Genomic DNA, 57,671 nt, shown 5'->3' on the forward strand with positions numbered 1-57,671 from the left:
ACTTGTCATTAGTGAAGCACCAGGCAGGGTTGGTCATGAGGAAGAGACCTTCGAATCTCCTGCTCATAGTTAGGGTTCATAATCACTATAAGGCTAGATGGACCAAGCTTTAATACACCCGCGGCTGGATCCACGACTTCAACACCAGAGATGGGCATGAAATGGCCTTGCTTGCGGGGGTTAATATCAATTGCGTAGGCAATTTTGTTTTTGATTGCTGGAGGAGCTTTGGCTGCGAACACGACACCTTTGGCTGCCGCCCCCCATATCACAATCTCGTGGTAATCGGTCAGCGAGGCGTAACGCTCATCTTCGTATTTCGAAAGCTTGGCAAAGGCTGTCTGGAGTCCAGCATCGCTTTCGCATGGTAATGAGTTCTCAGCACAAGCGCGCACGCATTCTAAGTTGATGACTACTGACAGATATTGCCCGCCGAAACTCCTTGACTGAAAGACAACGCCCTCGCCAAAGCGACGAGAGAAATCATCAGCACGGAAATAGTTGACATGCTCGTGGAACAAGTCAAAGTATGCTCGACTCTCAAGAATCCATTCAAGATCAGGCACCTCAATATACAAAAGACCCTGGGAACCATTGGCCGCTGCGATACCATCAAGGAACTGCCACGGAGAGGATATGTGTTCAAGAACGTGCCGGAGAGTTAGCAGATCACCTTTTTCATGGGAATCAATATTAAAGAAAGATTTTCGAATATAAGGACTACTTCCCTGATAGGCATTATCGTATCCAACTGCTTCGACTCCTTTTCTCCTCAGCAGCTCTACGAAACCACCCTTGCCACAGCCGACATCAACAACCAGATTGTCTTTACTGGCTAGGTATTTGCAACAAAGATCAGAGACCTCATCCAGGTGTTCTTGAAACTGCAAAGAATAGCCTTGATCATTTTGATAGCTGTCGTCATAAATTGCCAAAGCGGGATCAAAGCAGCGGTTGAACACTAAGCCTGTTTCATCCTGAATTAGTTCCAGCGAAGCCGAAGGGGCTGCTAACGCCTCAGCTCTGCTCGAGAAGAGCTTGTTTTGCATTGCAGGAATCCCTGCAGCTTGATAGAGAGACTGCGAGATATTCATGGGCTTAGTAGATTGGTCTTGCTCGTGTCTGCCCAGAAAGCCAGAGGTTCATCCTCCCTATCGGGATACACTCCAAGTTCAAGATTCGTCGAAGAGAGAGATTTAGCAACGCGTTCTTCGGCCAACTCCCTCAATGAGACTGGACGACCAGATCCGCAATTGTATATCCCATAAGCCTGTGCATGAGTGGCTAATGCTAGTAAGAGTTTGGCAACTTGGTCAACAGGCACAAAATCACGCACTTGGCGCCCAGAGCTCATGGCGAATGCTGGATCACCTTGATCAATGGCGCGCTGCAAAGAGGGAAGCAACGAATTGGGATTTTGGCCGCGGCCAAAAGGATAGAAAATACGAGCCCAGCACCACTGCAAAGCTTGTTGGCTATAGCGACTGGCGATTACGCGGCGCAAGCTGTCTTTGGCAATCGCGTAGCAGTTCACGGGATCTGTCAACTGATCCTCTCTTAATGAGCCGTTCTGCAAGCCGTACTCGTAGCAGGTACCAGCAACGACAAGGCGCTGGAGACCGGCCTGCACCAGCTGCTCGATCAACTCGACACAAGCCGGCAAATTACGGGTGACATGAAAAGACTCTTGATAGTTGGGCAGCCCTGGCCAGCTCAACAAAATGACCTTTTTTGGCTGGCACTTGAGCAATGCCTGCCAACTTGCGAGATCGAGCAGGTCAAAATTCTGGTTCGGGTCTGAATGTCGGTGGCTCCAGCAGTGCAAGGAAAGATCGCCGGCCTCGCGTTGGAGAGCACGACCGATGAAACCCTCGCTGCCGAGCAAGTGAATCGTGGTCATAGATCCAGCTCAGTCATTCCGGAGCTCAGGTATTGCCGTCACCAGCTCATACCCCGGCAGCTGCTGCCGCAGCTCCTCGATCAGGTTCCAGGGCAGCACCAGCAGGGCCTCGGGGGCCTGTTCCGCTAGTTCTTCCGGTCTGATCACCGGAATGTGGCTACCGGGCAGGTGCTTGCCCTGCTTGCTAGCGGCGCGGTCGGCCACAGCGGGCAGCAAGTCGGCCCGGATGCCGGCGTAGTTGAGCAGGGTGTTGCCCTTGGCAGCGGCGCCGTAACCCAGCACCCGTTTGCCCTCGCGTCTGGCCTGCAACAGAAACTCCAGCAGACTGTATTTAGCAGCCTCAGCCCGGCGCTGGAAGTCGTCATAGGCCTCCAAGGATTCCAAGCCTGCCGCTTCTTCATTCGCCAAAACGGCCGCCACCGCTTCTGTGGGCTGTGCTGCATCCTGGTGAGCCAACCAAACCCGCAGGCTGCCGCCATGGGTGGACAGCTCCTCCACATCCACCACCTCAAGGCCGAAGGCAGCAGCGATGCGCTGCACAGCCTTCAAACTCAGATAACTGTAGTGCTCGTGATAAATCGTGTCGAACTGATTCCCCGTCAACAGTCGCAGCAGGTGCGGAAACTCTATCGAGGCGCGGCCCTGGGGCTTGAGCACGCGGGCGATGCCGGCCACAAAGTCGTTGATGTCTGGCACGTGGGCCAGCACATTGTTGGCCACCACCAGATCAGCCGGCTCCAGCTCCTGGGCAAGTGCCAGACCAAAGAAGCGCTCCAGCGTTTCAATGCCCTTGGCCCGTGCCACCTCAGCCGTAGCCCGAGTGGGCTCAATGCCCAAGCAGGGAATTCCCCGCTGCTGCACGTACTGCAGTAAGTAGCCGTCGTTTGATGCCAGCTCCAGCACCCGGCTGTCTGCCCCTAGCCCCAGCCGCTCCACCGCTTCCCCCACAAAACGCTCGGCGTGGGCGCACCAGCTGTTGGAGGTGCTGGAGAAGTAGGCGTAATCCGCAGTGAACAGCTCATCTGCAGCCGCATGGGCTGGCAGTTGCACCAGCCAGCAGCTCGTACACACATACACCTGCAGCGGATAGGTGACCTCAGGCCCCAGCAGCTGGTCGGCTGTGAGATAAGCGTTGCTGGGCGGCTGATGCCCTAAATCGATCACCGTGTGTTCCAGCGGCGATTTGCAGTGGCGGCAGGCGTGGGTCATGGGCAGGGAGCGTCAGGGATGGGGCGAACGTCAGACAACAAAGGCAGGCTGCGGTCGCGCTCGCTCAGCTCCGTCGGCGGGAGCGGCCAGGCAATCGCTACCTGGGGATCGTCCCAGCGCACGCCCGTTTCGGCCTCTGGCACCCATGCGCCGGAGTGGAGATAAAGTAGTTCACTACTGGGTTCCAGCACTTGGAACCCATGGGCGCAGCCCTCGGGGATCAGAAGAGCGTTGCCGCCCTCGGGGCTGAGATCCGCTGCATGCCACTGGCCGAAGGTGGTGGAATCTCGCCGAAGGTCTACGGCCACATCCCACACCCTGCCCTTCAGGCAGCGCACCAGCTTGGCCTCGCTGTGAGGCTCGGCCTGCAGATGCAAGCCGCGGATCGTGCCCACGGCCTCACTGCGGCTGAAGTTAACCTGGGCGATATCCCGATCACCCCAAGAGCACATAAAAGCCTCTTCCTGGGCCCGAAAGACATTGAGAAACGCGCCCCGTGCATCCACGAAGGGCTGGCTCACCAGCTCAAACATTCCACGGATCGGAGTGCGGCGCAGCTCAGCCTGCATACGTTAGTTCCTGCCGATAGGCCTCCAGATCTGCCAGGCAGCAATCCAGAGCACTGGCACCCTCATGAACCGCTCGATACCAGGCCACGGTGCGGCCCACGGTGGTGGCGAAATCCCAGCGGGGCCGCCAGCCCAGCTGGTTATGAGCTTTATCGATCTGCAAGTGAAGCCGACCAGCCTCATGCGGAGCTGCGGGATCGGACAGGTCTTGCCACTCGCCCGGCCAGTGCTTCAAGGCCGCTTCCACCAGCTCCCGCACTGGCCTGTTGGCCTCCAGCACAGGGCCAAAGTTGAAGGCATCGGCATAAGGGTGCCCAGGGCCACCGCCTGCTGCGGCGAGTCGTTCGGCAAGCAGGAGATAGCCACCCAGCGGTTCGAGCACGTGCTGCCAGGGGCGGGTGGCCTGTGGGCTGCGTACCGGTATGGCTTCGCCGCCGGCCAGAGAGCGCATGGCGTCGGGCACGATGCGATCTTCCGCCCAGTCACCGCCACCTAGCACGTTGCCGGCCCGCGCTGTGGCAATCACCAAATGCGGGGTCTGGTACCCGCCAGGCCCGCAGAAACTGGCCCGCCAGCTGGCGATCGCCAACTCAGCTGCTGCCTTGCTAGCGCTGTAAGGGTCATGGCCGCCAAGGCGGTCGTCTTCTCGATAGCCGTAATCCCATTCCCGATTGGCGTACACCTTGTCGGTGGTCACAATCACCACGGCGCAGGGGTGCTGCAAGGGCTTGAGCGCTTCCAGCAGATGCAGGCTGCCCTGCACGTTGGTGGCCCAGGTGCCCAAGGGGTCGCGGTAGCTGCGCCGAACCAGTGGCTGGGCCGCTAGGTGCAGTACTACTTCGGGCTGGGCTTCTTGCACCGCCTGCTGGAGAGCCTCCAAATCGCGCAGATCACCAAGGCGGTGGTGCAGCTGGCCCTGATCCAGCCCCAATTCGCTGAAGAGTGAACGACCGGGCTCAGGTTGCAACGCATAACCCCACACCTCAGCACCCAGCTGCAGCAGCCAGAGGCTTAGCCAACTCCCTTTGAAGCCTGTGTGGCCAGTGAGCAACACACGCCGCCCTGCCCAGAATTCCGGCTGCGGCATCACCACACCTTCCAGGGGGCCTGGCCGCTGGCCCACAGCTCCTCCAGCCTGGTGCGATCCCTCAGTGTATCCATCGGCTGCCAAAATCCGGGATGCCGGTAGGCGCTCAACTGGCCGTCGGCCGCCAGCTGGGGCAGCACATCCGCCTCCCAACTGGTCTGATCCCCCGTGATCCGATCCAGCACGCTGGGCTCCAGCACAAAGAATCCCCCATTGATCCAGGCGTTATCGCCATCGGGCTTCTCCTGGAACTGATTCACCGCATCTCCATCCAAGTGCAGCGCGCCGTAGCGACCAGGCGGTTGAACTGCCGTAAGCGTGGCTTGGCGGCCTTCTCGCTGGTGATGGGCAATCAGGCAGCCGATATCGACATCTGCCACTCCATCCCCATAGGTGAAACAAAAACTGCTGCCATCGAGGTAATCCCGGATGCGTCCCAATCGACCTCCTGTCTGGCTCATATCACCGGTATCCACCAAGGTCACCTTCCAGGGCTCACTCTTGCGATGATGCACTTCCATATGATTATCGATATCCATATGAAAGGTGACGTCACTCGTATGGAGGAAATAGTTAGCAAAATATTCTTTGATCAGATAGCCCTTATATCCGCAGCAAATGATGAACTCATTGATGCCGAAGTGGCTGTAAATCTTGAGGATGTGCCACAAAATGGGCTTACCACCCACATCCACCATGGGCTTAGGCTTGAGGTGGGTTTCTTCTGAGAGGCGAGTACCAAGCCCCCCGGCCAGAATGACAGCTTTCATTGTCAAATCATAAAAACAATTGTTGGGCACGGAAGAAAGCAGATCGGATGTCTCTTGAAATTGGATGTACGAGGTCAGAATCAAGAGTCAAGAGTCAAGAGTCAAGACGCATAAACAACGCTCCAAGGGGGTCAGCCCATGTATAACCCTAGCAGCAGTGAGATCTCAGCCAACGCATTCGAGAGTGTTTAGAACACTGCGCCAGCAACATCATACAGGCAGAACTACAGCACATACCTGCTTGCGAAGCGCGCGGTCAATGCCGATGCGCTTGCGATAGCATTCAGCGAAGAGAATACCTCGCCCCCTAATAAGTTTATAAACAAACTGGGGTCTAGCCCTGTATGAGACCCTCCATCTGAGCCGGATCCGCCTGGAATGCCCGCTCCTAATCGCACTGTTCCATGGGAATGCCGAACCCAATCTTTCTAGGGATCCAGTACTGATTCTTTTTTGGTCTTCTTGCTTCTTGCAAATTGAAAAGAAGAGTGAGGGAAACTCTGGAAAATTGAAGCGATTCACGGGACAATGAACTTGTGATCGCTGCCCAGGACTGGAGTAATTGGTAGCGAGCAGCTCGACTTCTCGGATTGCGAGCTAACCACGGCAAAGAAGCAGACCAAGCGGGAGAAGTTTCTCGCTGAGATGGAGGCGGTGGTGCCATATGAGGCGTTAATCGCACTGATCGAGCCTCGCTACCCCAAAACGAATAAGAAAGGCGGACGACCTCCCTATCCGCTGGCCACGATGCTGCGATTCTATTTCTATATGCTGCAGCAGTGGCATTCCCTCAGCGCCCCGGCGATGGAGGAGGCCCTTATTAAGGTGTTTACCATGCGCCGATTTGCCGGCATCGAGCTGATCAGCGTCCGGATCCCCGATTACACCACGATCCTCACTTTCAGCCAGCTGCTGGAGAAGCACAAGCTGGGCAAGCAGATCTTTGAGACTAGGAAAGCCTGTCTCAGCAAGCGGGGTATGACGATGCGGCAGGGAACGATTGTGGATGCCACCTTGATCGCGGCTCCCAGTTCGACCAACAACAGGGAAGGGAAGCGGGATCCGGCGATGCACCATCCCAAGAAGGGCAACCAGTGGTATTTCGGAATGAAGGTCCACGGCGGTGTGGACAAAGACTCGGGCCTAATTCATTCAGTGGACGTGACCGACGCCAACATGCATGACCTCCTCCCCGCTGCTGAGCTGTTGCATGGGGAAGAAGTGATTTACTGCGAAGCCGGATACCAGGGCATCGCCAAAAGGCCTGAGATGGCAGGCAAGACAATACATTCGTTTTAGCGATTCGGCCCGGCAAACGCAGGGCCCTAGCAGACACACCTGAGGGAAGGCTGCAGGATCGCATCGAAACAGCCAAAGCTCACATCCGCTCCCAAAAAGGTGAGCACCCCTTCCCAGTAATCAAGCCGCAGTTCGGCTTTCAAAAGACCAAGCTGCGTGGCCTGGCCAAGAACCGCTACAAGATCAACTTGCTGGCAGAGTTGTAGAATCTGTACCAGGTCCGACGGCAGTTACTCATGGCAGCCTGACTACAAGCTCGGTGTATCTGTACACCTTGATTCAGCTTCGAAAAGCAGCCCAGACTGGCTGAACAGGAGACCCGAAGTCCTCAGAAGACGGCCTCAGAGTCAAAGGCACTGTTTCCTGTTCGCTGTTGCCGCTTATATACCCGTTCGTCCAGAGTTTCCTTAGCGGCTAACGGTGCAGCGGTAATAAGACGTCTTTACAGGGATGGGAGAGCAGCCGGATGACGAGGCTGACAAAAACAACACTTCTTAAAGGCGAAGAGGCGCGAGCGCCCTGGGTATGACACCTTTAATGTCAAGCAATACCCCACCCGGCTCCAGCAACTCCTGCCACTGATCCTCGTTCAGCTGGCAGAACTGATGATGGGGCACCAAGGCCAACACGGCAGCAAATCGACGAGCTAAAGGGAGCTGTTGCTCTGCCTCCAACCCGTACTCCCTGTGGGCTTGTTGAGGATCCACCCAGGGATCGATCACCAGCGGCTCCATTCCGTAGTCACGCAGGGCCGCCAGCACATCCACCACCTTGGTGTTGCGGAGATCCGGACAGTTCTCTTTGAAAGTGAGGCCCAGCACGAGCACTTGGGCCCCCACAATTTCATGCCGCCGTCGGGCCATCTCCAGCACCAGCTGCTCAACCACCCAGCGACCCATGCCATCGTTGATGCGACGGCCAGCAAGCACCACCTGCGGGTGGTACCCCACTTCCTCTGCTTTATGCGTGAGGTAGTAGGGATCCACGCCAATGCAATGGCCCCCCACCAGACCCGGCCGAAACGGCAGGAAGTTCCACTTGCTACCAGCAGCCTCCAGCACATCAACGGTGTCAATACTCAGCTTGCGGAAAATCATCGCCAGCTCGTTCACAAGGGCGATGTTGAGGTCGCGCTGTGTGTTTTCAATCACCTTGGCAGCCTCCGCCACCTTCAGGCTGGCCGCCTGATGCGTACCAGCTCTGATGATCGATCCGTAGAAGCTGTCCACCCAGGTGGCTGCCTCTGTTGTACTGCCGCTGGTCACCTTGGTGATCGCGGTGAGCTTGTGCTCGGTGTCGCCGGGGTTGATGCGCTCGGGGCTGTAGCCGCAGTAAAAGCCCTCGTTGAAACCCAAGCCGGATTCCTTCTCCAAAATCGGGACGCACACCTCTTCTGTCGCACCTGGATACACCGTGCTCTCGTAAATCACCAAAGGCAGGGTGGTCGCACCCTGAGCCGCACGGGCCTGAAGTGCTCGGCCCACCGCAGCACTGGACTTCTCCAGCGGCGTGAGGTCGGGTCGTTTGGCGCTGTCGATCGGCGTGGGAACCGTCACCACAAACACATCAGCTTGAGCCAGATCAGCGTCATCCGAGGTGAATTCCAGCAGCTCAGCCGCCTGCAGCTCTTCGGCGCTGGTTTCGTTGGTGCGGTCGTTGCCGGCGCGTAACTCCTCCAGCCGCTGGCTGTTGATATCAAAGCCGATCACACGGCGACGCAACTGGGCACCAGTTCGTGCGCAAGCCTGGATCTTCGCAAATTCTACAGCAAGGGGAAGCCCCACATAGCCCAGGCCGATCACGGCCGCGGTGCAGGTCTCAAGGGGAGGAAAGTTCACGAATGAATGATCAATTGTTTTCGTGCTCATACCTCGTAAAACTGCCGATACCAAGCCACAAACCGCGCCACTCCCTCCCGCACGGGCGTGTTGGGCTTGAAATTTACCCAAGCTTCCAATGCCGAGGTATCCGCGGCCGTTGCCGATACATCGCCGGGCTGCATCGGCAGCAGCTCCTTCTCGGCTTTGATGCCCAGGGAGCTCTCCACCGCTTCGATGTAATCCATCAGCGGTGTGGGATTCGAATTACCGATATTGAACACGCGATGCGGTGCCCAGCTCGTGGCTGAATCGGGGTTGGCCGCATCAAAGGTTGGATCCGGCGCTGCCGGCTTATCGAGCAGCCGCACCAGGCTTTCAATGATGTCGTCGATGTAGGTGAAATCGCGCACCATCTGGCCGTTGTTGAACACCTGAATGGGTTCACCAGCCAGAATCGCCTTGGTGAACAAAAATAGTGCCATATCAGGCCGTCCCCATGGCCCATAAACCGTGAAAAAGCGCAGACCGGTAGCAGGCAGGCCGTAGAGATGACTGTAGGTGTGCGCCATAAGCTCATTGGCCTTTTTGCTGGCCGCATACAGGCTCACCGGGTGATTCACGGAGTGCTTCTCCGAGAAGGGCATCCGCGTGTTGCCGCCATACACCGAACTGCTGCTGGCATACACCAGATGCTCAACGCCGTGGTGGCGGCAGCCCTCGAGGATGTGGCCAAAGCCCACCAAATTGCTCTGAATATAGGCTGCGGGGTTTTTGATCGAGTAGCGCACCCCGGCTTGGGCCGCTAGGTTCACCAACTTCTGGGGCTTGTGTTGTTGGAAGGCAGCCTCCACAGCCTCCCGATCTTCCAGATCAGCCTCGATCAGCTGGAAAGGGGTGCCTGCTGCTGAGGCTGCAGCCTCCAATTCAGCGATGCGCGCTCGCTTCAGGGATGGGTCGTAGTAGGGGTTGACGTTGTCAAACCCCACCACTGGTGTTCCCTGCTCCAGCAGCCGGCGGCTGAGGTGATAACCAATAAAACCGGCGGCACCGGTTACCAGAACAGTCATGCAGAGCAGGGAGAACGAAAAACGAAAAGGAAATAGAAAAGAAAAGCAGGCGGCGTCCTGAGGTTGCCCCGGCACGGCACCAGAATCTCACTCCACCATGACGCTCTTCGCCAGGTTGCGCGGCTGATCCACATCCAGGCCCCGGTGGACGGCGATGTGATGAGTCAGCAGCTGCATCGGAATCACCGTGAGCAGCAGGCTCAGCAGCTCGTCCACCGCCGGGACCGGCAGCAGCGTGTCGAAGAGCTCCGCATCCGCGCACTCCGGTGACACGCCGATCAGTTGCGCATCGCGCGCCTTGGCCTCCTGGGCATTGCTCAGCACCTTGTCGAACACAGTGCCCGGCACCGCGATCCACACCACCGGGACCCGCGCATCCAGCAAGGTAATCAGGCCGTGCTTCACCTCGCCGGCCGGGTAGCCCTCGGCGTGGATGTAGCTGATCTCCTTGAGCTTCAAGGCGCCCTCAAGGGCGATCAGGTAATTGATGCCGCGCCCCAGGAAGATAACGTCCTATGTATCGGCGAACAGGTGGGCCACCGCTTCACAGCGAGCATCGTGGTCATCCACCAGCTCCCGCAGCTGCTCAGGCAGCTGCCGCAAGCCGGCAATCAAGGCCTCCCGTTGATCGGCCTTCAGCACGCCTGGCGCACCTTGGCGCCGTTCCGCAAACGCAATCGCCAAGGCGTAAAACGCCAGCAACTGACCCAGGAACGTCTTGGTGGCGGCCACACCCACCTCAATGCCGGCGCCTATGTCCAGGATCTGGTCCACCAAGCGGCCCAGGGAGCTCTCCGGACGGTTGGTGATGCCCAGCAGCCGCGGCGCATAGGCCGGATCCGCAGCCTGGAGTCGACGCTCCTGCTCCATCGCCAGCGCCGCCAAGGTGTCAGCGGTCTCGCCGGATTGCGTCACACCGATCGTGAGCGTGTTCGGCGCCAGCGGTGGCGGCGCATAGCGGAACTCACTGGCGTAGAAGACGCTCACGGGAATCCCTGCCATCTGCTCCAGCAGATAGGCACCCACCATCACCGCATGGCGACTGGTGCCGCAGGCCAGGATCTGGATCCACTCCACCCCCTCGAACACCTGCTCATCGAGGGGAGGCGCCAGACGCCCACGTGACTCCGGCTGATGACGGGCCACCCTCAAGGCCGCCGTTTCCGGTCGCTCATGGATCTCCTTGAGCATGAAGTCCCGGAAGCTGCGCTTATCCGCCACGTGATCCGTACCACTCAGCGGGGTCGGGGTGCTCTGCACCCGGCTACCCGCCTCGTCGTAGAGCTCGATCCCCAGCGGGGTCAGTAGCGCCACCTCCCCGTCTTCCATCCGCAGGATCGTGCGCGTAAAGCCCGCCAACGTAGGTGTATCACTGGCGCAGAGGAACTCCCTTTCCCCGAGGCCAATCAACAGTGGCGCCGCTTTGCGAGGCACCACCAGGGCACCTGGCAACTGGGACCAGACCACGGCGACGGCATAGGCACCGTGCAACTGCGGCAGGATCGCCTGAACCGCTTGCAACAGCAGTTGCCCGCTGGGCTGATGGCCGGCCTGCTGCAAGCGGGCTAATTCCGCACACAGCAGGTGGGGGATTAAATTCGATGCCGGTGTAGGTGTCGGAGCGAAACTCCACCCCAGAGGCCTGAAGCTCCTCCCGCAGGGGTTCAGTAGTTCTCGATGATTCCGTTCTGCACCACCGCGACCTGGCGCGGTGGTGCACATGGGGGTGAGTATTGCCTTCTTCCGGCTTGCCATGGGTCGCCCAGCGGGCATGGCCAATGCCGCATTGCCCCTGGGCTCCTTAGGCCTCATAGCGAGCCGTCAGGTTGGCCAACTTGCCCTCAGCTCGCAGACAGCTCAACTGATGCTCCGCGTTCACCGTCGCAATGCCGGCTGAGTCGTAACCGCGATATTCCAGCTGGCGCAGGCCCTCAAGCAGCAGAGGCGCCGCTTCCTGGGAGCCCACGAGGGCGACGATTCCGCACATGGGGGCTCAGAGGGGTGGCAATGACGAAAAGCCTGACGCGGCATGCGTTTTAAGCCATCAAAGGACCTTGGGTCAGGCTGCAGGTCGTGGGGCACCCATGGCCGCGGAGTGTTACCGACCATCAGCGGTCCAGGACATTGTTCCGACTGCAGCGCTCAGCAGGACCAAGGTTGAGCCCTCCTGAACGGGCTCGCTCATGGGCGCGAATCTGAATTTGCAGCAGGCGCTTGATGACGGACCCCTTAGACCCGACAACAACCATCATCTGGTGGGAGGCAAATGTTCTCTACACGGTCAAGTGAGCGCCAAGGCAAGCCTGAAACGCTTAGGTCTTCATCAAGCTCGGGCCAGTAAATGCCGTATCCAACGCCGGTGATTCCCAGTGTCACGCTGTTTCGGCGTTGCCTGCAGCAGGCGGGGATACCAGGCCAGGGACAATCAGGCTTCAGCTCGTGAAGGAACGCCTGGATTCGAGCGGTTGCCGACCCAATGGGGCTCAAACGATGGTTCCGGCTCAAGTCCTTGTCGGTGATCAGTGGCCAAGTCCCTTCCGCCCTACCGGTCAGCGAATCGGGGCGCCATGAGGTGGCTCAAGGCACACGATTCGCTCGGACAGACACCTCTGGGCAGGAGCGCTGCTCAACTGCCTCAAACGCACATCATCAAACGATCGCACGCCAGGGAGAGATAGAGAGTATGCAGATATTGCATAGAAAACCCGGGAGCTCAGTTGCCGTCCGATAGGGGCGAAGCATGTACAACAAGATCTGCGTCCACCTGCTGCGCGGAGCTGGTTCTCGCGGACGTACTGTGTGATGAATGCATAGCATTGGTGTATAAAATCTGAAGCAAGTCGTTGGTGCCCTTATAGCTATAGTTATTAGCTTTACCGCTGCCAGCAGTTCGGGGTGAGCAGCCGGGACGTCACTGTCTCGCCCTGCTACTGCTGCCCCCAGCGCTCCTCAGCGGTCCAAGGTCTCCTACGACGCATACGTCCTTGGGCCAGGGGACTCCTTGCAAGTCGAGCTGCTGGGCATCCCTGACCTTAGCGGCACCTTCTCGATCGGACCCGGCGGCACCATGTACCTGCCGCGGCTGCGCGCCCTCTACGTCGAGGGGCTCACCGTTGAGGAGCTGCGCTACTTCCTCACCGAGCAGTTCAAGACCTACGTCAAGAACCCCCAGGTCTTCCTGACCCCCGTTGGCTACAGAGCTGTCGGGTCTATGTGGGCGGCGAGAGCTCACGTCCCGGCTATTACATGCTGTCGGGCGGGCAGGTCATCCAAGACCAGCTCAACATTCAAGAATCGTCCAACCCCAACTCCTTCAGAGCTCAGAACAGTTCCCTGAAAGATTTCCAAGCAGCCAAGCTGCGCCTGCAGCGAACAACAACAGACGATGTGAGCGTGCTGCAGGGCATCAGCTCAACGCCCAACCGCTGGCCCACCCTGTTTGACGCCCTGCGGGCAGCCCAAGGGGTGACTCCTTACTCGGATCTGACCCAAGTGAATATCCGCCTCTTCGATGACGCGAAGATGAACGTTCGCCGCTCCGAGCAGGTGGTCCCAGATCAACTCCTGGCGGCAAGCATCACAACCCAGTTAGCCCTTAATACATAACCGTCCAAAACCAATAAGCAAATGCATTAGAGCTGGGCACATGAACCGAGAAAAGACCTACTGGTCTGTAGACACGAATTACGGAAAAGTGATGAAAAAGAATGTGCGGGATTCTGCTCTCCAGCTACTTCTTCAACTGATCTGGATGATCTGAGACGAGCGGCAACAAATCCGGTCTTCCCGATGGGAGAGTCCGCGATCGCCTCCCTGACGGACGCCCATCGTTGCCGAGAAGTCCCGCAGGACCGAGGGTGCGCTTTCCCTCTGGCTTGTCGCCACTGCTGGCGGTAAGGCCGTAATCTTAGTTGTGGACCTATTCTTCTATGGCGCCTAAACCGGCGTGGGTTCCGCCTGATCGAGAGATTGTCCTCCGACATGCAAAAGCTCCACCAATAAACGGAGGGGCTTTACATGGCTGCTGTAGCTTTGAGTTCAATGTGAGTGACATTCAGGACTTCGTCTCAGGCAACTGGCCGTCTTTAATCATCACCAAAGCGACCCGCTCAAGGCCTGGCAACTGCAACAGCAATCGACGCGCTTCTTCAAGTGCCAGCCGAGAGTTAAAGCCAGCTTCAACCACGAGCAGCACCCCGCCAGGATGCGTCGACGGAAAAGCCGGAAGGACATGCTCGAGCAGTGGGGGCGCAGCTTCTAGCTCGATTGCCTCCGCAATTGGCTCAACGCAGGGATGGTCGGCAGCAATGCTCATCACCTTCCAGTGCGTCTCTGGGTCGAGCAGCTCCCGTAGCTGCCCTAATGCAGCCTGAGCGGCCAGACCCTGCCAAGGCAGAGGGCTGAGAACAGCCAGCAGCGGAAAACCAAGCTGCTGCTCAATCAGAGCACAAGAAAAAACGCGATTCGACCGACGATCCGTGAGCAATGCAGCTGCAGCACCGAAAACACAGCCAGCCAAACCCCAAAAAACAATGGGCTTTGCAGGGGAGGGAGGAACAACCTGTTCAGGCCAAATTGCGACAAAGGATTTTTTCGCTGGGGTTGCAGCTGCATCCAAATCATTGGATGCAGCTGCAAGAGTTTTGAGCTTTAGGTCATCGAATAGTGCGCGGTAACTAACAACTTCTGAAGAAGGAACTGTTGCGCTGACCCAAAGGAGTTGATCTGATTTGAGACCTTTGGTCTTTGATGTGCCGATCTCGAAAAGATTGCGTTGCTGTTTAGTAGCAGGAATACTCTCAAAAGCTTGCCGTACCATGAGATTGGCCGATGCAGGCTTATAACGGGGCTCAAAAGTCGTGACAAGCAAAGGACCCATCGAATCGGACTTGTCCATGGAAGCTTGCGATGGAACCTTAGGCCCAGCAGACAAATCAAGGACCATTCCAAGCTCAACTCGAGATGGCTGAGTAAATGCAACCGCCCCACCCAAGAGCAAACCAGTAATTGAAAACCCTGCCATCCAGCGCCAACGGCGCCTCAGGGCTGCGGCAAGCTCGCGCAGATCAATCTCATCATCCATCGGGGGGTTTGAAATCTCATTTATCACGGTGTTGTGCTGCTTTTGGTTGATCATTTGACTCCAGAACCCACCCGCCAGACCTGCAGGCCAGCAGCCCGCGCTGCAGCCAAGTTTGCAATGGAGCGAGCATCAAAGAGCCAAGCAGGCTTTCGCATCAGCGGCGCCAACTCTTGCCAATTGAGCTCAGCAAAGCTCGTCCACTCCGTCAAGATCAGCACTGCATCGGCATCAGCCACCGCCTCAGCCGGACTGGAGGCGCTGTGCCATGAGCCTTCCGCACTGGAACTGCTGGTGCAGCCGAGATCTGCAGCGATCTGGGCTTCAGGCACCTTGGGGTCGTAGATCGCAAGACGTGCATCCTCCTCCAGCAAGTCCTGGCAGATGCGGATCGCGGGGGCCTCACGGGTGTCGTTGGTGTCGGCCTTAAAGGCAAAGCCCAGGATCGCCAGACGCTTACCGGTGACGGTACCAAACAGTCGCTGCACCACCAGCCTGGCGATACGGTGCTGCTGCCAGCTATTGAGCTCGACGACGCTCTGCCAGTAGGCAGCCACATCGTGGAGGCCGTAGTGCCCGCAGAGGTAGACGAGGTTGAGGATGTCCTTCTGGAAGCAGCTGCCGCCAAAGCCAGGGCCTGCCTTGAGGAACTTGGAGCCGATGCGACTGTCGGTGCCAATGGCATGGGCCACCTCGTTGACATCCGCTCCGGTGGCCTCGCAGAGAGCGGCGATCGAGTTGATCGAGCTAATCCGCTGGGCCAAGAAGGCATTGGCGGTCAACTTGGAGAGCTCTGAGCTCCAAAGGTTGGTGCGCAGGATCCGCTCCTGAGGCACCCACTGGCCATAGACACTCGCTAAGGCCTCTATCGCGGCGGGATCCTCACCACCGATCAAGACCCGATCTGGGGCTTCCAAATCAGGAATCGCCGTGCCCTCAGCGAGGAACTCCGGATTCGAGAGCACGGAGAAGGTTTTCGGAGCACCCGCACCAGCAATGTCGCCTTGGGCGGCCGAAAGGATCGCCTTCACCGTGTCGGCCGTCCGCACCGGCAGGGTGCTCTTTTCCACCACGATCGTGTGGCCTTGGGCGCAGGCCGCCACCTGACGGGCCGAAGCCTCGATCCAGCGCAGATCGCTGGCCTGCCCGGCTCCCACACCTTTGGTCTTGGTGGGAGTGTTGACGGACAAAAACACCATGTCGGCCGCCGCAATCGCCAGCTCAACCGCCGTTGAGAAATGCAGATTGCGTCCCCGGCAGCGACCCACCACGGCATCGAGCCCGGGCTCATAGACCGGCAGTTTGGTGAGGTCAGGATCGTTCCAAGCTGCGACCCGGGCCTCATTGAGGTCAACAACAGTGACCTGGATGTGAGGGCAGCGATCGGCGATGACGGCCATGGTCGGTCCGCCCACATAGCCAGCACCGATGCAGCAAATGGTGCGGATACTCACGCCAATGCCTCCTTGAAGTAGGTGATCGTCCCATCAAGTCCCTGATCCAGCGCGATGCTGGGCTGCCACCCCAACTCCTGCTGCGCCAAGTTGATCACCGGTTGGCGCTGCAGCGGATCGTCCTGGGGCAGGGGCTTGCAGATCAGTTCCAGAGAAGGGTTGATCTTGGCGCGCACCAGTTCAGCCAACTGGCGAATGGTGAACTCCCCAGGGTTGCCGATGTTGATCGGCCCGGAGTGGGCTCCATTCATCAGACGGATGATGCCCTCCACCAAATCGTCGACGTAGCAGAAGGAACGGGTCTGGGAGCCATCGCCATAGAGCGTGAGCGGGTCACCACGCAACGCCTGAACGATGAAATTGCTGACCACCCGGCCGTCGTCGGGCAACATGCGCGGCCCATAGGTATTGAAGATGCGCACCACGCGAATCTCCACCCCATGCATGCGCTGGTAGTCGAAGCAGAGGGTTTCGGCAATGCGTTTGCCCTCGTCGTAGCAACTACGGATGCCGATGGTGTTCACGCAACCCCGGTAGCTCTCCGGCTGGGGATGCACCTCCGGATCGCCATACACTTCAGACGTGCTGGCCAGTAGTAGACGAGCACCGACACGGCGGGCCAGACCCAGCATGTTGTAGGTGCCCAGGAAGCTGGTCTTGGCCGTTTTGATCGGGTTGTGCTGGTAGTGCACCGGCGAGGCGGGACACGCCAGATGCCAGATCCGGTCCACTTCCAAGCGAATCGGGTCGGTGACGTCGTGGCGAATCAGCTCAAAGCGGGGATGCCCCAGCCACGGCTCGATGTTCTGCTTGCGGCCCGTGAAGTAGTTATCGAGGCAGATCACCTCTTCTCCGGCCTGCATCAAGCGGTCCACCAAGTGGGAGCCGACAAAACCGGCTCCGCCGGTCACCAGATTGCGCGTGATGGAAGCGGGCATTAGAGACGCACCAGATTGTCCTGAAGCTGCTGGCGGAACAAGGCCACTGTGCTGCTGAGCCCTTCAGCCAGGGGGATCCGCGCCCGCCAACCCAACGACGCAAGCCGACTCACCTCCAGCTGTTTTTTCGGAGTGCCATCGGGTTTGGAGCTGTCCCAGACGATCTCGCCATGAAAACCCGTCGCCTGCGCCACGGCTTCGGCCAACTCACGAATCGTGAGGTCGACGCCGGTGCCGACATTGAGAAGCGGCAAGGGCTCGCCAGCCTCATCCTTCGGGGCCTGAGGAGCAGCAGGGTCCCAGTGCTCTAGGGCAAAGATGCAGGCCTCACCCAGATCATCCACATGCAAAAACTCTCGCAACGGTGAGCCACTGCCCCAACACGTCACGCTGGCATCGCCCCGCTCTGCCGCCTCATGGAAGCGGCGGATCAGCGCCGGCAACACATGGCTGTTGGTGGGATGATAGTTGTCGCCAGGCCCATACAAATTGGTGGGCATCAGGCTGATGGCATCAAAGCCGTGCTGCTTGCGCAGGGCATGACCCAACTTGATCCCGGTGATCTTCGCGATCGCATACCACTCGTTGGTGGGCTCCAGAGCGCCGGTGAGGAGGGCTTCTTCCCGGATCGGCTGCTCGGCGAACTTCGGGTAGATGCAGCTGCTACCCAGAAAGAGCAGGCGCCGCACCCCCGACCTCCAGGCGCTCTCGATCACATTGTTCTGGATCTTGAGATTGGCAAGCAAAAAGTCCGCTGGGTAGCTGTTGTTGGCATGGATGCCACCCACCTTCGCCGCGGCCAGCACCACCACCGTGGGGCGCTGCGCGCTGAACCAAGCCTCAACGGACGCCGCGTCCTCGAGATCAAGACTGGCGCGATCGGCCGTCAGCACGTTGCCGTAACCCGCCTTTTGCAGAGCCCTGCAGATGGCGCTGCCCGCCATGCCGCGGTGGCCGGCCACAAAGATGCGATCGTCCGGCGTGATCAGGGCACTCATGGCTTGATCGCAGCCGGATTGGTGGGCGGATTTTCCATGGAACCGACCACCGCAAAACCCTGCTTGCGCAGCAGCGCTTCCTTGGCCGCTTCTTCTTTGTCGGCTGCGACCATTTCAGCCACCAACTCCTCCAGGGTCGTGGTCGGTGTCCAGCCCAGCTTCTCTTTGGCCTTGGCGGGATCGCCCAGCAGCGTCTCCACCTCCGCAGGACGGAAGTAACGGGGGTCGATGCGCACGACCACGGCACCGGTATCGCCGCGTCGGCCGACCTCAGCGATGCCGCTGCCTTCCCACTGGATGGCACCCCAGCCCAATTGCTGGGCCGTCAGTTCGATAAAGCGGCGCACGCTCTCCTGGCGCCCCGTCGCAATCACGAAATCTTCGGGCGACTCCTGCTGGAGCATCCGCCACTGCATCTCGACGTAATCGCGGGCGTGACCCCAATCCCGCAGGGAATCGAGATTGCCCATGTACAGGCACTGATCCAGATCCGCATCAATGCGCGCCAAACCACGGGTGATCTTGCGGGTCACGAACGTCTCACCACGCCGCGGCGACTCGTGGTTAAACAGCACGCCATTGCAGGCATACATGCCATAGGCCTCGCGATAGTTCACCGTGATCCAGTAGCCATACAACTTGGCCACCGCGTAAGGACTGCGGGGATAGAACGGGGTGGTCTCTTTCTGGGGGATTTCCTGCACCAGGCCGTAGAGCTCACTGGTGCTGGCCTGGTAGATGCGGGTCTTCTGGGTCAGCCCCAGCATCCGCACAGCCTCCAGGATCCGGAGGGTGCCGAGGGCATCGCTATTGGCGGTGTATTCCGGCGCCTCGAAGCTCACCGCCACATGGCTCTGGGCACCCAGGTTGTAGATCTCATCGGGCTGCACCTGCTCGATGATCCGAATCAGGTTGGTGCTGTCCGTCAGGTCCCCGTAGTGCAGCACCAGCCGCGGGTCGGCCTCATGGGGATCTTGATAAAGGTGATCGATGCGGCTGGTGTTGAAGCTGCTCGCGCGGCGCTTAATGCCGTGCACCACATAGCCCTTCTCCAGCAGGAGCTCCGCCAGGTAACTGCCGTCTTGGCCGGTGATTCCGGTGATCAGCGCTACCCGCCCGCGGGAATCAACGGCTTCTGGACGGAAACTCATGGCTCATCACCCTTCAAAGACGGCTCTCCCGCGAGAGTGCCAATGACCAGGAAGCCTACGTAGAAGAGCAAGCCATCCCCATAGAGCAGAGGCTGGAACAACCACTGCACACTCAGGCAAAGCAAGAAGCCGGCTGCGATACAGCCATCGAGCTGCAGCTTCTCCTGGCGGAGCACCCGCACCAGAGACGCAAGAGCGCGCAGCACCAGGGGCACCAATGCCAGCAGCAACAGCAGCAGCGGCAACCAGCCCACCCGGACGTAGAGATCCAGAAAGACGTTGTGCATCAACTCCCCCTGGCTGGCATCGAAGGCCATGGCGCTGGACTGAAAGCTCAACCTGTTGCCACCCCAAGGGAACTGAGGCGCTACGGGGAAAAACCCTGCGAAGCGATCGAAACGCTCGTCCGTCAGGCGAAGGCCGAGCCGGGGAAAACGCCACACCGCCAGGGCCAAGGCCGTAGCCCCTGTCAACAGCGCCAAGCCCAAGGCCTGCTGGCGCCGCCGAGATCGCATCCAGCCCACGGCGACGGGCAAAGCGCCCAGGGCGAGCACTAACCAGCCCAGCCGACCGCTGAAACACAGCGTGGCGGCCCAACCGAGCACGCCAGCCAGAGCGATGAACTTCGCCATGGCGGATCGGCTCAGTAACCACAGCCCAGGAAGCAGCCAGGCGCAGGCCAAGGCTGCGTTCTGCTCGACCGAACGCACGTTGACGAGCGGGTCTGGACCCCAAGGAGCGGCGATGGTGCTGTCTCGGCGGAGCAGCCACAACGCAAGCCAGCCCCCATCGGGGCTAAAGACCCGGCCGTGCAGCAACACGATCCAGACGTAGGCCAGGGCACCGAGGCCATAGGCCAGCCAGAGCCAGCTCCTCTGCCTCCAGGAGAGCACCGCCGCGGCGCGGGCACCAATCCAGACACAGCCGGCGGGGAGCAGCAACATCGAGACCAGATCCAACCGATCCCGCCCCCCCAGCTGCCAGAAGCCGTAGTGCACGGAGATCGCGCTGTAGCTGATGGAGAACAGCACCAGAGCGCCGAGGCACCAGCGCAGTTGGGGCGCCAGGGGAGGGGCCTTACGGGTGCGCCAGGCCAGTAGGGCCAAGGCCGCGTAGAGGAGCGTGAAGGCCTTGGGCAGATGCAGGCCGATCAGGCCAAAGAGAAGGGCTTCCATCAACTCAGGGCCTGCTCCAGGGCCTGCAGATCAACCCGCAGCTGGCGTTGATAAGGATGCAGCAGCCGATCGAGTCGGGCGGACTCCACCGCCGGTGGGCAAGGGAACGGCCGCTGCAATCCCCGTTGGAACCCGTTGTAGAGGCCACCCCCCAGCACCGCCTGAGCCGGGTCATAGCCAGCGGCGCAGCGGGGATCCAGCTCCAGCAGGTGATAAGGCTCGCTGCGGCAGAGCAAGGAGTTCAACGCCATCGAACCGTGCTCACACCAAAGCTCGCCGGCCTGGCGCAGGCGCCGCAGCAAGGCCAGGGGCGCCATCTCCAGGGGATTGAGCACCGTGACGTGATGGCGCTCAAAGCAACGGAGCACCTCCGGCAGGTTGACGATGCGCTCCTCCCGCAGCGAACAAAGAAACAATCGCTCCCCCCGGATGGAACTCTCACCAACGGCGACAGCCGGGGCCAACAAGTCCCTGGCCAGGCTGAGGTTCTGCCAGGGACTCAGGCGCGGCAACAGCAACGCATCGGTGAGTTGCCAGTTCACCTCTAAAAGCTGCTCAGGAGTGAACAACTCCACGCTCCCCGTTGGACAGAGCTGCTCCAGCAAGGCCGCCCACTCAGGGGAGGGTGCTGTGACGAGCAGGCGGCGGCCGCCGGCGCTGACGCGCGGGTCACGAGCAAACCAGAGGATCGCCCCAAGGCAATCCCCTACCCAATGGCCGAAATGGCTCGTGCTGTGGGGGAAGACCGCGTAGGGCCCCTCCAAAGGGCGCTTCGTTTTGCCCAGCTGCTTGCGGATCGTGTGGAACTGGATCGTGCGGGGCGCCGCGGCCTGAGCTCGGCTACTGCCGCCGCGCAGGGTCCAGGTCTCGATGCTCGGGTAGTGGGGAACCGCAGAGCTGCGATAGGGATGGCTGACCAAGAGCGCCGGGGCGGGTGCCGCCAGGGTCAAGCGATCGAGATCCAGCACGGTCTGCCCAACCCGGGCCGCCGGTAACGGCGCAAAACCCAAGGGCGAAAGGGGATGGTGGTAACCCAGCAAGCTTGTATCCGCCGCCTTCAGCCAGAGCCAGCGGGCCCAGTCGCCAAGCCGCTTCACCAGTAACACCTCCCATCAACCTGATCGGCACCAGCAGGGGTTTCCGCCAAGGAAGGGCGCACCCAGCTGGCGTTCATCAGCTGCTGAAAACGCGGGCTGGCCTCCCAGCGGCGGCCTCGGATGCCAAACAGCAGCTGCAGGGCTCCGCCCACATGAACAGCCACGCGGCCGGAGTCAGCGATGGCGGCGGCCAGGGGCAGGCCATAGGCCCCGCAACCCAGTAACGCCACATCAAAGGTCAACGCTGTCACCTGCCCTTGCAGCTGATCGAGCGCTTGCTCCCAGCTGGCATAGCCCTGGGTGGCTCCAGCCAGGGTCTGAGGGGGCACCAGGGTGATCAACTCAAAAGCCGGCAGCACAGCCGGGTTAGCGAACAGCTGCTCGCGCCGCTGCCATTGCTGCTCGATGCTGCGGGCAAAGGGGTGCACCACCAGCACCCGCTTGCCTGCCAGGGCCGCACTCCAGGGCTGAGCGCACCACCAGGGCTCCAGGGCCGCCAGGCTGCAGCGCTGGGGCAGCGGCTCCAGGCCAGCCACCAACGCCGCTTGGTGGGGGCTGTCCCATAGGGCCATCAGATCCACCCGCTCCAGGGCGCTCTGCAACCGCGCCGCCACCGCACGCAAGGCCGCAGGCTCCACCGGGAAAATCCCGGCGTTGCGGTGGGCTTCCCGCAGGCTGACCCGGCTGAACGGCGCTACTCCAGGGCGCTGCGCCTCCGCCAGCAAACGCGCTTCCACCGAGCCCAGCCGGCCCACCAGCACAGGCCGCTGCTCGCGGATGGCCTCGGCGATCCAAAGACCGGCCTGCTCCTCACAGAGCTGCCCTGCAAACACCTGCGGATAGCGCCAACGCTCAAGTCGGTGGGCGACACGGCGCCCCTGCTGCTTGATGCTGTGGCGCCATTGCCAATTCATCGCTGCAGCACCTCGGCGTAGAGATCCCGGTGGACCCGCGCCACCGCCTCTGGCCGCCAGGACTGGCAGATCTCCAGGGGCAGCGACCCCTCGGGCTGCGCCAAGGCCCACTGCAGGCCCAGGGCCAGATCGCGGGCTTCCTCTGGCGCCGCCAGCCAGCCATTGCGGCGGTGCTGCACCAGATCCGGCAGGCCCCCCTGACGGAAGGCCACGACGGGGGTGCCGCAGGCCAGCGGCTCGCTGGCGGACTGGGGCAGGTTGTCGAGGCGTGACGGCACCACCACCGCATCGGCCGCCGCGTAGGCCAGGGCCAAGCTCAAGTCATCGTCCAAGCGACCGGCGTAGTGCACCGGCAAAGGCAGAGACGGAGGCACGGCAGGCGTGCTCTGGCCCAGCACGACCGCATGGCAGTCCTCGGACAGCGCGGGATCCAGCTGCTTGAGCTGCTCGAGAGCCTCCACGAGCAAGTCGAAGCCCTTGCGCGGATCAGCCACACCATCCATGGCGCCAAAAAGCACCAGGCGCTTGTGCTGGGGCCAACCCAGCCAACGCCGCACCTGGGCACGGGGATAAGGACGAAAAACCTCCGGCAAGGCGTTGGGAATTACCCGGCAGGGCACACCCGCCAGCAGCGCTGAGGCCGCCGCCTGCTGGGCCATCCAGTGGCTGGGGGCAATCAGCTGGAGCTGCGGCAGCAGGGAGCGCCAAGCTCGGCGTTTGCGCTGCCAGGTCCAGCGATCGAGATCCAGGCCGCGGTGATCCCTGGGCCTGGTCGCCGGCCCATATCCCTCGGCGAAACGCTGATCCCCGAGGCCATGGGGGTAGTGCTCCGCGCCGCAAAAGGGCCAGCAGTCATGGAGCGTCCAGAGCAGCGGTCCCCGCAGCCGGCCGATGGCCTCCACCGAGAGGAATTCATCCTGCAGCCAATGGAGATGCAGCAGCTCCTGGGGCCGGCGGTTGAGTTCCAGGTCCAACCGCGATGGCAAGGCTGCGACCGAGTGGGTGATCGGATTGGCGGAACGCTGGGGCTTGCTCAACCACCAGCTGGCCGTGCTGCGGAAAAGCGCCAGGGCCTGACGGGGCTTGGAGCGGGGCGCATCCACCCAGCTGTCGCCGCGGCTGGCGCGGGCCACGCGCATGCGGCTCTCGATGCCCGAGGCCCGCAGGGACTGGTGCAGGCGATGGGTGGCGCGGGCTGCCCCCTGGCCGCCGTCGTAAGTGGAGAGGTGCAGCACCCGCATCTCAGCGCACCCCGAGCAGACGCAGGGCTTTGCGTCCCTTGCGCAGCAGCTCGGCGCTGCGACTGCGCCGGTACAGGCGCGCAAAGGTGTCGGCGTCCCGCAGCCGGTCCGCCTGGATCACCGTTGGATGGCGCAGCGGAACAGACACCGTCCCCCGGGGCCCCAAGGGGGAGCGCTCATCGAGGGTGTGGGTGGCATCGGCGTCAAAGCCGATGTTCTCGGCCAGCTCGGCCGACGGGATCACCGTCAAAAACCCCTGCTGCCAGCAGCTGAGCTGCCAGATCATGTCCCAGGTGTCGATCTGACCTTGGGCGAGGGCTTCGAGCCAGCCGCCCCAGGTGCGGGCGAAGCCGCGCCCCCCCAACTGCTCGAGCCAGAGGCCCTCCCGAAACGCCGGCCAGCCCTTGAGATCGCGGTCGTAGCACTGCCAGGCCCGGCGCCAGCTGGCCCAGCCCCAGCAGTGGCTGTAGATCGAAAAGCGATAGCTGCTGCCATCGGCCGGGGGCCGGCGCTGATGGTTGTTAGCTGCGATGGCCCCGACGCGGCTGTCATCGCGGTAGCGCTCCAGAAGCTCCTGGCAGTAGAGGAAAAAACTGGGATCAACCAGGATGTCGTCCTCGAGAACAATCCCCTCGCTCTCGCACTCAAAAAACCAATCCAGCGCAGCGGTGACGCCGGCGCGGCAGCCCAGATTGCTCGGTTGAAACAGGCGCTCCAGCTGGCAGGGCCAATCGATCAACCCCTCAGGCGCCGGCGCTAACAAAGCGCGCACCGCAGCACAGCGCTTGTCTTCGCCGGCACGCGTCGCGCGGGGGCCATCACAGGCCACATAGAGCCTCTCGGGCTGGAGTTCTCGCAGCACCTCAAGCACCCGAGCCGTGGGCCCCGGGCGGTTGAAAGCGATCAGCAACACCGGAACCGCAAAGCTCATGGCGCCAGCAGCAGATAACCCATCCCGTACCCCGCCGACATCAAAGCGGAGAAGGCCAGCCAGGGCTTGAGCAGCCAACTGCGCGAGGCAAGCAAGGCCAGCAGCGCCAGGCTGGACAGATCAATCCAGACCCGGGTGTAATCGGGGAAGCGCGCCAGGATCTGGGTCGAGGTGCAGAGCGCCGGCAGCAAATAAAGGACCGAGGCCAGGCGCAACCAACGGCCGCCCCAGCCGCGCCAGGCCGCGAGTACCAGCACCCCAAGGGTGAGCAACCAAAGGCCAAAGCAACCGGCGTCAAACAGCCGCTCCAAACCGCTGGGTTGGAGATCGGCCAACTGCCTCAGTCCCAGGAGCTGCAGACCTTTCTGAAGGGCACCCCCTAACGGGAAGCCGAAATGAACGCGGGCCAGGGCCCCGTCGGGCACGGCAGCAAACCGTCTCGTCAAGGTGCCAGACCAGAGCAGCAGCGGGAGCGGCACCGCCGCCAGCGGCAATAGCCAACGCCAGCGCCGCTCCCGCAACGCGCTCAGACCACTCGCAGCCCAGGCGATCAGACCGGTCTCCCGGGTCAGGCTGGCAGCGATCAAACTGAGCCAGTGGGGCAGTAGACGCGCCTGACGGGCTGTCAGGGCAGCAGCGAGCAGCAGCGTGGTCGCCAGCAAATCAGCAGTGCTCAAGCTGAGGGTGATCCAGTACCCCGGCAGGGCCAAAACCGCCAACCCCCACCCCGCTGAACGCTGCTGCAGCTGGGCCCAGGCCGCCACCAAGGCCGCCGCGCAACCCATACAGACCACGTTAAGCAGGCCCAGGGTCCAGACGATCAGCTGGGGTTGCCCCAGTCCGCTCAAATAGGCCAACAGCGGATAGAGCAGGCGTTTACCCCGATAGATCGGATTGTCCAAGGCCTGACTGCTGCCTACATCCAGTTGCCATGGATCCAGAGCGAGGCTGAGAAATTGCTGGCCGTCGTTGCCGCGCTTTCCCGCCAGGCGCACCACGGGTTGATCCGCCAACCGGGGCGAAATCGGCAGCTGATCACCAACGCGAGCCAGGCCGGTGGGATTGCCTCCGTACTTGCCGAACACCAACAGCGCCCAGACCAACAGGGCCATCAGGCCCGCCAACACGCCCACGGCCTTGGGGCCCAGGGGTGCCTGCCCCCCTTTCAGCCAGCTCTTCAGAGTGGGCCAACTGGGCCAGCCGGGGATGCTCAAGCCCTGACCCCAGACCTGACGCAACAGGCGTTGCTCATGGGCCCAAGACGTGGAGGGTTCCGGAGGAGCGGGGTCCTCACCAAAAGCGAGTTGCTGCACCAAGTCCTGCCAAACGGCAGCGACGGTTTGGACAGCAAAGCGCTCCTGGCAGCTGTGCTGTCCGCCCTGCCCAAGCTCCCAAGCCCAACTGGACTGCTGCAACAACTCAATGCAGTAATGCGCCAACTGCTGATCGCTGCTGGCAAGCAAGCCGCTTCGGCCCTCCAGAACTGTTTGCACCAGGGCGTGGCGGCGCGGTGCCACCACGGGGATGCCGCAGGCGTTGAACTCAGCGGCACTCAGGCAGAAGGTTTCATCGCGGCCACTGGGGTTGACCACCCCAACGGCTACCTGGGCAAAAGCGTCGTAGCGCTCCAGGCCGCTGCGGCCTTCAAAGGAGACCCGATCGCTATAGCCGCCCCGCTCCAGCAGGGCCAAGCAGTGCCGTTCGTAGGCACTCAGGCTGGTGGAGCGGGCACCGCCGTAGAGATCTGCTCCACCAAAGACCCTCAGCTGGGCATCCGGGCAGGCGCGGGCGATGCGCGGCCACTGTTGTGCCAGCCGATCAAAGGCCTTGAAGGGCGTGATCGCTCCCACATAGGCCAGGTCCTTAGCCGCCGCGGCCTGCTCCAAGGTCCGGGGTTGGCGCCAGGCCGGCGGCACCGCCACGGGGTTCGGGATCACGACCGCCCTTTGGGCAAGCCGGCTGTGGCGGAAAAAATCCAATTGGGCGCCGCTGACGAGTACCCAACACCACAGGGCCGGCAGAGCCTCGTAGCGGGCCTGGTCATGGCAGCCCAGGTTGTGCAACCAGGCGATCAGGGGCAAAGGACTGGTTTCAAGCGCCTGCCAATCGGACCGATCGGCAAAACCAGGGCGGAACACCAGCGCCTGGGAGCCGCCGTCCCCTGCGGCCTGAACTGCAGTCGCCAAGGAATCGACCACTGCCATGCAGGCAGTCGGAATGCCGTCAATCGACTGCGGAGCCGTGAGCAACAACAACGGCTGCAGCGGACCCTCTGCTGCGAGCTGAGCGACGACGGCCAGGAAGGCAAACTCGGTACCCCCGATGCCGGGATTACCCAGCCGTGGGTCGCTGAGGCCACCCCGCTCGGCGATGCCCCGGTTGTCGAGGAAAAAGGCAAGCCGCATGGGCCCCACAATGGCAGGGTCTGCCGAAAGCACATGCGCTGCAGGAGCCTGATGGGGGCAGCGGTGGCACTGGCCCTGCTGATCTGGCTGCCGCTGGGGCTGGCCGGCGTGCCTCTGGACACCCCAGACGGTTTTTTGCACCTGGGTTGGGCGGTGGGCTGGGTCAAGCAACTGCAGCAGGGCTGGCTCTGGCCCACCTGGAGTGATCTGCCATGGGCCGGTGCGGGGAGCAGTGCCCTACTGATCTACCCACCCCTATTTCGCTGGTTGGTCGGGGTGCCGCTGCTGCTAGGCCTTCCCTCCGATCACGCCCTGGCCGCAGGTCTGCTGCTGCTGCTGCTGCTGCACAACGGCGGGGTCGCTGCGCTCGCCATCCGCTGGCTCCCGAAACCGCGATGGCGCTGGGCACTGCTGATCGCTGCCAGCCTGAATCCCTACCTCCTGGTCAACATTTATGTGCGCGGGGCCTGGCCGGAAGCCCTGGCTCAAGCCCTGCTCTGGTGGCTGGCCTTGGGGTTCTTGGGACTGCAGCACCGGCGGCCCTGGGGGTGGCCGCTGGCAGGTCTTGCGCTGGCCGGCATCACCCTGAGCAACTGGAATGCAGCTCTGTTGACCGGGGTGGCTTGGGGCCTAGCGGGCCTGCTGCTAAGGCGCAAAGCTTGGCTCTGGAGCGGCGCCCTGGGGGCCGGACTGGCGATGCCCTTTTGGTTGCCAGCACTTCAGGCGCTGCCATCCGTTCGCCCCCCAATCCCTGCGGGCCTATTGCCAGGGGAATTTTTTGCGGACATCGATGTGGGCTACCGCAGCTTTGCAGCGCTGCTCTGGATCCAAGCGGTGGCGATTGCCCTGCTGCTGCTCTGGCGCTGGATTGGCTGGCGTGGGGCCTCCCCCCTAGCCCGCTGGGGTGCCCTGTTGGCTGTCCTCTCTCTGCTGATGGGCCTCTCGATCAGCGGGCCGATCTATCAGTGGCTGCCAGCGCTGCAGCGCATTCAATTCCCCTGGCGCTGGCTCAGCCTGGGCTGGTTTGGTGCCCTGCTCTGGCTCGCCTCAGCCGCCGAGCAAGCCCCGGGCACCAACCGAACCCGACCTGCTGCTCTCAGCCTGATCGGTCTGGCTGCCGCCGGCTGCTGGTTCGACGGGCTCTGGCGCTTCCGCAGCAATCTCTGGGGCCATGCCCCGAGCGCCAGCGAGCGGATGGCCCTGCGCAGCCTGCTGCGCTGTGATCCCCTGACACCCTGCCCAGCAGGCGTGGCTGCGCTGCCTAAGGAGGGGGAACTGGCCAAGCGCTTTGTGGCCCTGCCCGATGGCCGCGTTGCCCTGAGCGGCGTACCGGACTACAGCCCCGCCGGGGTCCCTGAGTCGTCTTGGAACAAGCGGCTGGCCATTTTTTGGCTGCCGACCTGGCCGCAAACCCACTGGGCCGAATGGTCTGGGCAAGGCAGGCTCACACTGCTGGAACGCACGCCGCGCAGCCGGGTGCTGGAGGTGAACGCCACCAGCTCCGGCCGGCTGCGAATCATGCAGTGGGCCCATCCCAGCTGGCGGGTTCAGGTCAACGGCGGTCAAGGCTGGAGCGATCCGCTGCCGGCGGGAGCGAGGGATTCCGAGGGCTGGATCAGCGTCGAACTGCCGGCCGGCCGCTCCCACGTGGCCTTGAGCTACGGCCAGCTGCGATCAGGGCCCGTACGATCCCGGCCATGAACACCGCAGCCCGCCCACCTCGGCCGCTGATCAGCGCGGTGGTTCCCTTTTTGAACGAGGCCGCGACCCTGCCGGTCCTATTTGCGGAACTCGAGCAGCAACTTGGCGCCCTGGGGCTTCCCTGGGAGCTGGTGTTGGTGGATGACGGCAGCAGCGATGGATCGTTAGAGGTGGTGCGCGCCCAGCTGGAGCAACGGCCTCAACTGAAAGCGACGGTGCTCAGCCTCTCGCGCAATTTCGGCAAGGAGGCGGCCCTGACTGCTGGCCTACAGGCGAGCCGCGGCGATGTGGTGGTACCCCTGGATGCAGACCTGCAGGACCCCCCCGAGCTGATCGGCGCCATGCTCAAGCAATGGCGGCAAGGCTTTGACGTGGTCTACGCCGTGCGACGCCGGCGGGCGGGCGAGAGCAGCACGAAGCGCTTCACGGCCTTTGGCTTTTATCGGCTAATGGGACGGTTAAGCAGCACGGCCATCCCCGCAGACACCGGCGACTTCCGGCTGATGGATCGCTGCGTGGTCGAGGCCTTGCTGCAGCTGCCCGAGCGCAGCCGCTTCATGAAGGGCCTGTTCGCCTGGGTGGGGTTCCGCCAAAGCGCCATCCACTACGACCGTGATGCCCGACAAGGTGGTAAGAGCAACTGGAATTACTGGAAGCTCTGGAACTTCGCCCTCGATGGCATCACCTCCTTCAGCCGGGTACCCCTGCAGGTCTTGAGTGGCAGTGGAGTAGCGATCGCCTGCGTGGCGCTGCTCTATGGCAGCTGGATGGTGCTGCGCACGTTGGTCTTTGGCATCGATCTACCCGGCTATGCCTCGTTGATGACCGCCGTGCTGTTTCTCGGGGGCGTTCAACTCATTGGCCTGGGGGTGCTGGGTGAATACCTCGGCCGGGTCTTCGAAGAGGTGAAAGCCAGGCCGCTCTATTTGGTTCGAGAGCGCTGGGAACAGTGATGGCCAAAGGACTGCCCCTACTCCTCATTGCCGACACCAGCGTCCCGGAGGCGCTGGGCAGCAAGTTTCTGCGGGGAGCCCAGCAGGCCGGCCTGGATCCGGAGCGCGACCTGTTGGTGGCCTACACGTCCCCCGCGCCGGCCTTCTCGCCGAGCATGGGCCGGCTGCGCGGGAAGGTCTTTTACCGGCTAGCCGATCGGCGCAGCTGGGAATGGTGGGGCTTCCAAAGGCAGCTGATCGCACTGATCGAGCAGCACAAACCCAGGCTGGTGCTGGTCACGGGCATCTTGCCCCTAGCGCCGCAGGTGTTCCAAGCCATTCGCGCATCCGGGGGACGGATCGTGAATTACCTCACGGACGATCCGTGGAATCCGATTCACCGGCGCCGCTGCTTTCTGCGCAACCTGAAGGACTACGACCACCTCTTCAGCACCAAAGAAGCGCTGCGGCAGCGACTGGAAGCGGCAGGCACCCCAAGCACCAGTTGGCTCCCCTTTGCCTACGACCCTGAACTGCATCACCCGATCGACGTAACCGATCCCGAAGCAGCTGATGTGCTGTTTGTGGGTACAGGCGCTGCAGAACGACTGCCCTGGCTCGAGGTCTTGGCTGATCTGCCTGGAGTGCGCCGCCGCATCCACGGCAACAGCTGGGAAGGCTTGAGCACACCGGGCTGGGAGAAGGGGCCAGCTGTGGTGGGTGGGGACTACTGCCGGGCAATCAGTTCAGCCCGGATTGTGTTGGGGTTGCTCAGGCAGGCCAATGGCGACCTCTCGACGGATCGCTCCTACGAGATCGGCGCCATCGGTGGCTGCGGGCTCTACCAGGACACAAACGAACATCGGACTCTGCTCGAGAACTACCCGGACGCAGGCTTCTTCAAGGACCCCACCGAATTGAGAGCACGGGTTCAAACTCTGCTCAGCAATATGGAGCTGCAACAACAGTTGCGGCAAGCCGGTGCTGTGGCCTTGCGCAAAGCAGAGGAGACCTACGGCGCCAGGCTGCGCACGATCCTGGATTGGAGCCAGGCAAACCCATGAAGATCACCATCGTCGTGGGGGGGCGCTGGCATGCCTTTGACCTGGCCCGGGAGCTGCAGCAAGCCGGTCACCTGCACCGCCTCATCACCAATTACCCGCGCTGGTTTGTCCAGCGCTGGGGAATCCCCAAAGACAACGTCGTCAGCCTGCCGCTCACCTTCTGGGTGGTGAAAGCGATCTACAAGCTGGGCGGCGAAGCCTTAATGATGCGCTGCCAGTGGCATGTGCATCGCTGGTTTGCCCGAAGGGCGCTCAAGCACCTGAAAGGCAGCGAGTTAATCCACGGCTGGTCGCAGTGGAGCGAACCAAGCCTCGCCTGGGCGAAGCAACGTGGGATCCCAACAGTGCTGGAGCGCTCCTCCGCCCACATCCTTGAGCAGAGCCGGCTGCTGAACGAAGAGCATCGCCGCCTCGGCTTGCAGTGGGCAGCAACGCACCCGCGGATCGAGGCGATGGAACTGCGGGAGTACGAGCTCTGCGCGCAGGTGGCTGTTCCCAGCCTGTTCGTGGAGCGCAGCTTTCTGGAGCGGGGCTGGTCCGCAAAGCGCCTCTTTCGCAACGCCCTGGGGGTCGACCTGAGCCGTTTCAAGGCTCCGGAGCAAGCCCCCCGCCCACCCGAAGTGAGTGGCTTGAGGGTGATCTACGCGGGTTCACTGTCCGTGCGTAAGGGAATCCCCGATCTGCTTGAGGGGTTTAAGCAAGCGAACATTGCTGACGCCACCTTGACCCTGGTGGGCGGCGAGACCCCCGAACTGGAGGGTCTGCTGAAGCAGCAAAACCATCAGGTGCGATGCCTCGGTCACCTTCCCCAGGCCGCACTGGTGGAGCACTACGCCGCAGCGCACTGCTTTGTGATGGCCTCCATCGAGGAAGGGATGGCGATGGTGCAGATGCAGGCCCTGGCCTGCGGCCTGCCGCTGATTTGCACGACGAACACCGGTGGCGAGGACCTGCTCAGGCTGCAGGGCAGCGGCTCAGTGCAACGTGACCATGACGTTGAAGAATTCCCCGCCGGTTATCTGGTCCCCATCCACCGTCCCGATGCCATTTCCTGGTGCCTGCAGGCACTCGCCCAAACCAGCAGCCTCTGGGAGCAGAAGCGTAAAGCCGCGCTGGACCTGGCACGAAGCGAGCTGAGCTGGAGTGCCTATGGCAACCGCGCGATCGCCAACTACCAGGCCCTGCTCGAGGACAAGGGCTGATGGAAATCACGATCATCCTGCCGGTCTATGGCCGCTCGGAGCTGCTAGGCCCGGCACTGGAGAGCGTGCTGCAGCTGCAAGATCCAGGCTGGCAGCTGTTGATCGCCGATGACGGCTCTGACGCGGACACGCAAGCTTTTATCAAAGGCTGGATCGACTCTCAGAACCACGACACGCGGGTGCAGTGGGTAAGGCGCCCCCAAAACCTGGGACTGTTCGGGAACTTGAACCGCGCGATCGAAGAGAGCCAAAGCGAATGGGTGCTGCTGCTCTGCAGTGACGACCTGCTGTTACCCCATGCCATAGAGCGGATTAATGAGATGTGTGAACGCTGGTCCGATGCAGGACTGATCCTCTCGACCTATGAATCCATCAATGAGGACGGGAGTCCACGGCCGGCAGACAGCGCCTGGCACCACGCGCAGGTGAGCCAGGAAACATCGTTGGTGCAGCCTGAGCGGTTCGTGCCTGCACTGCTGCGGCTTGGGAGCTTGAACGGGAACCTCAGCGGAATGGCCTTCAGCCGCAGCCACTGGCGCGCAGCGGGCCCCTTTCGCGAGGATTGGCGCCATGCGGCGGATTGGGAATGGCTGCTGCGGGCGACCGAACGCCAGCCCGTAGTGCTGAACCGGGTGCCGATCGCTCAGGTGAGGACCCATGAGCGGCAGCTCTCAAACAGCAACCGGCGCAGCGGCCATGAATTGCAAGAGGTGGCGTCGGTGGTGCAGCAGTTACGCGAGCACCCCCTGTTAAGCGATGAACCACGTCGCCACCGCTGGGCCGCCCACGTGATGCAGTTTCAGCTCTGGAACGTGCTGAAGCAATTCAGGCAAACAAGACCCAAAGAGCTGAAGCAAAGCCTTAAGGACATCCACCAGTCCGCCGGCCTCCGGCAGACTGTCTGGACATTGGTTCGATGGCTGCCCGCACGATGGCGACGACTGCCGCGCACAAGCGCACCTTGATGGCCCAGCGCTCCGATGCGCGCCTCGCAGAGCTGATCGCCACTCGGATTCTGCCGAACTACACCAGCAAAACACTCCTGGATATCGGCTGCGGCGACGGGATCGTTAGCAGGTATCTTCCAAGCCAATGTGAGTACACAGGCCTGGATATCACTGATGCCTGCATCTACGAACAACGCCACGACAATCCCAAGGTTCGCTATGTGCAAACCGATCAGATTCCTGATCTGATGCGTAGCGAAGGTCCTTGGGACACAGTGCTCTTACTGGATGTCATTGAACACACACGGCGATTCACGCCACTCTTTGAGTTAGCCCTGACGCGCGCCAATCAACAGGTGGTCGTCAGCCTGCCGAATGAGCTCTTCGTTCTGGACCGAATCAGAATGCTGCGAGGACACGAACTCAATGCCCACAGCCTGGACTTACTGAATCAGCCCGAGGGCTTCAAACATCAGTTCATCGTCAATATCGCTAAAGCCCGCAGACTTCTCAGCGAGAAAGCCGAAGCCGCCGGCTTTGCACTCACGGAGGAGGTCCTTCGCCCCCTAGTCAGCAAGCGCAGCATCCATCAACCCATCCTTTGGGGCATCCGCCAGCTCAGCTCTGACCAGCTCTGGAGTATGGGCAGCGTCTTTGTGTTTCAGCGCCAGGGCTGAGCCAAAAACATGCAAACCAACGCAAGACAAGTCCGTGCAACGCGCGATCGACTGGATGCTGTATTGGGCCACTTACGCGCGGCGCTCGCGGACTGAGCCACAATCAATGCAGGCATACAGAGCTAGTCAATCACTAAGGACTGGAGCACAGCTATAGTGCTCATACGCAAGGAAGCGAGACGTGGATAGCCAGGCGCAAGAAGTCTCAGGAGCCGAATGGCCCAAGACTTCACAAAGCAAAGAGTGCGCCATACTTCTCCTCGGATTCAACAGGCCCGATCTACTACAGGAGGCGATCAAGAGATTAAAAGACTTCGGATATTCAAACCTTTGGATATCCATTGATGGGCCGCGTCCAGGGAACGTAAAAGACAGAGCAGGATATGGATATTGCGGAGAGATTGCAATCCGAGAACAAGAAGACCCACTAAAGAGGCATATATCACCAGTAAATAAGGGATGCCGAGACGGAGTTATAGAGGGAATTAGCTGGTTCTTCAAGAACAATAGGGAAGGTATAATATTGGAGGACGATGTAGAGATTGGATCAGAGTATATGGAGATCATGGCTGGAATGCTGAAATACTACAGGAGCAATAAAAGAATATGGAGCATCTCTAGTCATTGCGACCCGGTGGATGCACAAGGGCAGGGAGAATACCTGAGGTTTTATCAATCAGATTTGTGTCGAGTTGGATACGGCTGGGCGTCGTGGGCTGACCGGTGGGAAGAGCATCGCACTTGGCTTGAAAGAAATAGTAAGGTGGGACGGATTAGGACATTTACAAGACTACCCAGAGGGGTGAGGACAAAAGATTTTTGTTTAAAGATCTATGCCTGCCGTAAAGGGCACATGGACGCATGGGATTATGAGTGGAACCTGTCGCACCTGAGAAATAGGTCTAGATCAATAACGCCACTCGCAATCTGTGGAATTAATCATGGCTTCAGAAAGGACGGAACGCATACACATAGCTGTCCGCCACCATGGACCAAAGTAAGCCGCTGGAAGCAAGAGAGTCGGTATCTCGTGTATGGAGATTGGTTCCATGTAGACAGAGAATTGCTTTATTCAAATTGTGGAATTGTAACCAGCAGTAGCTGGTCGGTGGAGCTAATAAGCCTGATATGGTATCTTGTTTACAATAAGATAGCCGCTCCTGTTCGCAAAGCTAAATGGAGGCTCAAACGGGGATGACATCGCAAGAAAATGATATGGAACAACTTTTCGGATTTTTCAGCGAATGCACATCGCACTGGAATTTCCTAAGAAACATGAAGCATGTAGACTGGCTAAAGATATCTAGACAATATTATACTTGGAAGGGCAGAGAGAAAGGAGGATCTGCAATTCCAAGATTAGTGCATCAGATTTGGCTGGGTGCGCCACCACCAGCAGAGGTAAGACTTTTAATGGATAGGTGGCGCGACAACCCATATGGTTTTGAATATAAGTTGTGGCGAGATCAAGACATCGATAAAGAGGGTCTTGATCTGAATGATTTATATATGAGGGCGAAAAATCCGGCAACAAGAAGCGACATAGCACGTTATGAGATTTTAAAGAGATATGGCGGAATCTACGTTGACGCAGATGTTGAACTTATTAAGAATATGGAAGATGTTCTGCGTGGCAGTTCCTTTGTAGCGGGATGCCACCCTTGTCCCGACAACGGTGACGTAGAGGTTGGGAATGCAGTGATAGCATCATCAAAAGACGGAAGAGTAGTAACGGAGATAGTTAAAGAGCTGAGCCTGCTGAAGGAGGTTGATGAAAAGGATGCGATGACAATTATCAAGGCTTCTGGCCCACTAATGCTAACGCGGGTCTTACTAGGAAATGAAAATGATAGTTCAGTAGGGATACTCCCTTCAAATCACTTCTACCCGTTTCCTGGTTTTCTGAAGGACACACATGAAGATGCTAGATCTTTTGCAGTGAGTAGCACTTATACAATCCATCACTGGAACTGTTCGTGGATGAAATACTTAGGAACCAAGCGAAAGCGAACAAGGGTGCCGACTGTAGTTAGACATGTGATCGATAGATTGAAGCAGTCAATAACCAAAAAAGGGAAGACATGAAGGCTGCGATCTTAGTGATAGGATTCAATCGTCCTGCATTACTAGCAAGAGTACTTGGGTCCTTGACTCATTACGGGCAGGACAGAAGAATATATATCGCCATTGATGGCCCACGAGAAGGCTACAGATCGGACGTGGATAAAGTATTAGAATGTCAAAAGGCAGCAAAATATTTTGCATCGGGAAGAACAAGTACTCGCCTGCAGTTTTGGACAAGCAATAAGGGCTGCAAAGATGGGCCGATTGATGGAATTACATGGTTTTTTGATAACGAGGAGGAAGGAGTTATACTTGAAGACGACTGCTTGCCTTCATCTGATTTCTTACCTTATTGCGATGAACTGTTAGATAGATATAGAAACGACCAGCAGGTATGGATCGTTGCTGGAGACAACTCAGCCGACCTCAGATTCAACCATGAATACAGCTATACATTTGCTCCGGAACCTCTGATATGGGGATGGGCTAGCTGGAGAGACCGCTGGGCTCGCTATGACGCCGAAATGAAAGATTGGATGAGTGTAAGGAAGACATCTGTGGCAGAAAGAATATTTAGAGACCGGGAACAGTACGAGACCCGTTCAGAAGTATTTGATCGTGTAGCAGATGGTAAGCTCACCACATGCTGGGACTATCAGCTATCAGCAACTATAAGAATACATCGAGGTTTATGCATTGTGCCCCGTCACAACCTTGTGAGTAATATTGGTTTTGGGAAAGAAGCAACCCATACCACCGAAGCGTCCAGTGCCAGAAATGGATATCCTACAAAAGAAATCATGCCACTATTCCATCCACCCTGTATATTTCTCGATAGAGAGGTTGAAGCACAGATACTCAATAAGATACAAGGTGTAAGGTATGTGAGAGCCTGGAGAAAGGCAGCAAGGCGAATGCGTGGATTTTTGGTTGAGTTGTTAAAGAGCGTGAAATGAAAGTACGTCACATCAGCCATAGCGACTCACTCGGAGGTGCAGATAAAGCCGCCATGAGACTGCATCAGGCTCTGAAGAACGAAGGTGTGGACTCAAGGATGAGAGTGCGTATTAAAACAACGGAGGATGACTGCATTATGGGTGGAACAGCGATGTTTCACCGTCAGTGGTCTGAACGAATTGCTCAGAAGCTTTGCCACTGGCGCAGGCAGAATACGAGATGTCCCGACGGAAGTGAGCTCGATATTGCCTGGCCATCATCTGGCTTAGGGGCCGAGATTAATCGTACGGATGTTGACCTCGTACACATACACTGGCCAGGTAGAAACTGGCTTTCAATTGAGGAGATAGGCGCGATAGAAGTTCCAATAGTCTGGACATTGCACGATTGCTGGTTGCTCCGGGGGGGAGAACACTACGCGCCATTCAATGGGTCAATGACCTGGTTAGAGAAGGCGGCCAGGAAAGATCAGTGGGTAAGAGATAGGAAGATGAGGAAACTGCCTAAGCAAGTCCACCTGATATGCCCATCACAATGGATGCTAGAACAAGCGAAAGCATGCCAATGGACAGGAAGCTGGACACACTCGGTAATCCCTAACCCGATAGACACGACATTCTGGAAGCCTTTAAAGCAAGAGGACTCACGTCGAAGACTAGGGTTGGAACGCGACAAGTTTCTAATCTTGTTTTGCGCCAATAATGCTGAGGTTGATGAAAGAAAAGGCTATCGAAGACTAGTGGAGACACTGGATAAGATGAAATCTACACAGGAAAGCCAACGTGAGGTTGCCTTGGTAATTGCCGGAAGCAAAGAGCCAAGGCTTAAACCAAATGCCGTGCAAGTTATCGCACTAGGAGCAATAGATGAAGAGAACAGAATGAGACTTATTTATGATAGTTGTGATGTCGCAGTAATTCCTTCTTATATCGACAACCTACCCAACGTGGGCTTAGAAGCTCAGGCGTGTGGATTGCCGTGTTTATGTTTTAACAACGGTGGAACAGCAGAAATCGTTGATCACGGAAGATCGGGTTTCGTCGCCAGAGATGACAACACGGAGGAAATGGCACGATTCCTGGATAGTCTCGTAGATCGGGTGAATTCAGAAATGCTAATGCAGATGAGAACGATGTCCAGGCAGAGGGCGATTGAACTATGGGATGAGCGGGTTGTCGCTAGACAGATGATTCATGCATATCATAAGGCTCTGAAGGCAGAGCGGGTTTAAGTCTGGTAGCTGTTTCAGCCACTAAAAAGTACGTGACTAACTGGGGGACTAGTACGTCATACCATGTCTTGTACATTGTGGGCTCAACACTCATGATCAAGAGAACTCCAAGAGATGAAATTCGAATAATTGGGGTAGACGATCTAGAAAGAAAGACAAAGAACAGACTGAGATACCAAAAAAGAATACATGCAAAGCCAAGGAAGCCGCCGATTCGCATTGCATCTAAGGGGGATGAATGCCAGTGGGGATTAAGAGCACGTGTTTGCGGTGGGAGGTTAATAAGGAGATTGTGGCCTGTTAAAAGAGTGTCAAAGAGCCGAGAATAACCGAACCGGTAGTGATCAATGCGATCAAACTCTACAGAAGCAACACCCTCAGAAAGCACCCTGGAGAGTTTCAAACTCAGGCGTGTACGAGAAAGGGTGTTGAAGAGAATAGTCAGGGTTGCGAACAGACAGACAAGCGGAATAATCTTACGCATGACCTTATTTAGAGTGCCCGCAGAAGGAAGTCTCCAGAGGTGCTTGATCAGAAGAATTGTAAAATAGGCAAGATAGAGAAGTACAGGAAACAGCGTGGAACGGCGATCAAGTGCGGCTATGGCCCAAACACCAGACATAGATAAACACAATCCGGCTAACGGGAAGGCCTGAAAAGTACTTCCGAAGACTGTCAAGAATATGGCGATCGAGCCAAAGATAGCAATTCCAGGTGGTGTTGGATTGGTTGGCAGTCCCCAGACACCGCCAAAGTGCATATCAAATGGCGAAAGAAGGGATACTCCATAAGCATAGGAAAGAATTACGGAGCCGAAACCATAACAACCGAATCCAAGGGAGACGCCAAAGAACAAAGGTTTCCTGATCTGATCAGAAACCAAAAGGCAACTACTCAAGCCGACTGCAAGGGCAAGAGATCGGATCCACTCTTGATTCGTGACCACTGGCGGGCCAAAGTCGGGATGAGACCAAACGACTTGTAAGGCGGAAAGGCAAACCATCGCCGCAATAACGGCGGTAATCCAAACGAATCTGACAGGATTGCAAGACCAGCGGGAAGGAAACGTATAATTAATCAGAACATTGACGAGGCAAAGCAGAAGCAATGAGAGTGTTGCTAGATTAGCCCAGCCGAACACATCCCATAAAGTGCCAAAACCAATGGCAAAACCTAGAAGAGAATAGATGTAGACAGCTAGTCGTGGCATTACGAAACAGATCGATACTGAAGAAACTGAAAATGGAAGGATTTGGGATTGAACTCTGTAGTGCCAAAGCCTAACCAATACTCAGGCGCCAAGAACAGGCGTTCTCGACCCTGTAGAAAAGAAAGGTAAGCTGCACACCATGAAAAGCTACTAGCAGAGAGCACTCCGGCCGAAGCGTGACTCATGATTGCAAGCGTTTGAGCAGGCGGCAAATCAATCACCGTCCAACTTAGATCCGTTAAGCAGTCAGATAGGAGATGCTTCGCAAGTGGTAAATCATCTGAAGCTAACAGGAAAAATGGTTGGCCAAGGGTTGACGTCAGATAATGTATAGAATCAGAAAAATAGGATGCAGGCAAAACAGAACCACCCTGCTTCAATCCCACGGGTGTCCAATGAAGATAATCTTTTAGACGAAGGTGAACAAAGACTGGCTTGTGGGAAGGGGAGGGTAAGTGCTGGATTATCCAGTCACGAGCGAACGAATCGGTGTTGTTAGAGAGAGGCGAAGCACCAGAGTCTCGATCTGGCTCAAGAAGTGATGCATGCTGAAAGTAACAGTCATGTATCCAGAGAATATTGCGGAACAAAGAGATTGAAGCCCTTTGGACCAAAGGTTCACCACCATTCGCTTCACTCACTGTGGAAAAGAAGAGAGCCCGTAGCGATTTTGGTAAGTGGTGAAAGAGAAGAGAAATGATCTTCGCTGCAACTCGCTCCCTGTATCGGTAACCATTACCAAAACCAAGCCAGGTAACACCTGGGATCTCTCCTACGAATTCTCGCGCGGCGTTAAAGTGTAAGGCGAAGATAGTCTCCGTAGACTTCCGCAACTTGGCAAGAGCAATGAGAAGGATTAGCTGATTGCCAAGCTGTCCATTTGCAAATACGATAATCATTTGCAGCCCCAGCGAAATTGAGGTCTAAAAGGAGTATGTAGACATAGTTGAGGCGGCGCGGAATCGGTAAAGACAAAGCAGAAGTCACAAAATAGCGTATGATTCATAGAGAGAGATGAGGCAATGAGGGGAGCAACTTCAAGGGGCTTGATCTGGAGCATTTTCAGAGCTATGCCACGAAGACGCCTGATCCAAGGATTGGCTCTCATCACTGTGATCACCGTGGCCTCGTTAAGCCAAGGGATGATGGTGTTGAGCGTCGGGCCATTGCTGCAAGCAGTGAGTCAGTTAGGGCATGGAAATCCGCTCGGGACAGGATTTGTCTCTGGTGAACCAAATGCAGTTAGTGCATTAGTTGACAATACAAACCTAACATTCACAGCAATAAGCTTCATAGTATTAGCCCTATTAAGCAATAGCCTACGGCTGCTGGCAGCATGGGGCAATGGCTTGCTGACGGCAATGATCTCGAGAGACCTCAATGAGATTGCTTTCCGCAACATATTGTATCAGCCCTATCTGCGGCAGCTGGAGAAGAGCTCAAGCGAAGTTATCGGTGAGATGAGGCAGATTGATGGTTTCACAACAGGAGTTATCGCGCCATCACTACAGCTGCTCGCGTCTGCAACATCAATCATCGCGACACTCACCGCTTCTCTAATTGTAAGTTGGCAAGCCAGCCTCATTGCAATAGTCGCTTGCGTAGGGATTTACATCGTGGTCGCACTAGGGATCAAAAAGCCCCTAAAGGAATCGGGCTATGAGCTGGTTAATAGAGGCAAGCTAGAACTCAAGATCCAACAAGAATCACTCGGCGGGATCAGAGATATCTTATTAGATCAGAGCCAGGAGGTTCACCTCAGACGATATAGCCAGTCGATTAGAAGGAGCAAGCTATTGGGTGCCAGAGTTGGCTTCCTTCAAACAACACCACGCTTCATCATTGAAGGTGCAGCATATGTTGCCCTTGGATTTCTGTGCCTAGCCATGATTAACGCAAAAGAGAGTTCGTATTTATCGATTCCTATTTTAGGTTCACTGGGCCTAGCTTTTCAAAATATGCTTCCCAATGCACAGCAAGCATTTAGCTGTTGGTCATCGTTCAGAGCGAGCCAGGCTTCTGCTTCAGTGGTCTCTGCGATGGTTCGAGAGAGAACGCCTAACAGACCAACACGAGTGAAATCACGGGAGCTAGATTCCAACAGTTTCGCTAATTGGAGCAGAACCATTGCTCTGAGAGATGGATATTTTCGATATCGGGAGAATTCAAGGGAAGGTCAAGAATACTGCCTCTCGAAGATCGAGTTAACGATCGAGAAAGGCAACATATTCGGAATCGCGGGCAAGACAGGAAGCGGCAAGAGCACTCTGGTTGATATTATTATGGGCCTTGTGCCTTTAACACATGGCCATATGGAAGTAGATAACATGATTTTAAAGACAGAAGCACAGCGATTAGCATGGATGTCGCAGGTTGCACACGTACCCCAGACAATTTTCTTGAGTGACTCAAGTATTGCCGAGAACATTGCGTTTGGGGTTGATTATAATGAGATTGATAATGATCGGGTTCAATGGGCAGCATCCATGGCATGCGCGAGCGAATTTATTAACTTGCTCCCCGATGGCCTCAGCACAATGGTGGGAGAGCGCGGTAACAGGCTCTCAGGAGGCCAAAGACAAAGGCTTGGCATTGCAAGAGCCTTGTACAAGGACTCAAGCTTGTTGGTACTAGATGAAGCGACCAGCGCCTTAGATTCAAAGACTGAGACTGATGTAATGGCAAACATTAGCGCCCTGGGGAAGACGCATACGGTGATCATGATTGCCCATAGGCTCAGCACGTTGCGGCAATGCGACAAAGTTCTTCTGATCAAGAATGGTAGAATAGACTGCATATTCAACTCTGGGCTAGATCCAGGTATTGAACTTGGGTTGCATTAGATGCGGTGAACTGGAGGAATAGATCATGAATCGGCTGATGAGTTCGATTCTAATGCGAACGAGAGCCATACTCCAGAAGCGACTGAGTCGAAAGGAACGCAGTTGCATCGGGCGGCAGTACTCATGCACCGGACAGTCAGCTAGCGATCTGATTTATCGATCTTTGCTTGAGCATCGCCCAGCATTAATCGCCCGTTTCGGAAGTGGAGAGTTACACGCTGTAGCGACCTATCTACGCAAAGAGGAACCAAGGCGATTCATAGGCCAGAAATCACTCAGCTACGTCTTTGGGGAAATCGATACGTTTTGGTGGCATGATGGAATACGAATGAGCCTAAGCAATGGAGCGGGGATGTTTTCTAACGATGATGCTGGAATTGAATTATTTAGCAGGATCGTACTAAAAGACTGCCATGAGATCGATATTTTAGGTTCTTGGCGGGATGAAGAGTGTTTGGTCAATCCATTCATGGGTGACTACAAGGCGGTTCCGCTCCAAGATCTAGAGCCTTATTACAATGGACCTCCCTATTGGACCTCAGCACTAAGAGGAAAGAACGTTCTCGTTATACATCCATTTATTTCATCCATCAGAAAGCAATACGAGAAACGCAGCCTGCTTTTTGCCAGTCAAGATCTTTTGCCAGACTTCAATCTAATAGGATATAAGCCTGTCCAAACACTGGCGGGGCTTAGAGACAGCCGGTTTACTGAATGGAGCGATGCTTTATCGTTCATGCAGTCTGAGATAAGCAATCTAGAATTCGATATCGCAATCATCGGAGCAGGCAGCTATGGACTGTCTCTCGGAGCATATATCCGGAGGTTAGGCAAGAAAGCTGTACATTTAGGTGGTGCGACCCAGATTTTATTTGGAGTACGTGGCAAACGATGGGACCAGTCTCCCTTCTTTCAGAACATTTTTAACGAAAACTGGGTCTATCCTGAAGAGTCAGAGAGGCCACCCAGAGCAGATTCTGTAGAGAGTGGGTGCTACTGGTGAAAAGAGAGTCTTGCCTTGTATTCATACCTTGCCATAATCGTAAAGCTCAGACCTTGCACACGATAGGCAGCGTTCGCAGTCTCTCAGAGGACCTACCAGGGCTAAAGATTCATGTTCTAGATGATGGATCCTGCGATGGCACCTCTGAGGAGATTCAAGCCAGCTTTGACGATGTTGATATTCATCGATTATCTGGCAAGCACTTCTGGGGCGGTGCTCTCAATTACATTCTTAATTTCTTAAGTGCACTAGGTTTTGATCACAATGAAGCCATTTATATTCTAATCATGAATGATGACTTACTGCTTGATCAACCGTCGCAGTTGCTCAAGGGCCTTACAGCCCTAAAGAATGGCGTGGCCGATATCGTGGCTCCAGTCTTGATTGATGTCGATCTTCAGCAAACAGATCCTCACTCAACAGAGCAAGTGCTGGAGGTGAACTATGGACTGATGTATGAGCCGAGCACAGGAGCCATGAGAGGTCTTGATCAACCTGGCTATAGCAATCTGTGCGTAACCGCAGCGACATGGTTTTCTTACACCACGCTGATCAAGGCCAGCAAAATCCCGAGGGGGATTCCTCACTATCTCTCGGATTGCTGGTTAACCCACAGTCTTTCCCGACTGGGCTATGAAATTATCACTCTTGATGCTTATCGGCTCAAACGGTGGGCAAAACACACCACCCAGTCAACCAGCCCAAACAAGACACTGAGCTACTGGCAGTCCTGCTGTAACCCAAAATCACCGAACTATTTACCAGCGGGGTCACGCTTCACGAGGGCCTTCTCAAAGCAAAGGAGTCGTTTAATCCAGTCTCTATTCTTGGATCTCAAGTTTTATGTATACCGATTGTTAACGAGAGCCGAGCGCGGCATCGCCCTTCTCGAGCTATGATCACTAAAATGAAATAATGAATGACTAAAATCGCACTACAAGTCATTGCATTTAATGTATCGCCTTGGATCAATGCAATGTTGCAAAATGCTGCTCCCTATGTGGACAAGATTTATATCGCCTACCCCCCTAGGCCTTGGGCCTATTCAGAATATGCCCGTAATAATCTAAAGAATCCAACATCGCTTGATGAGATAAGCCTGGAAGAATTAGGTTGCGAGGCAGAAGTGGTTCATGGAGACTGGAAATACGATGAAGACACAAGAAACCACCTACTTTGCCTGGCCAGAAATGAAGGCTTTGAGTGGATGATCATTCAAGATGCGGACGAGTTTTATAGTCATGATTCATGGATTCGAGCAACAGATCTAATGCGTAGTGATCAGCTCCAAGATACGGAGCTTTTAATTACGCCATGGTTTAATTTCTGGAAGACACCAGAATATGTGATTGAGAATCACTGCGGGGGAATAAAGTCCTTAAATGAGGGCTTCGCCATACGCTGCTCTAATCCACTGCTCCGATTTACATTTTCTAGAACAAGTAATGCCATTAAGCGACGCGTCATCGACGAACCTTGTTACCACTATGGCTACGTGATGTCTGACGAGCAAATGAGCTTAAAGATACAGACTTGGGCCCATACAAAGGAGATCGCAAATATGAGGCAGTGGTATCGATTGAAGTGGCAGTACTGGAATGAATCGACGCGTTACCTGCATCCTGGCTCACCGATCCACTGGTCAAAAGCCATCCGTTTCCCCCATCCTCAGCCAGATTTCTACTGGAAATTTATGCCGAACCATAAGCTAGAGGAGCAGGCCAAGGGTTATATGTTGGCTTCTCAGGAAACACTGTGGAACACACGTGCTTTGCTCAAATGGTCCATACGACGATTAAAAGCCTTAAGCCGCGCAAGCCTCTCTAACCTGGGCAGATCTGTGCGGAGGAAAGATTGAAGCTCTGGGTTGCATTTTCGATATGGATATATGGAGTACTGCTGACGTAACTTGCCCAGAGAGAAAAGGTGCTAGGTGGGCCGACGATTAAGTCACAAGATTGCAAGAGAAGTTGATCAAAGACCCAACTACCTCCAGTGGAATAATCCTGCCCAAGATACGAACTTATTGTGTCATTAGTACAGACGGCAACGATACATTGCATTCCTTCTGCAGCAAAGCAATCACGAATCTCCTGAATAATTCTCTGGTAAACTGCGTCATCATAAAAGTAACGCCCACCCATCCAATCTAGATAATCGCCACGCCGAACATGTATGCCAACAAGACGGGTGTGAACTGTTTGCAATGCGGCAAGTTCCGCCAAGCGGTGCTGTTCCGGAGTGGACAAGCTACCAATCGTCAACCGGTAACTTGCTGAGAGCTCTTGCCGATATTTTGCAGTGAGGTGATGGCAGCGGAAGTTCCATCCACCGACCATTTGGAGTATGACTGAAGGTCTAGGAGCATTAAGAATCGGTGAGAAGCCGAAAAACATCTCGAAACGAGAAAACAGATAGTTAATGCTTGTATTAATAAGATCACCCACCCACTCCAATGACAATGCTTGGCGGCGCAACATCCCAATGAGTGTAGGATTCCAGAAGTAGATGCCATACTCAAGGCAGTATGCATGATAATGAAGGGACTGAAATAGTCGATTACAATGATCACCACTCCTGCGAGCCAAGATGATCGCTTGAGTCCTCATCCCTTACAACCTCTTCGATTAGCCCAGCTTAGCTTGGTGCTAGACCAACACAAATGAGAGTTGTTCACGCGATCCCTGTCTATGCACCTGCATGGCAGTTCGGAGGTCCGATCCTAAGTGTGAGTCGCCTCTGTGAGGGCCTCGTGCAACAAGGAGTAGAAGTTGATGTTATAACCACAAACTTTGGTATTAAACCAGCCGATCAACCAACAGCTCTCAACCAGGCGAGCCTGCGCAATGGAGTCAGAGTGTGGTATTTCCAGCATGATCGCGATTCAAAGCGCGCCTACTCGCGTGAGCTATTAAAGCAACTTCCACAAGTGATTTGTGGCGCAGATTTACTACATCTTAGCGCCATATGGCAACCTCTAGGGCCACGAATTCAAAAGATTGCAGCACAGCAGAATATTAAAGTTTTTCATAGCATTAGGGGAGCACTTAGCCCTTTCTCATTTCAACAGAGACCCTGGCTAAAATGGCCGTACTATTGGGGGGTCGAACGTTACTGGCTCAACCATTGTGCCGCCCTACATGTGACAGGCATCCAAGAAAAGAATGAAATCGAAAGACTACATCTCACCTCTCCCAGCCATCTGCTTCCTAATCCAATCAATCTCACTGATTCCTATTGCAATCTGGAAGCACGCCGTCTGACAAGGCGAGGGCTTGAGGTTGATGAGAAGACACCCTTGCTACTGATCTGCGGCAGGCAGCATTACAAAAAGGGACTCGACCGCCTTCCGCGTCTACTTCAGACGATGAAGGATATGCGCTGGAAGCTATTACTCATCGGAACAGATGAAGATGGATCCGGGGCAGCCCTGAAGGCCAAGCTGCATGAGGTCAATCTTAGCCATCGAATCATCGACAAACCAACGATCGCCGCCAAAGACTTAAGCAGCTTTTATAACGCCTCGGATTTACTTCTTTTGCCCAGCCGCCATGAAAACTTCGGCAATGTGGTCATTGAGGCACTGGCCTGCGGCTGCCAAGTTTTGATCAGCCCGCAAACAGGCGTATCAGAAGATCTTCAGATGCATGCGCCTCGTAGCTACGGCGCAACGCTGCCTTTAGACTCCGACCATTGGGTGATGTGGATGAGACAGTGGATGCAACGCTGGCTCAGTGACAATCCCTGGTCCAGTCGAGAAACGCTGGCTCGCTGGACTGGAGAGAATTACAGCCAAGAAGCAGTCGCACAGCGTGCAATTCAGCTCTACCACACCATACTCGAACAGAAGTAGTCATTTGCGGCTCCCTGCGCAACATATGAGCCAACCAGCGACCATCAGTGCAGTTGTTCTCTGCCTCAATGAGGCGGAGAATCTTGGGCGCTGTCTGAACTCACTGAAATGGTGCAGCGATGTGCTGGTGGTCGACTCCGGCAGCAACGATGGGAGCCAAGACCTGGCCTGCAGCCTGGGTGCACGTGTCATCGAACACCGTCAACAAGGTCGGTTCTTAATTACAGAGCAACGAAACTGGGCTCTCGAATACGGATGCTTGGAAAGCGAATGGGTGTTGTTTCTTGATGCTGATGAAGCAATCGGTAATCAACTCCAAGCAACCATTCGAGCCGCCGTTGCATCAGCAGAGCACGTGGATGGCTTTGAACTCACCCCCCGCTACTGGTTTCTAGGTCGCTGGCTGAAACGCACCCAGGGCTACCCCAACTGGCATCCTCGGCTGCTGCGGCGAAACAAACTGCGCTTCGAGGGGGGGGTCTGGGAAAGCTTCCCTGAGGGCTCTGTGATTGGACGCATTGCAGAACCCTATGAGCATTACGCCTTCAGCAAAGGCATCGATGACTGGCTGGAGCGGCATCGCCGCTATGCCGACTGGGAAGCGGAACGAATCACCGCCTATCTCTCCGGGGGTGGAACGGAAGCCCTCGGCACTCGACGCTGGATCAGGCTTCGCAGACTCAGCGCACAGCTCTGGCCCCTTCGCCCTGTGCTGAGATTCACGCAGAAATACATGCTGCAGGGAGGCTTCCTCGAGGGGTGGCAGGGTCTGGTGTTTGCACTCCTGATGGCCGGCTATGACCTGATCACAGTGATCAAGGTGATTGAGCGCCGTCGTCAACGGGAGGGCTTGCCGCTATGAGGCGCCTTCTCCTGATCAGCGAGCACTTCGAGCCAAGCACTGGGGCCACGGCACAGCTGATGACCGATCTAGCCCGGGGCCTCCACCGCCGAGGCTGGGACCTCACTGTGCTCACGGCCACAGCCGGGGATGCGCTCGACTTTCCGATTCAACGTCTGAACGGCACTGAAGAACTTGCCGTTGGTGTCGCGGCCAAAGCCCTGCGTGGAGTGCGGTTCTTCCTGGGGTCACTGCTCTGGTGCCTCGGCCACGGACGCCAGGGCGATGTGGTGCTGATCGTTTCGAACCCACCATTCATCGGCCTACTCGGACCGTTGCTGCAGCTGAGCCGGCAGCTGCCCTACGTGTTTGTCTTTCAAGATCTCTTCCCCCGCTCCGCCGTGCTCAGCGGTGTACTCCCGGCCGCCGGACCTCTGGCACTGCTCTGGCGCAGCCTGATGCAACGGGTCTGTCAACGCTCAGCCTTCACTGTGGTGCTGAGTCAGGCCATGGAACATCGGCTCCGGCGCGACCTCGGCCGCAACCTGCCCCTCCAGGTGATTCACAATTGGGCCGTGGAGCAGGGGCAACCTCTGGCTCGCTCGGACAACCGCTTTGCCGCGGAGCACGGCTATAGCGATCGTTTCACGGTGCAGTATTCCGGCAACTTCGGCCGTCTGCATGACCTGCTCACGCTGCTGGAAGCGGCTCGGCTCCTGCAGGGCAGCCCCGTGCAGTTTGTGTTCATTGGTGGCGGTGCCAAACAGGCTCAAATCGAGGCCTACCAGCAGGGCTTTGGCCTTGAGAACGTGTTGCGACTGCCCTACCAGCCCAGGGAACGCCTGCCCGAGAGTCTGGCGGCCTGCGATCTCTCGGCCATTGGCCTGATTCCCGGGGCGGAAGATACCGTGGCGCCCTGCAAGTTTTATGGAATCCTGGCCAGCGGCCGAGCCGTAGTGCTGATCGCGCGCCGAAGCTGTGACTTGGCGCAACTGGTGTTAGGAGAAGGCTGCGGGATTGTGGTGGAACCTGGAGAAGCGGCAGAGCTGGCCCAACAACTCCAAACCCTCAGCCAGCAGCCCGAGCAGGTCGCCGCCATGGGGCAACGCAGCCTGGAGCTCTACGAACAGCGCTTCGGCATGGAGCGCTCCATTGATCGCTACACCGCGCTGCTGGAGCAGCTGACGTGATCCTGCTCCTGAGCTTCGATGTGCGGCGTCAAGGAGGCATCGAGCGCCTCACTTGCCAGGTGCTCTCCAGCCTGAAGAGCCAAGGCCAACAGGTTCGCTTGCTCACTCCCCGCCGTCTCGGCCCCGGCGCCGTCAGCCGCCTGCTCGGTCGCGCACACTTTCTGCTCGAACTGGCCTGGTTCCTGCCTCAAACCAGCAGCATCCTGAGCATGCATGTGCTGCTGCTGCGGCCTCTGGCCTGGTTGCAGCCACTGCGACCCAAAACACAACCACTGCGCTGCTGGATCCATGGCATTGAAGTCTGGGGGGAGGCCGGCGAACGCTGGGGGCCCCTTCTCCGGCACTGTGACCAGCTGATCGCCAGCAGCCACTTCACCCGTGCGCGCCTACTAGAGGGCGCCGGCCCCTGGCCAGCGATCAGCGTGGTCAACCCCATGGCAGACCTGATTGATCCCAACAAGCCCAATCAGCCAATGCCGCCGGCGCTGCGACTGCTGACCGTGGCGCGGATGAACTGCAGCGAGCAATACAAAGGGCACGAACTGATCCTGCAGGCTCTGCGCCTCCTGCTGCAGAACGGCCAATTGCCGGCTCAGCTGCGCTGGCACGTGGTGGGCAGCGGCGATGACCGCGCGCGGCTCGAATCCCTCAGCCAGGAGTGGGGCCTGCAGCACTGGGTGTGCTTCCTGGGCAGCCTGTCTGATGCCGATTTGGAAGGGGAGCTGCGCCACTGCAGCGTGATGGTGATGCCCAGCGCGTACGGCGTCCAGAGCGATGGGCGCGCCTGCGGTGAGGGCTTCGGCATCGTCTATCTGGAGGCAGCTCATGCCTGGCGCGCTTCAATCGCCTGCCGGCAAGGGGGGCAAAGCGATTTGATCGTGGACGGTGAAAACGGCTGGTTGATCGATCCCGACCCCGCCGATCTGGCTGAGCTCCTGCTGCGATTAGCCAACCAACCCGAGCAATTAGCCGAGGCCGGCCGCCGCGCCCACCGACGGGCGCTCGATGCGTTCAGCCGCAGCAGCTTCGATCAGGCTCTCACCAGAGCCTGCAGTACGCCACTCACCGCCTGAGCCAGATCGCGGGGATGGGGAAGATCTTCTACGGGAGCCGGCGTAAAACCTGCGGGATGCAGCCCAGCAAAGCGAGCGAGCGCCTGAGCGAAGGCCACCGCATCGTTGGAGGGGAACACCGCAGAACCCCTGGGCGTGGCCGCAGGGGGAGCAACCAAATCGCAGACACTGCCGGGATGGTCGCTGGCGATCACCGCACAGCCAAATTGCAAGGCTTCATTCACCACCAAGCCCCAGGTTTCACCCTGGCGGGAGGGGAACACCAAAGCATCCGCCATCGCGTAGTAGGCGCCCAATTCGCCTTGGTTGCGAAACCCCACAAAGCGGCAGCGACCCGGCAGCAGTTGCTGCGCACCGCTCTCAAAAGCGCTCCGCAACGGGCCATCCCCCACCACCAGCAAAAACAAGCGGGAGCGAAGCGGTAACGGCAGCTGATCGAGAGCCTCCAGCAGCAAGGTGGGATGCTTCACGGCCGTGATCTTGGCGCTCCAGAGCAACACCAGGGCCCGCTCAGGAATGCCCTGCTCCCGCCGCAACTGGTCCCGTTGCGGACACCAAGAACGCACCTGCTCAGCAAAAAAATCCACATCCACCGCGTAGCGGACAGGGGTGCGGGCGTTGTGCGGCACACCTAAACGACGGAAATGGGCATTGGAGTCACTGCCGATGGGAAAGACATGGGCGAACTGGCGATACCAAAGGCGCAACATCCCATCCTTCAGAAGCCGCTTGAAGCGGCCGCCAGGGAAGGCACGATCGCTGCCATCCGCCCGCAGCAAGAGCGTTTGACCACTGGAGCTGAGCATCAGGGTGGTCAGCGTGATCCAAGCCGGGGTGTAGGCAAACACCAGCACCGCATCCGGGCGAAAGGCACGAAGGCGGCGCCAAGCAGCCCAGGCCAAGGGCAACGCCACGGGCCAGCGGCTGAGATCGCTCAGGGGCCGTTGACTGACAAAGACGTGCTCAAAGCCCTCGGTGGGAGCGCAATCCCAGGCAAACGCCACGCCGAAATCGGGATCCACCCGCGCGCGCAGACCGTGGTCACAACCAAACACCACCAGCAAATCCAGACTGGGATCAGCAGCCAGCTCCGCAAACACCGGGCGGAAATACTGGATGGGGTGCGTGATCAGCACCGCCAAGCGACGGCGCGGCCTGGAGTCGCTCACAGCTGACAGACCCAAGGAGCCAGCTGCTCAGCCGCCAGTTGGTGTCCCATCCGATTCCAATGGCCCTGGCCAGGAGCCTGCCCCTCAAAACCATGGAGCACGAGGCGATCGCGATCCGCCTGCCGCTGCAGAGTTGGTGCCAAAGGCAGGTAGGGAATCCGGCGTTGCGCCAACAGAGCCCCCAAGCGCTGCTCCCGGGCGAAGGGCTGCTTGGGCCGCTCCTGAACGTTGGGCCACACCTGCTCAGGAGCCGAGGTACTGATCACCGCGAAGCGGGCCCCGTCAGCCGACACCTCAGACGCCAAGGCTCCAATCAGACGATCTGTGAGCTGCCAAGCCCGATCCGAAGCCCTGGAAGCCACCGGTGCCACGGGCCCAGAGGAGGGTCGACTAGCCAAGCGGTTCTTGGCTTCATTCAACAGCTGCAGCAAACGGCTGTGATTCATCAAGCCATCGATCAGGCGCCCAGGAGGAGAGAAACGCCAGCGAAAGGCCGCGGTGTTGCGGAAGCGTTGATCGATCTGCAGTTGGTCCTGCGCATCGAGCACAAACACAGGCCTGTTCTGTCGCGGGATCGGCTCGTTGTCCGTGAAGTCATTTCCGGGGTACACCGCCAGCAAGACCAGGTCAGGCCGGTAGCGCCGCGCCAGATGTCTCCAGGTGAGCAACTCCTGGCCGGTGCCGTAGGCACCCACTCCAAAATTGAGAACCTCAACGCCGCCTGCAAAGTTGCGGCGCAACGCACAACTGCGGTCGCCAGACAGTGAGGTCTGCAGACGCTGCACAAATGTGTCTTGTTCATCCACCTGCAGCGCTTCGGTAAAGGAATCTCCGAGCACTGCCACGCGCAGCACCCCCGGTGCACGAGCTTCAGACAAGTCAGCACCACGGAACCCCGCTTGATTGATCCGCACTGACCCCCGGCCTTCACGGGACCAAACACCTTCAGCCCCAGGCCTGAGCGCAAAGCCGCGCTCACGATCCACGGTGTAGAAGGCGGGGTAACGCACACCCGCAATGCGCAGGGCAGCCTCGGCCAGCAGCAGCGAGACAGCGAGACCCGCTGACAGGGCTCCGAAATTGGCGATCCAACGCTTCATCTGGGCCATGGTGCCGGAGCGAACAGCGTGAGGACTGATGTGGCCAACAAGCGCAGATCCAACAGCAAGGAATGGTTGCGCAGGTAGTAGAGATCACGCCCCAGCTCCCAAGCCACGGCATCCGGCTCCTCGGGAGGTGGTCCGGCAATGCGACCCCAGCCCGTCATCCCGGGGCGCATCCACTGCCGCAATTCAGCGCCGGGGAAACGAGCCCGAAGCTCCTGCATCACCGCGAGCGTGAGCGGGCGCGGCCCAACCAAACTCATTTCGCCGCGCCAAACATTGATCAGCTGAGGCAGTGCCCCCAAACGACCGGAGGCCCGCAAGCGCAAACGCTGGAAGGGATGCCCCCCTCGACCACTGCAGCGATCGGCGAACAGTGCGGGCTTGCACAAACTCGTCAGAGGCAGGAGCAGCGCCAGGAGCAGACCACTGACCACAAGATCGCCCAATCGCTTCAAGCGGGCACTGGGACCACTGCGGGCATGGCTAAAAGCCTCAACACGCTCAGCCCAGCCTGGCGGCACCAGGGCCGGCGGGAGACGCTTGAGAAACAACTCACTCCAACCAGGAACCGAGAGCAGGCGCACGCCTTGGTCCTGCCAGCCCAGCAACGTGCGTCGGTCCTCCTCCATCAGCTGGTGCTCAGACCCGATCACCACACCATCCAGGTCAAGCAGGCCCAGAAGGTGAGTGGGGATCGCCGGCATGCCTTGAACGGCGCGCCATTCCAAGCCACAAGGAAGCGCACAGCCCCCGGCCTCAATGGCCTGAGAGAGCTCCTGGCGTTCGCGCGCTGAAACCAGCATCAACCACTGCTCCTGAGGTTGCCAGAGGTGGGCGTTGGCCTGGCTGACCCTCAGGATCTGGGTGCTGAAGAACCCCAAGCCCAGAACTGGGATCAAAAAACTGCGGCTCATGGTGGAGAGCCAAGGCTCACCACGCAGACCCGTGATCAGCACAGCCAGGGCAAACACCGAGGCTGCGGCCACCAGGCAATTGCGCCACTGGCGGCCCAGATTCAGCTGATGCCGAGCCAGGGCGGTGTAGGTGCCAAGCAAATACTGAATGAGCAGCCAGGCCAAGACCAGACCCAGCGGCCCGCGACTGAGGTTCGGCCATTGACCGAAGCGCACGGCGTAGACCAGTACCCAGCTCACGCCCAGCAACAGCGCATCGGCAACTGCGAAACCGAGGACACGGAGCGTGGCAGAACCGGGCAGGCGTCGCATCAGCACCAACGAGCAGAATCAAACCGTTGCATGTGCCGACGACCCAGCGATGTGGTGGCGCTCGCCTTGGCTTAGACAACGCATTGTATGGATGGCTTTGGCTGCCTTTGATCTGGCAGCTGTCTGCATCAGTTACAACCTGATCTACTGGACTCAGCGCGGTGCCGTACCCGGCCTAAGCGGCTCCGTGATCGCCTTGTCGTTGCTCTGGGTGTTGAGCTCCTACCTGGTGGGGCGCTATTCACGACGCTTTCGCCCGAGCGGCACGGTTGTGGTGCTGCTTGTCGTCATGGGAGCGGCAGCGGCCCTGCAATGGGGTGCCCAAATCAATGACCCGCGCGCTCTGCCCTCATTTGCACTTCCCACCGCTCTACTTACGGCACTGTTCTCGTTGGCCGCTCAATGGCAAGCGCATCAGTGGCAAAGCATCCCCAAGCGCTGGATCGTGATCGGCACGGGAGCAGAGCTGGACGTTGTCAGACAAGAGAACCATCGCTCCCAAGACCACGCCGCTCTTCAGCTCCAGCTGATTGAGCAGGCCGCCGCAGCGCAGAGCCTCCATACGGTTAACAGCACTGACCTCGCTGGAATCGCAATTGGTGAGCAGGCTCAACTCAATGAACGCGCGCTCGAGCGTCTTCTGGCCTTGCGACGCCAAGGGATCCGCGTCATTGCCCTAGTGAATTGGGCGGAGCAAGTGTTGCAGCGGGTTCCTCCTGAGCTGTTCAGCAATCACTGGCTGGCCCAAGCGGAAGGTTTTGAACTTCAACCGGATCGCCTGGGCTGGCGGATCAAACGCCTTGGAGATCTGCTGGTCGCAGCCGTACTGCTAGTCATCAGCGCTCCAGTGGTCGCTCTAGCGGCAACATTGATCAAGCTCGAGGATGGCGGCCCGGTGGTGTTCAGCCAGATCCGGACTGGCATCTACGGAGAATCCTTTCGGCTCAGCAAATTGCGCAGCATGCGCACAGATGCCGAACGCCATGGCGCCCGCTGGGCCAGCCGCGGTGACCCCCGGATCACCCGTGTGGGCTACTGGCTACGAAGGCTGCGGATCGATGAGTTACCCCAGCTCTGGAACGTGATCAAGGGCGACATGAGCCTGATTGGGCCACGGCCGGAGCGACCGGAGTTCGAAGACGAACTGGAAGCCCAAATTCCCCACTACCGGATCAGGCACTGGATCAGACCAGGACTGAGTGGCTGGGCCCAGGTCTGCCATCCCTATGGGGCCAGCGTTGACGACAGTCGCAGCAAATTGAGCTACGACCTCTACTACTTACGTAACTTCAGCTTGGCTCTGGATCTGTTGATTCTTCTGAAAACAATCCGGCTGATCAGCCGAGCTGCCGGCTCACAACCGAGCGCGTCGTAGCGAGAACTTGAGGCCAACCAAACTCACGCGCGCGCTCCAAGCCCCGCTGCCTGAGCAGGGATCGCTGGTGGGATTGATCGAACAACCCTTGGAGAGAAGCAACCAACGCCATCAAGTTCGTGGGGTCAACCAGGATGGCCGCATCCCCAGCAACCTCCTCTGTACCGGAACCCTTGCTGGTGATCACCGGTGTCCCGCAGGCCATCGCCTCAACAATGGGAAGGCCAAAGCCCTCCCAGAGACTGGGATAAACCAACACGAAGGCACCTCGATAGAGATCGGGCAACGCGGAGTAGGGCACATAACTACAAAACTCCACGCGCTCTTGAAGCCCCAGCTCTCGGACTATGGCCTTCAACTCAGGGGTTTCCGTGGGATGGGGCTTGCCCGCCAGCACAAGCCGCAGTTCGGGGTGGCGAAGTACCAACTGAGCAAAAGCCTGAATCAAGCGCCGCAGGTTCTTGTGGGGGTACTGCTGACCCACGTGCAAGAGGTAGGGCTGCTCATGAGAATCCCTAGGAGGCGGCCCCGGCTTAAACACATCCTCGTCATATCCCAGAGGGGTCACCGTGATCCGGCTATCCGGGAGACCTGTGCAGCGCTGGATCTCCCGCGCCGTGAACTGAGAGTTAGTCAGGACATGCCGGCAGCTCCGCAGCAGAGGCGGAACCCAACTGCGGAAGTACAAGCTCTGGAACGATCGTTCTGGGTGACTGATGGGCCTCAAGTCATGGACCATCACCACCTGCGGGATGGTTTGAGGCCCCAAGTAGCCCTCAGGCGCCGGCGTGAAAATCACTGAGGCGTCGTAGCGTTTGGCCAGGCGGGGCAGCTGGTACTGGCTCCAGGTCAAACGCTTCAGCCGTTGCTGAGCTGTGCCTTCCTCGCCGCCCGGTATCAGGACATGGGGGAGCTCCTGCAGAGCTGGCAACACCGCGTTGGCATAGACCCCAATGCCTGTGGGTTGGCGCAGGACCGGGCGGTAGTTGAGCAGCAGAGTCATCAGGCCAACCCAATCAGCCGGCGGCGGCCATATTTGACCCAGTTCAAGGCCCAACAGGCGGCACTCACTGCCGTACTGAGGTGACGACGCTGGGCCCGGAAGGTTTCGGCATACACCTGGGCAATGCGGGTATGACTCACGCCCCCCTGCACCACCTTGAGGATCGAATCACTGGTGTGGATGCTGCGCAGCTCTGCGGGCAGCCGCAGAAACCACTCGTAGTCGCCGCAGATCCGAAAGCTGGAATCAAAAGCGCCCACCGCCTCAAACAACTCGCGGCGCACCAGCATTCCCGGATGGGCAATGTTCATCGACTGACGCATCCGCTTCCACTGCCAGCCAAAGCCCCAATGGCGAAGCAAGCGTCCATCAGAGGCGTAATAGGCGTTGCGGGCAGTGATCAGATCCGCCTCCGTCACGGTCAACGCCGCGATGCGCTCCAAGCTCGTGGGATCGAGAAACACATCATCGGCGCCGATGAAGCTCACATAGCGCCCTCGAGCCAGCTCAAGGCCGCGATTCCAGGCGTCGTAAATCCCACGGTCAGGTTGGCTGTTCCAGATCAGGCGCTGAGACCCACCAGCCAATCGACGCTGAAAGTCCGCCACTAACTCCGCGGTGCCATCAGTGGAGGCGTTATCCAGCAACAGGCACTCCCAATCCGTCCAGCTCTGAGCCAGCAAGCTCTCCAGGAGCTGCTCAAGCTGGTGCGCACAGTTCCAGGTGGCCACCAGGATCGACAGGCGAGGAGTGGCGTCCATGTCCTATGGAGTCTCAATCAACTGCTGAATCGCCGCTAACTCCTTCAGCGACAGCTCAAGCTCCTCGCCCTCCTCCCGCAGGGGCTTCAAGCGCACCACCCCACGGTCCACTTCGCCATCGCCAATCACGGCTGCCCAGGGGGCACCGCTGCGATCCGCCCGTTTGAATTGCTTGCCGAAGGCTGCTCCGCTGGGGTCTCGCTCAACGCGCAGGCCAGCAAGCCGCAGGGAGCGCGCCAGCACCAGGGCTGCAGATTCCGCCGCCTCACCACGGCTGACCAGATACAGATCCGGCGGCGTCGATGCGTCCTCCTGGCCCAACAGCATCACAAGCCGCTCCATGCCCAAGGCCCAGCCGATCGCCGGGGTCGCCGGCCCACCGAGTTGCTCCACCAAGCCGTCGTAACGGCCGCCTCCGCAAACCGTGGCCTGGGCTCCCAGCTGGGTCGATGTGATCTCAAAGGCAGTGTGGCTGTAGTAGTCCAGGCCCCGCACGAGCCGCGGGTTCAGGGTGTACGGGATCGCCAGGGCCTCCAGGCCAACCTTGACCTGCTCAAAGCGCTCGCGGCTCTCCGCTGCCAGGGCATCCGCCAGGGTCGGTGCGTTCACAAGAAGTGCCTGGGTTTCGGCGTTTTTGGAATCGAGAATGCGCAACGGATTGCGCTCGAGCCGGTCCTGAGAGTCGGGGTCGAGGCGATCGCGGTGCTGCTGGAGATAGGCAACCAGCTGCTCGCGATAGCGCGCCCGATCCTCGCTGCTGCCGAGTGTGTTGAGCTCCAGGGCCAAGCCCTGTATGCCCAGGGAATCGAGCAGATCCCAGGCCAGGGCGATCGCCTCCACATCGGAGCGAGCATCCGCAAAGCCCAGGCACTCCAGGCCGATCTGATGAAACTGCCGCTGCCGCCCCGCCTGGGGCCGCTCGTAGCGAAACATCGGCCCGCCGTACCAAAGCCGTTGGGGGCCCTGGCTCAATAAGCCGTGCTGAATCGCAGCACGCACCACCGAGGCCGTGCCTTCCGGCCGCAAGGTGCAACTGCGCTCGCCGCGATCAAGGAAGGTGTACATCTCCTTGCCCACCACATCGGTGGCTTCCCCGATCCCCCTGGCGAAGAGCTCGGTGACCTCGAGCACAGGGGTG

At 58.4% G+C, this 57,671-nt stretch carries 51 protein-coding genes and 3 pseudogenes (2 of these 54 only partly in view); 24 read left to right on the forward strand and 30 right to left on the reverse strand.

Going from position 1 to position 57,671, the window contains the following annotated elements:
- The 7 genes in view from LY254_RS07390 to rfbF are tightly spaced (at most 9 nt apart) and all read right to left on the reverse strand, a layout consistent with a single transcriptional unit that may run on beyond the window.
- Window positions 1-9: the 5' portion of a cephalosporin hydroxylase family protein gene (locus LY254_RS07390; RefSeq protein ID WP_247476417.1), read on the reverse strand. The gene continues 702 nt to the left of window position 1, outside the view; 9 of the gene's 711 nt are visible here — the first part of the coding sequence; its start codon is at window positions 7-9; the stop codon falls past the left edge of the window.
- Entirely contained in the window at window positions 9-1,094 is a 1,086-nt protein-coding gene (locus tag LY254_RS07395) for a class I SAM-dependent methyltransferase (protein WP_247476419.1), read from the reverse strand. The genes LY254_RS07390 and LY254_RS07395 overlap by 1 nt, the downstream gene beginning before the upstream one ends.
- A complete protein-coding gene (locus tag LY254_RS07400; RefSeq protein ID WP_247476420.1) occupies window positions 1,091-1,900 on the reverse strand; it encodes an NAD(P)-dependent oxidoreductase in 810 nt (269 codons plus the stop codon). The genes LY254_RS07395 and LY254_RS07400 overlap by 4 nt, the downstream gene beginning before the upstream one ends.
- A gap of 9 nt (window positions 1,901-1,909) precedes the next feature.
- Window positions 1,910-3,109 (reverse strand): class I SAM-dependent methyltransferase, encoded by a 1,200-nt coding sequence (locus LY254_RS07405; RefSeq protein WP_247476422.1) that lies wholly within the window; start codon window positions 3,107-3,109, stop codon window positions 1,910-1,912.
- Window positions 3,106-3,678, reverse strand: coding sequence for a dTDP-4-dehydrorhamnose 3,5-epimerase (gene rfbC / locus LY254_RS07410; RefSeq protein WP_247476424.1), 573 nt, complete (start codon window positions 3,676-3,678; stop codon window positions 3,106-3,108). Before rfbC ends, LY254_RS07405 begins: the two co-directional genes overlap by 4 nt.
- Window positions 3,668-4,765 carry a CDP-glucose 4,6-dehydratase gene (gene rfbG / locus LY254_RS07415; protein WP_247479792.1) on the reverse strand — a complete coding sequence of 366 codons (1,098 nt, stop codon included), beginning with the start codon at window positions 4,763-4,765 and terminating at the stop codon, window positions 3,668-3,670. Before rfbG ends, rfbC begins: the two co-directional genes overlap by 11 nt.
- Window positions 4,765-5,535, reverse strand: a complete 771-nt coding sequence (gene rfbF / locus LY254_RS07420) for a glucose-1-phosphate cytidylyltransferase (RefSeq protein WP_247479795.1) — start codon at window positions 5,533-5,535, stop codon at window positions 4,765-4,767. The genes rfbG and rfbF overlap by 1 nt, the downstream gene beginning before the upstream one ends.
- A 561-nt stretch (window positions 5,536-6,096) precedes the next feature.
- On the opposite strand from rfbF, the gene LY254_RS07425 reads away from it, so the two are divergent.
- Window positions 6,097-7,040, forward strand: a protein-coding gene (locus LY254_RS07425; protein ID WP_247479798.1) for an IS5 family transposase whose coding sequence is annotated in 2 segments (ribosomal slippage) — window positions 6,097-6,814 and window positions 6,814-7,040 — 945 coding nt in all. Because the reading frame shifts where the segments join, the coding sequence is not laid out codon by codon here.
- Between the two features lie 288 nt (window positions 7,041-7,328).
- On the opposite strand, the gene LY254_RS07430 is transcribed toward LY254_RS07425, so the two are convergent.
- From LY254_RS07430 to glmS, 3 genes and pseudogenes are all read right to left on the reverse strand, one after another.
- The gene (locus LY254_RS07430; protein ID WP_247476426.1) at window positions 7,329-8,672 is read right to left on the reverse strand and encodes a nucleotide sugar dehydrogenase; all 1,344 of its coding nucleotides are present in this window, start codon (window positions 8,670-8,672) and stop codon (window positions 7,329-7,331) included.
- A gap of 26 nt (window positions 8,673-8,698) precedes the next feature.
- Window positions 8,699-9,721, reverse strand: coding sequence for an NAD-dependent epimerase (locus tag LY254_RS07435; protein WP_305852540.1), 1,023 nt, complete (start codon window positions 9,719-9,721; stop codon window positions 8,699-8,701).
- 87 nt (window positions 9,722-9,808) lie between these two features.
- A pseudogene (gene glmS / locus LY254_RS07440) lies at window positions 9,809-11,708 on the reverse strand (glutamine--fructose-6-phosphate transaminase (isomerizing)).
- Window positions 11,709-12,722: 1,014 nt separating this feature from the next.
- On the opposite strand from glmS, the gene LY254_RS07445 reads away from it, so the two are divergent.
- The 3 genes and pseudogenes from LY254_RS07445 to LY254_RS07455 all read left to right on the forward strand — a co-directional run.
- Window positions 12,723-13,058 (forward strand): polysaccharide biosynthesis/export family protein, encoded by a 336-nt coding sequence (locus LY254_RS07445; protein ID WP_247476427.1) that lies wholly within the window; start codon window positions 12,723-12,725, stop codon window positions 13,056-13,058.
- Between the two features lie 50 nt (window positions 13,059-13,108).
- Window positions 13,109-13,327 carry a hypothetical protein gene (locus LY254_RS07450; RefSeq protein WP_247476428.1) on the forward strand — a complete coding sequence of 73 codons (219 nt, stop codon included), beginning with the start codon at window positions 13,109-13,111 and terminating at the stop codon, window positions 13,325-13,327.
- Between the two features lie 179 nt (window positions 13,328-13,506).
- Window positions 13,507-13,661, forward strand: a pseudogene (locus tag LY254_RS07455) (photosystem II reaction center protein J); the annotation flags it as partial.
- 114 nt (window positions 13,662-13,775) lie between these two features.
- On the opposite strand, the gene LY254_RS07460 reads toward LY254_RS07455, so the two are convergent.
- From LY254_RS07460 to LY254_RS07510, 11 genes are read right to left on the reverse strand one after another with little or no spacing between them, the layout of a single operon-like run.
- Window positions 13,776-14,858 (reverse strand): Wzz/FepE/Etk N-terminal domain-containing protein, encoded by a 1,083-nt coding sequence (locus tag LY254_RS07460; RefSeq protein WP_247476429.1) that lies wholly within the window; start codon window positions 14,856-14,858, stop codon window positions 13,776-13,778.
- On the reverse strand, window positions 14,855-16,201 hold the full coding sequence (locus tag LY254_RS07465) for a nucleotide sugar dehydrogenase (RefSeq protein ID WP_247479804.1): 1,347 nt from the start codon (window positions 16,199-16,201) through the stop codon (window positions 14,855-14,857). The genes LY254_RS07460 and LY254_RS07465 overlap by 4 nt, the downstream gene beginning before the upstream one ends.
- A gap of 50 nt (window positions 16,202-16,251) precedes the next feature.
- The gene (locus LY254_RS07470; protein WP_247476430.1) at window positions 16,252-17,193 is read right to left on the reverse strand and encodes a UDP-glucuronic acid decarboxylase family protein; all 942 of its coding nucleotides are present in this window, start codon (window positions 17,191-17,193) and stop codon (window positions 16,252-16,254) included.
- Complete coding sequence (locus LY254_RS07475) at window positions 17,193-18,191, reverse strand: GDP-L-fucose synthase (RefSeq protein WP_247476431.1); 999 nt, start codon at window positions 18,189-18,191, stop codon at window positions 17,193-17,195. Before LY254_RS07475 ends, LY254_RS07470 begins: the two co-directional genes overlap by 1 nt.
- Window positions 18,188-19,342, reverse strand: a complete 1,155-nt coding sequence (gmd, locus tag LY254_RS07480) for a GDP-mannose 4,6-dehydratase (protein WP_247476432.1) — start codon at window positions 19,340-19,342, stop codon at window positions 18,188-18,190. Before gmd ends, LY254_RS07475 begins: the two co-directional genes overlap by 4 nt.
- Window positions 19,339-20,517 carry a hypothetical protein gene (locus LY254_RS07485; protein ID WP_247476433.1) on the reverse strand — a complete coding sequence of 393 codons (1,179 nt, stop codon included), beginning with the start codon at window positions 20,515-20,517 and terminating at the stop codon, window positions 19,339-19,341. The genes gmd and LY254_RS07485 overlap by 4 nt, the downstream gene beginning before the upstream one ends.
- A complete protein-coding gene (locus tag LY254_RS07490) occupies window positions 20,517-21,614 on the reverse strand; it encodes a hypothetical protein (protein WP_247476434.1) in 1,098 nt (365 codons plus the stop codon). Before LY254_RS07490 ends, LY254_RS07485 begins: the two co-directional genes overlap by 1 nt.
- Window positions 21,611-22,528 (reverse strand): hypothetical protein, encoded by a 918-nt coding sequence (locus tag LY254_RS07495; protein ID WP_247476435.1) that lies wholly within the window; start codon window positions 22,526-22,528, stop codon window positions 21,611-21,613. Before LY254_RS07495 ends, LY254_RS07490 begins: the two co-directional genes overlap by 4 nt.
- On the reverse strand, window positions 22,525-23,769 hold the full coding sequence (locus LY254_RS07500) for a glycosyltransferase (RefSeq protein ID WP_247476436.1): 1,245 nt from the start codon (window positions 23,767-23,769) through the stop codon (window positions 22,525-22,527). Before LY254_RS07500 ends, LY254_RS07495 begins: the two co-directional genes overlap by 4 nt.
- A 1-nt stretch (window position 23,770) precedes the next feature.
- Window positions 23,771-24,700, reverse strand: coding sequence for a hypothetical protein (locus LY254_RS07505; RefSeq protein WP_247476437.1), 930 nt, complete (start codon window positions 24,698-24,700; stop codon window positions 23,771-23,773).
- Window positions 24,697-27,105: a glycosyltransferase family 4 protein gene (locus tag LY254_RS07510; protein ID WP_247476439.1), complete on the reverse strand. Its 2,409-nt coding sequence runs from the start codon at window positions 27,103-27,105 to the stop codon at window positions 24,697-24,699. The genes LY254_RS07505 and LY254_RS07510 overlap by 4 nt, the downstream gene beginning before the upstream one ends.
- Before the next feature lie 51 nt (window positions 27,106-27,156).
- On the opposite strand from LY254_RS07510, the gene LY254_RS07515 reads away from it, so the two are divergent.
- The 11 genes and pseudogenes from LY254_RS07515 to LY254_RS07560 all read left to right on the forward strand — a co-directional run bounded on the left by LY254_RS07515 (window position 27,157) and on the right by LY254_RS07560 (window position 37,880).
- Window positions 27,157-28,806, forward strand: coding sequence for a hypothetical protein (locus LY254_RS07515; RefSeq protein WP_247476440.1), 1,650 nt, complete (start codon window positions 27,157-27,159; stop codon window positions 28,804-28,806).
- On the forward strand, window positions 28,803-29,759 hold the full coding sequence (locus LY254_RS07520; RefSeq protein ID WP_247476441.1) for a glycosyltransferase family 2 protein: 957 nt from the start codon (window positions 28,803-28,805) through the stop codon (window positions 29,757-29,759). Before LY254_RS07515 ends, LY254_RS07520 begins: the two co-directional genes overlap by 4 nt.
- On the forward strand, window positions 29,759-30,802 hold the full coding sequence (locus LY254_RS07525; protein ID WP_247476443.1) for a glycosyltransferase: 1,044 nt from the start codon (window positions 29,759-29,761) through the stop codon (window positions 30,800-30,802). The genes LY254_RS07520 and LY254_RS07525 overlap by 1 nt, the downstream gene beginning before the upstream one ends.
- A complete protein-coding gene (locus LY254_RS07530; protein ID WP_247476445.1) occupies window positions 30,799-32,004 on the forward strand; it encodes a glycosyltransferase family 4 protein in 1,206 nt (401 codons plus the stop codon). Before LY254_RS07525 ends, LY254_RS07530 begins: the two co-directional genes overlap by 4 nt.
- Complete coding sequence (locus LY254_RS07535; protein ID WP_247476446.1) at window positions 32,004-32,969, forward strand: glycosyltransferase family 2 protein; 966 nt, start codon at window positions 32,004-32,006, stop codon at window positions 32,967-32,969. The genes LY254_RS07530 and LY254_RS07535 overlap by 1 nt, the downstream gene beginning before the upstream one ends.
- Window positions 32,921-33,628 carry a bifunctional 2-polyprenyl-6-hydroxyphenol methylase/3-demethylubiquinol 3-O-methyltransferase UbiG gene (locus LY254_RS07540; protein WP_247476448.1) on the forward strand — a complete coding sequence of 236 codons (708 nt, stop codon included), beginning with the start codon at window positions 32,921-32,923 and terminating at the stop codon, window positions 33,626-33,628. The genes LY254_RS07535 and LY254_RS07540 overlap by 49 nt, the downstream gene beginning before the upstream one ends.
- Before the next feature lie 181 nt (window positions 33,629-33,809).
- Window positions 33,810-34,826, forward strand: coding sequence for a hypothetical protein (locus tag LY254_RS07545; protein ID WP_247476449.1), 1,017 nt, complete (start codon window positions 33,810-33,812; stop codon window positions 34,824-34,826).
- Entirely contained in the window at window positions 34,805-35,713 is a 909-nt protein-coding gene (locus tag LY254_RS07550; RefSeq protein WP_247476451.1) for a glycosyltransferase family 32 protein, read from the forward strand. The genes LY254_RS07545 and LY254_RS07550 overlap by 22 nt, the downstream gene beginning before the upstream one ends.
- Window positions 35,710-36,648 (forward strand): hypothetical protein, encoded by a 939-nt coding sequence (locus LY254_RS07555; protein ID WP_247476453.1) that lies wholly within the window; start codon window positions 35,710-35,712, stop codon window positions 36,646-36,648. Before LY254_RS07550 ends, LY254_RS07555 begins: the two co-directional genes overlap by 4 nt.
- 53 nt (window positions 36,649-36,701) lie before the next feature.
- Window positions 36,702-37,205 (forward strand): annotated as a pseudogene (locus LY254_RS13075) (glycosyltransferase); the annotation flags it as partial.
- A 105-nt stretch (window positions 37,206-37,310) separates the two neighbouring features.
- A complete protein-coding gene (locus LY254_RS07560) occupies window positions 37,311-37,880 on the forward strand; it encodes a glycosyltransferase (protein ID WP_247476455.1) in 570 nt (189 codons plus the stop codon).
- Here LY254_RS07560 and LY254_RS07565 read toward each other — a convergent pair.
- Together LY254_RS07565 and LY254_RS07570 are read right to left on the reverse strand one after the other, a co-directional pair.
- Window positions 37,828-39,090 carry a hypothetical protein gene (locus LY254_RS07565; RefSeq protein WP_247476457.1) on the reverse strand — a complete coding sequence of 421 codons (1,263 nt, stop codon included), beginning with the start codon at window positions 39,088-39,090 and terminating at the stop codon, window positions 37,828-37,830. The two genes, LY254_RS07560 and LY254_RS07565, sit on opposite strands and share 53 nt — an antisense overlap.
- Window positions 39,090-39,989 carry an alpha-1,2-fucosyltransferase gene (locus LY254_RS07570; protein WP_247476459.1) on the reverse strand — a complete coding sequence of 300 codons (900 nt, stop codon included), beginning with the start codon at window positions 39,987-39,989 and terminating at the stop codon, window positions 39,090-39,092. The genes LY254_RS07565 and LY254_RS07570 overlap by 1 nt, the downstream gene beginning before the upstream one ends.
- Before the next feature lie 222 nt (window positions 39,990-40,211).
- Between LY254_RS07570 and LY254_RS07575 the strand changes: the two genes are divergently transcribed.
- From LY254_RS07575 to LY254_RS07590, 4 genes are all read left to right on the forward strand, one after another.
- Window positions 40,212-41,933 (forward strand): ABC transporter ATP-binding protein, encoded by a 1,722-nt coding sequence (locus LY254_RS07575; RefSeq protein ID WP_247476460.1) that lies wholly within the window; start codon window positions 40,212-40,214, stop codon window positions 41,931-41,933.
- Window positions 41,934-42,096: 163 nt separating this feature from the next.
- Window positions 42,097-42,936, forward strand: a complete 840-nt coding sequence (locus LY254_RS07580) for a hypothetical protein (RefSeq protein WP_247476461.1) — start codon at window positions 42,097-42,099, stop codon at window positions 42,934-42,936.
- A gap of 53 nt (window positions 42,937-42,989) precedes the next feature.
- Window positions 42,990-43,835 (forward strand): glycosyltransferase, encoded by an 846-nt coding sequence (locus LY254_RS07585; protein ID WP_247476463.1) that lies wholly within the window; start codon window positions 42,990-42,992, stop codon window positions 43,833-43,835.
- Window positions 43,836-43,855: 20 nt separating this feature from the next.
- Window positions 43,856-44,794 (forward strand): hypothetical protein, encoded by a 939-nt coding sequence (locus tag LY254_RS07590; RefSeq protein ID WP_247476465.1) that lies wholly within the window; start codon window positions 43,856-43,858, stop codon window positions 44,792-44,794.
- On the opposite strand, the gene LY254_RS07595 is transcribed toward LY254_RS07590, so the two are convergent.
- Window positions 44,760-45,416: an alpha-1,2-fucosyltransferase gene (locus LY254_RS07595; protein WP_247476466.1), complete on the reverse strand. Its 657-nt coding sequence runs from the start codon at window positions 45,414-45,416 to the stop codon at window positions 44,760-44,762. The two genes, LY254_RS07590 and LY254_RS07595, sit on opposite strands and share 35 nt — an antisense overlap.
- A gap of 272 nt (window positions 45,417-45,688) precedes the next feature.
- Between LY254_RS07595 and LY254_RS07600 the strand changes: the two genes are divergently transcribed.
- From LY254_RS07600 to LY254_RS07615, 4 genes are read left to right on the forward strand one after another with little or no spacing between them, the layout of a single operon-like run.
- Entirely contained in the window at window positions 45,689-46,789 is a 1,101-nt protein-coding gene (locus LY254_RS07600; protein WP_247476467.1) for a glycosyltransferase, read from the forward strand.
- A gap of 25 nt (window positions 46,790-46,814) precedes the next feature.
- Window positions 46,815-47,651 carry a glycosyltransferase family 2 protein gene (locus LY254_RS07605; protein WP_247476468.1) on the forward strand — a complete coding sequence of 279 codons (837 nt, stop codon included), beginning with the start codon at window positions 46,815-46,817 and terminating at the stop codon, window positions 47,649-47,651.
- Window positions 47,648-48,820: a glycosyltransferase family 4 protein gene (locus LY254_RS07610; RefSeq protein WP_247476469.1), complete on the forward strand. Its 1,173-nt coding sequence runs from the start codon at window positions 47,648-47,650 to the stop codon at window positions 48,818-48,820. Before LY254_RS07605 ends, LY254_RS07610 begins: the two co-directional genes overlap by 4 nt.
- A complete protein-coding gene (locus LY254_RS07615) occupies window positions 48,817-49,893 on the forward strand; it encodes a glycosyltransferase family 4 protein (protein WP_247476470.1) in 1,077 nt (358 codons plus the stop codon). Before LY254_RS07610 ends, LY254_RS07615 begins: the two co-directional genes overlap by 4 nt.
- Here the strand turns inward: LY254_RS07615 and LY254_RS07620 are convergent.
- Genes LY254_RS07620 through LY254_RS07630 form a run of 3 tightly spaced genes read right to left on the reverse strand, consistent with a single transcriptional unit; the run spans window position 49,851 to window position 53,394 of the window.
- Window positions 49,851-51,077, reverse strand: coding sequence for a glycosyltransferase family 4 protein (locus LY254_RS07620; RefSeq protein WP_247476471.1), 1,227 nt, complete (start codon window positions 51,075-51,077; stop codon window positions 49,851-49,853). The two genes, LY254_RS07615 and LY254_RS07620, sit on opposite strands and share 43 nt — an antisense overlap.
- Window positions 51,059-52,162, reverse strand: a complete 1,104-nt coding sequence (locus LY254_RS07625; protein ID WP_247476472.1) for an SGNH/GDSL hydrolase family protein — start codon at window positions 52,160-52,162, stop codon at window positions 51,059-51,061. Before LY254_RS07625 ends, LY254_RS07620 begins: the two co-directional genes overlap by 19 nt.
- Window positions 52,159-53,394 (reverse strand): sugar transferase, encoded by a 1,236-nt coding sequence (locus LY254_RS07630; protein ID WP_247476473.1) that lies wholly within the window; start codon window positions 53,392-53,394, stop codon window positions 52,159-52,161. The genes LY254_RS07625 and LY254_RS07630 overlap by 4 nt, the downstream gene beginning before the upstream one ends.
- A 91-nt stretch (window positions 53,395-53,485) precedes the next feature.
- On the opposite strand from LY254_RS07630, the gene LY254_RS07635 reads away from it, so the two are divergent.
- Complete coding sequence (locus LY254_RS07635; RefSeq protein ID WP_247476474.1) at window positions 53,486-54,769, forward strand: exopolysaccharide biosynthesis polyprenyl glycosylphosphotransferase; 1,284 nt, start codon at window positions 53,486-53,488, stop codon at window positions 54,767-54,769.
- Here the strand turns inward: LY254_RS07635 and LY254_RS07640 are convergent.
- The 3 genes in view from LY254_RS07640 to hisS are tightly spaced (at most 3 nt apart) and all read right to left on the reverse strand, a layout consistent with a single transcriptional unit that may run on beyond the window.
- Window positions 54,732-55,772, reverse strand: a complete 1,041-nt coding sequence (locus LY254_RS07640; RefSeq protein WP_247476475.1) for a glycosyltransferase family 1 protein — start codon at window positions 55,770-55,772, stop codon at window positions 54,732-54,734. The genes LY254_RS07635 and LY254_RS07640 overlap by 38 nt on opposite strands.
- Window positions 55,772-56,533, reverse strand: coding sequence for a glycosyltransferase (locus LY254_RS07645; RefSeq protein ID WP_247476476.1), 762 nt, complete (start codon window positions 56,531-56,533; stop codon window positions 55,772-55,774). The genes LY254_RS07640 and LY254_RS07645 overlap by 1 nt, the downstream gene beginning before the upstream one ends.
- A 3-nt stretch (window positions 56,534-56,536) precedes the next feature.
- Window positions 56,537-57,671, reverse strand: partial view of a histidine--tRNA ligase gene (gene hisS, locus LY254_RS07650; RefSeq protein ID WP_247476477.1) — the 3' portion only. It continues 122 nt past the right edge of the window; 1,135 of the gene's 1,257 nt are visible here — the last part of the coding sequence; its start codon lies off the right edge, out of view; its stop codon occupies window positions 56,537-56,539.

The sequence above is a fragment of the Synechococcus sp. NB0720_010 genome (assembly GCF_023078835.1).
Classification (GTDB): domain Bacteria; phylum Cyanobacteriota; class Cyanobacteriia; order PCC-6307; family Cyanobiaceae; genus Vulcanococcus.

Coding starts and splice junctions, on each gene's coding strand:
- LY254_RS07525 (WP_247476443.1), top strand. CDS start 29,759: ATGGCCAAAGGACTGCCCCTACTCCTCATTGCCGACACCAGCGTCCCG.
- LY254_RS07520 (WP_247476441.1), top strand. CDS start 28,803: ATGAACACCGCAGCCCGCCCACCTCGGCCGCTGATCAGCGCGGTGGTT.
- LY254_RS07640 (WP_247476475.1), bottom strand. CDS start 55,772: ATGACTCTGCTGCTCAACTACCGCCCGGTCCTGCGCCAACCCACAGGC.
- gmd (WP_247476432.1), bottom strand. CDS start 19,342: ATGAGTTTCCGTCCAGAAGCCGTTGATTCCCGCGGGCGGGTAGCGCTG.
- LY254_RS07565 (WP_247476457.1), bottom strand. CDS start 39,090: ATGCCACGACTAGCTGTCTACATCTATTCTCTTCTAGGTTTTGCCATT.
- LY254_RS07635 (WP_247476474.1), top strand. CDS start 53,486: ATGGCTTTGGCTGCCTTTGATCTGGCAGCTGTCTGCATCAGTTACAAC.
- LY254_RS07505 (WP_247476437.1), bottom strand. CDS start 24,700: ATGAGCTTTGCGGTTCCGGTGTTGCTGATCGCTTTCAACCGCCCGGGG.
- LY254_RS07465 (WP_247479804.1), bottom strand. CDS start 16,201: ATGGCCGTCATCGCCGATCGCTGCCCTCACATCCAGGTCACTGTTGTT.
- LY254_RS07515 (WP_247476440.1), top strand. CDS start 27,157: ATGGGGGCAGCGGTGGCACTGGCCCTGCTGATCTGGCTGCCGCTGGGG.
- LY254_RS07395 (WP_247476419.1), bottom strand. CDS start 1,094: ATGAATATCTCGCAGTCTCTCTATCAAGCTGCAGGGATTCCTGCAATG.
- LY254_RS07645 (WP_247476476.1), bottom strand. CDS start 56,533: ATGGACGCCACTCCTCGCCTGTCGATCCTGGTGGCCACCTGGAACTGT.
- LY254_RS07460 (WP_247476429.1), bottom strand. CDS start 14,858: ATGATCAACCAAAAGCAGCACAACACCGTGATAAATGAGATTTCAAAC.
- LY254_RS07435 (WP_305852540.1), bottom strand. CDS start 9,721: ATGACTGTTCTGGTAACCGGTGCCGCCGGTTTTATTGGTTATCACCTC.
- LY254_RS07610 (WP_247476469.1), top strand. CDS start 47,648: ATGAGGCGCCTTCTCCTGATCAGCGAGCACTTCGAGCCAAGCACTGGG.
- LY254_RS07500 (WP_247476436.1), bottom strand. CDS start 23,769: ATGCGGGTGCTGCACCTCTCCACTTACGACGGCGGCCAGGGGGCAGCC.
- LY254_RS07605 (WP_247476468.1), top strand. CDS start 46,815: ATGAGCCAACCAGCGACCATCAGTGCAGTTGTTCTCTGCCTCAATGAG.
- LY254_RS07595 (WP_247476466.1), bottom strand. CDS start 45,416: ATGTTGCGCCGCCAAGCATTGTCATTGGAGTGGGTGGGTGATCTTATT.
- LY254_RS07625 (WP_247476472.1), bottom strand. CDS start 52,162: ATGAAGCGTTGGATCGCCAATTTCGGAGCCCTGTCAGCGGGTCTCGCT.
- LY254_RS07495 (WP_247476435.1), bottom strand. CDS start 22,528: ATGAATTGGCAATGGCGCCACAGCATCAAGCAGCAGGGGCGCCGTGTC.
- LY254_RS07470 (WP_247476430.1), bottom strand. CDS start 17,193: ATGCCCGCTTCCATCACGCGCAATCTGGTGACCGGCGGAGCCGGTTTT.
- rfbC (WP_247476424.1), bottom strand. CDS start 3,678: ATGCAGGCTGAGCTGCGCCGCACTCCGATCCGTGGAATGTTTGAGCTG.
- LY254_RS07550 (WP_247476451.1), top strand. CDS start 34,805: ATGGAGGCTCAAACGGGGATGACATCGCAAGAAAATGATATGGAACAA.
- LY254_RS07535 (WP_247476446.1), top strand. CDS start 32,004: ATGGAAATCACGATCATCCTGCCGGTCTATGGCCGCTCGGAGCTGCTA.
- LY254_RS07570 (WP_247476459.1), bottom strand. CDS start 39,989: ATGATTATCGTATTTGCAAATGGACAGCTTGGCAATCAGCTAATCCTT.
- LY254_RS07530 (WP_247476445.1), top strand. CDS start 30,799: ATGAAGATCACCATCGTCGTGGGGGGGCGCTGGCATGCCTTTGACCTG.
- LY254_RS07485 (WP_247476433.1), bottom strand. CDS start 20,517: ATGGAAGCCCTTCTCTTTGGCCTGATCGGCCTGCATCTGCCCAAGGCC.
- LY254_RS07475 (WP_247476431.1), bottom strand. CDS start 18,191: ATGAGTGCCCTGATCACGCCGGACGATCGCATCTTTGTGGCCGGCCAC.
- LY254_RS07510 (WP_247476439.1), bottom strand. CDS start 27,105: ATGCGGCTTGCCTTTTTCCTCGACAACCGGGGCATCGCCGAGCGGGGT.
- LY254_RS07630 (WP_247476473.1), bottom strand. CDS start 53,394: ATGCGACGCCTGCCCGGTTCTGCCACGCTCCGTGTCCTCGGTTTCGCA.
- LY254_RS07400 (WP_247476420.1), bottom strand. CDS start 1,900: ATGACCACGATTCACTTGCTCGGCAGCGAGGGTTTCATCGGTCGTGCT.
- LY254_RS07590 (WP_247476465.1), top strand. CDS start 43,856: ATGACTAAAATCGCACTACAAGTCATTGCATTTAATGTATCGCCTTGG.
- LY254_RS07555 (WP_247476453.1), top strand. CDS start 35,710: ATGAAGGCTGCGATCTTAGTGATAGGATTCAATCGTCCTGCATTACTA.
- LY254_RS07405 (WP_247476422.1), bottom strand. CDS start 3,109: ATGACCCACGCCTGCCGCCACTGCAAATCGCCGCTGGAACACACGGTG.
- LY254_RS07540 (WP_247476448.1), top strand. CDS start 32,921: ATGGCTGCCCGCACGATGGCGACGACTGCCGCGCACAAGCGCACCTTG.
- rfbG (WP_247479792.1), bottom strand. CDS start 4,765: ATGCCGCAGCCGGAATTCTGGGCAGGGCGGCGTGTGTTGCTCACTGGC.
- rfbF (WP_247479795.1), bottom strand. CDS start 5,535: ATGAAAGCTGTCATTCTGGCCGGGGGGCTTGGTACTCGCCTCTCAGAA.